The organism is Bartonella sp. P12B (assembly GCF_055796185.1).
Genome location: NZ_JBTTDI010000005.1, coordinates 115,343 through 171,676, shown reverse-complemented (window position 1 = coordinate 171,676; position 56,334 = coordinate 115,343). Strand labels below are relative to the sequence as shown.

The window sequence follows — 56,334 nt, the reverse complement described above, 5'->3', positions numbered from 1 at the left end:
GCCCGGCGCCTTTTAGGTGTCAATAACAAACTTTACAACTAGGAGACACTAGCCATGAAAGCTACTGTTAATAAACAAACATCATCCAAAAAATATGAATTCACATATGATATGCAATGCATAGATGGTCACTTATTGTACCGTATACGTGCTTTAAAAGATTTTGGTGATGTAAAAAAAGGGGATCTCGGAGGGTATATCGAAAAGGAAAACAACCTATCCCATAAAGGAGATTGCTGGGTTTATGATCATGCTCGTGTCTTTGAAAATGCTCGTGTCTTTGGTAATGCAAAAATTAAAGGTTATTTTGTAGACGTTTATGGCAAGGCAAAAATTTATGGAAATGCTATTTTTGAAGGTCATACAATAAAAGGCAATGCAAAAATTTATGATAACGCCTCTGTAACTGGGTATGCCCATATTTCTGATGATGCGGTCATTTGTGATGATGCCCATGTCGGTGGCAATGCAAAAATAAGTGGCGCTGCTCACATTTGTGATGAATCCCGTGTCTTTGATGATGCCGTGGTTTGTGGGGCTCTTATCTCAGGAAATTCTTATGTACATAGTGCCGCCTCTTTAACTGCTGATGATCATATTTGGGACGAGGCATATCCAGAATTTGGTAGTGAAGATGATTATTATCGTCACGAATATTATGATGATTATGGTTATGATGATGATTGCCAATATGATTGCAATTCTGAAGATGCAAGTGAGGCTGCGTAAATAGACGCGCGGGCGCGGCGGGGGCGCCCCTTCTTAAGAACATTTCATTAAAATTTAATCCATTATTTAGATTGGGAACTTACCTATGACCACTATAAATGTATCTAAAATTGTATTCAAAAAATATGAACTTACTAATGAAACCCGTGTATGTGCTAATAGTACCCTTTATCGCATTCGTGCTTTAAGAGACTTTGATGATGTAAAGGCTGGTCAATTAGGTGGCTTTATTGAAACTGAAGATAACCTCTCTCATGATGGCAATTGCTGGGTTGGTAACGAGGCATGTGTGTATAATAATGCCCATGTTTCTGATAATGCGAAAATTTTCAATTATGCTAGTATTTTCGATAATGCAACGGTCTGTGACAATGCAAAGGTTTTTGATTTCGCAAGTATTTATGACAATGCAAAAATTTCTGATAATGCCTTGGTTTATGGTAATGCCTTTGTTTACAAATATGCCCGTGTTTTTGAGAATGCTGCTGTATGTGATAAGGCTGTTATAAGAGATAAAGCAAAAGTTTATGGGAACGCCTTTGTGAGTTGGTATACACGTATTGAAGGCAATACAAAGCTCTCCTGTGCATCTAAACCTTGTGACAATGCTTGTCTTGATTTACCTATAACAAAAAAATATGAATTAACAAATGAAAGCTGCATTCGTGATGGAATTACTTTACACCGCATTCGTGCTTTAAGAGATTTTTCTGATGTAAAGGCTGGTCAACTCGGCGGCTTTATCGAAAATGAAAGCAACCTCTCTCATGATGGTCATTGCTGGGTTTATGATAATGCTACCGTCTCTCATGATGCCCGTGTGTATGAAAATGCAAAAATATATGGCAATGCCCTTATTAATAGAAATGCTTGTGTTTATGGCAATGCTATAGTGCGTGGTCAAGTTTATGGCAATGCCATGGTTTGTAATAAAGCCAATATCCTTTATGACGCAAAAATTTATGATAATGCAAAAATCTCAGGTTCTGCTCGTATTGATCGGTCTGCTCGTGTTTATGATGATGCTTGCATTGATGATAACGCATATATTTGTTATTTAATAAAAATTTCAGGCAATGCCGTGGTTAATGGCAATCAAAAAATTTATGAAGATCTTGGTAAAATAACAAAACCATAAATAAAGCAACGTAAATAACAGGCGTTGCGGGGGCGCCTGCTTTCCAAATTCTTTCATTTAAAATTTAGTAGATATTTAGATTGGGTTTTCTCATGATTAGTACAGTTGTAACTAAAAAATATGAATTAACAAATGAAATGCGTCTCTTTGGTAATCACATACTTTATCGCATTCGTGCTTTAAAAAGCTTTTCTGATGTCAAGGCTGGTCAATTGGGTGGTTTTATCGAAAATGAAAGCAATCTCTCTCATGATGGTAATTGCTGGGTTTATGGTAATGCTCTAGTTTTAAACTCAGGTCATGTGTCTCAAAATGCTAGGGTCTATAATAACTCTATTATCGCTGGTTATGTTTATGGCAATGCAATCGTTTTTGGGAAATCGATCATTTATGATCATGCCCATGTCTATGGCAATGCAAAAATTTATGATCATGCCCGTGTTGTAAATCATGCCCATGTTTATGAAAATGAAAATCTTCACGGCATTGTTATGATTCTAGAAAAGACACGTGATGATATTGAAACAAGATCTTATATCGAATTGCTTTCCAATAATGAAATAAAAATCATCTGGCTGCGTAATAAAGCCTTTTTAAACATTTAGAGCGCCGCGGGGGTGCTCCCTCTTTCTAACATTTTCCATGCAACTTTTTTCACAAGAGAGATTGTGAGGGGTCTTATGATGTCTAAAAAATACAAATTAACAAATGAAACAAAACAACTGAAAGATAAAACCACACAAAGAATGACAACGCTTTATCGCATTCGTGCTTTAAAAGACTTTTCTGATGTTAAGGCTGGTCAATTAGGCGGCTTTATCGAAAAGGAATGCAACCTCTCTCATGATGGTAACTGCTGGGTTTATGATGATGCATGGGTTTATAACAATGCCCGTGTTTATGACAATGCAAAAATACGTGGCTATGCAAAAGTTCGTGGGTGTGTCTATGGCAATGCTCAGGTTCATGATAAAGTGTTCGTTTCTCAATATGCAAAAATTTATGATGATGCATTTGTTTATGACAATGCGTATGTGGCGGGCTTTATTTATGGCAAGGCTCGTGTTTATGGCAATAGCCGCGTTTCGATTGATGCCCATGTCTATGGCAAGGCGCATCTTTCTCATAATGGTTGTCTTTTTGAATATGCAAGGCTTTATGGCAACGCTAGGGTGTTAGGCTCTGCTTGTCTTTTTAGCACTGCGCATGTTTATGGGCATGCTGTTGTAAACAGCCGTGCGCAAATTTACGGCAAGGTTTATGACTATGCAAAAGTGAGTGGCTGTGCAAAAATTTATGGTTCTGTTTATGGAAAATCTCAGGTTTCTTATACAATAGAAGTCTTTGGTCGTGTTTGTGAGCGTGCAAAACTCAATCGACAAAGTAAGATCAGGGTAGTTCCAAAAAATAAGGAGGTTAATAAGAGCGATATTCTTATTGAGATTGTTGATACTGAAGAATAAAGAACAAATGCGGGGGGCTTTCTATTCTAAATCCCATCTTAAGAGACAAGAGTGCAAAAAAGAAAGCCGTGCCAATTTAGACGCGGCTTTATGAATGAATATATTAAGGAACTAACATAAAAGAAATTAATAACAAGTGGCTATATACAAAACGTATTATATTGCAAGCTCTCTAGTCTCTTTATAAAAACTTATCCAAAATAATATAAGGAATGATTATGAAAACGCTTTTTTTAAATCATTACATTGAATGAAAAAAACCTATGAGCTCTGTGATGGTTTAAAACCTATTCATAACAGTGCCCTCATTTTTAAAGCGGTTAATTTGAAAGAAAGCACCTTCTCAAAACGCTTTGTAAAGTTATATCAAGTCAATCAAAAGCAAGCATTGGTTTTGAAAGCAATCTCTCATAAAACAAAAAACAGCTGTAAAGCTCTCTTTTAAACATCTGCGTTTAATGATGTTATCTCTCAACTTCTCTCTACTTATGAAAAAAGGTGACCTCATTTTTGAGGTGACTGAAATTATACAATCCAAATTTGGATTAACCTCTTAAAGAATGTTTCAAATATTTGCATTTAAACAAGCTCTCATATTCAATTGCGTTTTAACAATTGCGATTATGTGATAAAAACGTCTTGTACAATTTATGAGATGTTATGAATGATAACTGCTTTGCATTTCATTTGAATGCTCTCATGCGTTATAACATTGGCATCATGATTTACTTTTTATGCTCTGTTTATAGATGGCTATTGTTTGTAAAAAATGGTCAATTGAATCATGCATAAAAGTGTGGATTCTAAAGAGGATTCAAATAAAATAAATGCACTTAATATACTGATTATATTGTATTTTTATTTGTAACGCGCCTTCGTATGAAGACGAGGCTCACTGTCATGGAATCGAAGATCTTTCTTACTATCCATCCATCTTTCACCAATTTTTTTCTATAAATATTTCCCTAAACAACATACCGACTAGGGAAACAAAATCAACCATGAAACAGAGATTGCAAAGTTAACCAGCCAATGTTACAATTTTTCAATCTATTTTAGAGAGTCAAGTTATGAAAAATGTAATGCGCATCTTGGGGCTAACGATCATATTTCTTGTAGGAATTTTTATTTATGATACGTTAAGAAATAAACCTCTGGGTGATAATTTCACACTCATTGATTCCAATGGGAAAACGATCACAGAAAAGGATATTAGAAGCAAGCCTTCAATAATTTTTTTCGGCTTCACTATGTGTCCTGAAAGTTGTCCTACCACACTCATCAATCTTGATCGATGGTTGACAGCTCTTGGACCACAAGCTGAGAAATTAGGAATATGGTTTGTTACAGTTGACCCTGAACGTGATACACCGGAAGTTCTCCATGATTATCTCAGTAACTTTACCAACAAAATTATTGGGATTAGTGGAGAGCCTGAAAAAGTTCATAAAATGGTAGATTCTTTTAATATCGTTGCTGAAAAAGTACCGGGAACAGATGGAAACTATACTTATAACCACACAGCAGCAATTTTTTTACTAAAAAAAGGCGGAAAGCTAGCTGGTGTCATTCCTTATGAAACAAAAGAGATCGATCCTGAAATAAAAGACAATATCGCCGTTGAACAACTAAAAAAGCTCGTCTCAAACTAAAAAAGTCAATTAAAAGAAAGAACAAAATGGCGCAGCAAATTCGTCTGTATTATACGACTTCCAAAAATGAAGCAGAGAAGTTTTATACTCTTATGGAAACAGCCTTTGATGAAGAAGGTTATCCTCTTGCTCTGACAGAGATAGATGAAAAAAATGCTGTGTATGAGCTTTCACTTTATGTCAATAAAGAAAGCCAAGAAGATGTTTCCAAATGTTTTGCGAACATTCTCTCTATAGATCCTGATAAAATTAACTATGAGATTTTACCCAATATTGACTGGGTTCAGCAAAGCCTTGAAGGACTAACACCTGTCCATGCTGGTCCTTTTTTTTTACATGGAAGCCATAACAGAAATAATATCCCTCCCAATGTTTTTCCTATTGAAATTGAAGCTAGTCAAGCTTTTGGTACCGGACATCATGGGACAACAGCCGGCTGTTTAGAAATGATTGCCAAGGTAATGCAAAAGGAAAGTCCTAAAAATGTCCTTGATCTTGGTACCGGTAGCGGTATCCTTGCCATCGCAATTGCAAAGCTCAAACCTGTTTGCATCCTTGCATCTGATATTGATCCAACTGCTATTCAAGTTGCACAACACAACATCGAACTCAATGGCGTAAAAGAACATATTACAACTGTCACAGCGACAGGTTTTTCCCACGATAAAATTGCATCACGTGCACCCTTTGATCTTATTGTTGCCAATATCCTTGCCAATCCACTCATTGAAATTGCTCAAGAAATGGTACAAGCACTCCAAAAAGGCGGATCACTGATACTCTCTGGAATTCTTGAAGAACAACACGCCACTGTTTTGGAAGCTTATGTAAAGCAGGGGCTAAAACATATTGAAACATACCACCGTCATGGATGGGTTACTATACATCTGAAATAAACAAAAAGGACGTTGTTATGTATCAAACTTTTGAGGAGACAACAAATCTCACTCATGCTGCGACACGTATTTCCTGTCTTCGTAAAGAACTCGAACGCCTCAAGCTAGATGGCTTTCTTGTCCCACGTACTGATGAACATCAAGGAGAATATGTCCCCCCCCATGCTCAACGTCTTAGTTGGCTCACTGGCTTTACGGGCTCATCAGGTATTGCACTCATTTTAAAAAACAAAGCTATTATATTCACAGATGGACGCTATAAGCTCCAAGTTCGCCAACAAACTGATCCTGATATTTTTGATTATGAAGACCTTGTGACTTGCCCCCCCTCACAATGGCTTGAAGAAAATGGGCAAAAGCTTTCACTTGGCTTTGATCCATGGCTTCACACTATCTCCGCTGTAGATATATTAAAAAAAACATTAGAAATGAAAGTAGGTGGAAGACTTGTAGCAATTCAACAAAATCCTATTGATCTTATCTGGCATGATCAACCACCCTTACCGCAATCTGCCTTATTGATTCATCCTCTCAAATATGCAGGATGCAAGACTGATGAAAAACTGACCTTAATTCATCAAAAGATCAAGCAAGCTCATGCAGATGCTTTTATTTTCACAGACCCCTCCTCTATTGCATGGACTTTCAATATCCGTGGTAATGATGTTTCCAACACACCTTTCACCCTTGGTTTTGCCCTCATTCCCATCAAAGAAACACCGACCTTATTTCTTAACAGCAAAAAATTAGGTATAGAACAAAAACAATATCTGGAACGCTATGCAAAATTATATGAACCAGAACAACTTATTGCAGAGATAAAAGATTATGTTCAAAAAGGAACAATTTTTGCCCTAGATCCCCAATTAACATGCGAAAAATTCCGCACCATTATTGAACAACAAGGAAGCTCTTTTATTAGCCTTACTGACCCTGTTGCTTTACCACGTGCCATTAAAAACAGCATAGAACTGAACGGCGCGCGTAAAGCACACCTGCGCGATGGTGTAGCCCTTATTCGTTTTTTTTCTTGGTTAGATAAACAAACACCAGGCACAATAAATGAAATTTCTACTGCTCAAAAATTAGAAGAATTGCGTATAATGACAGCAAAGGAAATGGGTGCAAAACTTGAAGATCTTTCTTTTGATACAATCTCAGCAGCAGGTGCAAATGGCGCCATTGTTCATTATCGTGTAACGACAAAAACAAATAAACAGCTCAATGCTGGTGAACTTTATCTTATTGATTCAGGTGGACAATACCGTGATGGTACAACAGACGTCACGCGCACAGTAGCAATAGGGAATATCGGAGAAGAAGAAAAACGCTGTTTTACTCTTGTTCTCAAAGGTATGATTGCTCTTTCAACTGCTCACTTTCCAAAAGGAACACGTGGTCAAGACCTTGATGCTCTAGCACGCATTGCATTGTGGAACGCTGGGTTTGATTACGCCCATGGCACTGGTCATGGTGTTGGATCTTATCTCTCTGTTCATGAAGGGCCACAAAATATTTCCCGCAATGGATCCCAAGAATTGATTCCCGGAATGATTGTTTCTAATGAACCTGGATATTATCGTGAAGGTGCCTTTGGTATTCGTATTGAAAATCTGCTCATTGTGAAACCAGCACAAAAAATTAACGGTGGAGATATAGAAATGCTCTCGTTTGAAACACTCACAAATTGTCCCATTGACCAGCGCTTAATCCTCCCAGAACTTTTGACATTACAAGAGAAAAAATGGCTCAATGATTACCATGCACATGTTTATCAAGTTAATGCACCTTACTTAAATAAAGAAGATAAAGAATGGGCCAAAGAAGCAACAAAACCCCTTTAAGTGAAGTCACACGGACATCTCTTAACTCTTCTTACAAAACGAACACCTTATCTCCTCCTTTTAAGAAAGGGATCTCTCTCTCCCATCAAAAATACAAAAAATATTTTATAAGATGCTTCAAATTTTGTGCTAAGCTGACAAACGCTAACCTAAACGGAACAAGATAATGCACTCTTGCAAAGGGTGGCGTTTATTTTGTGACGCCCTTCTTCGTCCTCCAGATGGTTATATCCCGTATTTTTCTTATTCCATCACCGTCCTGAAGGATAAAGAGAAATCCTATCTGATGACATATAATAAATGCTGATGAATTTATCCTCTTTGATTTGAAGACTCTCTTCCCTAAACATAATATCCCTCAATCAATTGCAGCCAAGCCTCTTCATCGATAGCCTCGACACCTAACTCTTGCGCTTTGGCTAACTTCGATCCTGCTCCAGCTCCAACAACAAGAAGATCGGTTTTTTTAGAAAGTGAACTGGAGGTCTTAGCACCCAATCGTTCTGCCAATGCTTTTGCTTCATCACGTGACATATGTGCTAAAGTTCCTGTAAAAACAATGATCTTCCCTGCTACAGGTGAAGAATCTGTCATAATAGGTTCCTCATCAAGAGGTGTGACTTCCTTAAGTAAGACCGATAGAACCTCATGGTTATGCGCTTCTTGATAAAAATCAATAATAGCACTCGCTACCTGTGGTCCAATTCCTTCGATATTAGTAAGCTCCATCCAAGCCTCATTGCCCTTTTCATTTTCCTTATTACATGGCATCTTAGCAGCCATCACAGCAGTTTCAAACGCTGTATAATTTTGATAAGCACGTGCAAGACGCCGCGCATTAACCTCTCCCACATGACGAATTCCTAATGCAAAGAGAAAACGACTTAAAGGAATTTCGCGGCGTGCATTAATGGCATCATACAGTTTACGGACTGAAACAATGCCAAAACCTTCCATATTTTCTAAACGCGTCAAAGATTTTTCTTGTCGCCGTTGTAAAGTAAAAATATCGGCTGGTGTATGAATACAAAGCGTCTCATCTTGAACACGAAAAAAGAACTCCACCTGTTTTTTCCCAAGTCCCTCAATATCAAAAGCATTCCGTGAAACAAAATGACGAATACGCTCAATGGCTTGTGCTGGACAAATAAGCCCACCTGTACATCGACGTACAGCTTCACCCTCCTCACGAACAGCATGGCTCCCACAAGCTGGACACAGATGCGGAAAAACAAAAGCAGAAGCGTCTTTTGGGCGCTTTTCAACAACAATATCAATAATCTGAGGAATTACATCACCAGCACGCTGCACAATCACCGTATCGCCTACACGGATATCACGCCCTTCACGAATTGGCTCGCCCTTATGACCAATTCCCTTAATATAATCCTCATTATGCAAGCTTGCATTGGTAACCACTACACCACCAACAGTAATAGGAGCAAGGCGTGCAACAGGAGTTAGTGCTCCAGTACGACCGACTTGAATATCAATAGCTTCTAAAAGCGCCATAGCTTTTTCTGCTGGAAATTTATGCGCAATTGCCCAACGTGGTGAACGAGAAACAAACCCCAAACGTGTCTGGAGCATTAAATTATTAACCTTATAAACAATCCCATCTATATCATAGCTTAACGAATGACGGCATTCTTCGATATCATGATAATAGGAAATCATTTCTTCTACTGTTTTAAAAACTTTCGTCAATGGGTTGATAACAAAGCCATAGTCTTTTAACTTTTTCATCATCTCCATTTGGCTTTCTGCAAACATTTCACTCACTTCACCACAAGCATAAGCAAAAAATTGAAGCTTTCGACTAGCAGTTATCCGTGAATCAAGCTGACGAAGCGAACCAGCTGCTGCATTTCTAGGGTTAGCAAAAGTTAATTTGCCTTTTTCTTGTTGACTGCTATTAAGTGCTTGGAAATCCTTCTGTCCCATATAAACTTCACCACGAACCTCAAGAATATCAGGAAATTCGCCCTGCAAAACTTTTGGAATATCAGCAATTGTTCGTGCATTCACTGTAACATTTTCACCGACATATCCATCTCCACGCGTTGCAGCACGCACAAGTTTTCCTTTTTCATAGCGCAAAGACAACGATAAACCATCAATCTTCGGCTCAGCCGTTATTTCCAAGATCTGTGTTGCTGGCAGTCGTAAAAAACGACGAATACGCTCAACAAATTCACAAACATCTTCAGCGCTAAATGCATTATCTAGCGAAAGCATTGGCTGTGCATGAACAGATTTTTCAAACTTTTCAGAAACTGGTGCTCCAATTTTATAGGAAGGAGAATCTGAACGAATGAGCTCAGGAAAAAGGGCTTCAATTTCTGCATTACGGCGACGAAGTGCATCATATTCTGCATCAGAAATTTCAGGCTGATCATTCGTGTTATAAAGAACATCATGACGGGCAATTTCTTTTGCTAACCATTCTAGTTCACTTTCTGCTTCAAGAGCAGTTAAGTTTTTAATTGCTTCCCTTTTCATAAGATTAATTCCAAATTATGGGCTATGACCTTAAAATTCTCTTCTTCTTTTGCTGAAGAGAATCCATATGAACACATGCGCGTCTCTCTCTATGTGAGAAGCTTTTGAGCCGCAGCACGTGCTTCTTGAGTAATCTGCTCTCCTGCTAGCATGCGAGCAATTTCCTCTGCACGCTCATTCTCCTCCATTTTACGCACACCCGTCATAAAACGCCCTTTATCACCACTTTCAACCTTTGAAATAAGAAAATGACTATGGGCTTTGGAAGCTACCTGTGGTGCATGTGTAATAGCAAAAACCTGAACACTTTTTGATAAACGCTGCAACCGTTGTCCAATGGCAGCAGCAACAGCGCCCCCAACGCCCGTGTCAATTTCGTCAAAAATCAATGTGGGAGCCGATCCACGATCAGACAAAACAACTTTTAATGCTAATAAAAAACGAGACAATTCGCCACCAGAAGCCACACTAAGCATTGGTCCCGCTCGTGTTCCAGGATTTGTCCGAACCCAATACTCAATACGATCTATCCCTTCTGCACTTCGTTTTTCAGCATCACTTTGTATTTCAACGATAAATTCTGCTTTTTCCAACTTCAATGCAGGTAACTCAGCCATAACACTCTTAGACAAGTGATTTGCGGCTTCTCGACGCTTTATTGACAATGCTTGTGCTAATATATCATAATTTTTTTGTGCTTCCCGTGCCTCAACTTCAAGATGAGTTAATGTCGCTTGCGCATCCTCAAAATCAGCAAGCTCCGCATCCATTTTATCACGCAACGAAACCAAATCATCCGCAGCAACCTGATATTTACGAGAAAAACCGCGAAGAGAAAAAAGACGCTCTTCTATCCGTTCTAATTCACCGCTATCAAAATCCAATGCTCGCATTGCTGCTTCAATCCCTTCTTGCGCTGCAGCAAGTGCATGTAATGCCTCATCAAGAGATTTCACCACCGGTGTAATGAGCTCTTGTGCTTCAGAGATTTTTCGCTCCAAACGCCTCACCAAATTAGAAAGAACAGGAATTGGTGATTTAGAGCCACTTAAGAGATCATCAGCTTCCTTAATATCCGTTGCTATCTTTTCTAATTTAAGCATATCAGCACGACGGAGAGAAAGAGCTTCTTCTTCACCAATTTGAAAATCAAGCTTCTCCAGTTCTTCCACACAGGCACGAAGATAATCAGCCTCACGCACAGCATTTTCTACTTTGCTACGCTGTTGTTGCAAGCGCTCTTCAAATTCACGCCATATCCGATAGCATTGGCGTAAATTTTCTGTCCCGTTCTGAAGCCCCCCAAAGGCATCTAATAACTGGCGATGCGTTGCAACATCAACAAGTGCACGATCATCATGCTGCCCGTGGATTTCAACCAACAAACGACCAACACACCGCATAAATGCTACACTAGCAAGCTGATCATTGATAAAAACACGGCTACGACCATCATTTGACTGCACACGCCGTAAAATAATATCACCTTCATCATCAAAACCGTTCTCACGGATAAGCTGACGTGCAGGATGTGAAACAGGAACATCAAAAACAGCCGTTACTTGCCCTTGTGCAGCCCCATGACGCACAAGAGAAGCATCGCCGCGCCCACCAAGAGCTAGCGACAAAGCATCAAGAAGAATAGATTTCCCAGCACCCGTTTCCCCAGTCAAGACCGACAAACCCGCTGTGAAATGAATATCAAGCGTTTCGATCAAAACAATATCATGAATCGAAAGCTGTACCAGCATAGAGAATCAACGTGCCTTCTTCTTATCACCCTTTAGAGCATGTGAGATCCAAGAAGATTTGTGCTCCTGTGGAGATATGCTATTTTTTTGCAATAAATTATAAGAAAACTTATACCACTCACTTTTAGGGTAATTACGTCCTAAAATAGCTGCTGCTGTCTGCGCTTCCGCAGTTAATCCAAGAGCAAGATTAACTTCCGTCAAGCGGAAAAGCGCTTCTTCAATTTGATTTGTATCGGAATACTCTTCAACCACTGTACGAAATCTTCTACTTGCAGCAAGATAGCGGCGCCCTTCTTCATAATAACGGCCAACCTGCATTTCTTTACCAGCCAACTGCTCCCGTCCAAAACGTATTTTTGCTTTAGCATCCTCGACATATTCAGAATTTGGATAGCGCTCCACAAGAAGTTGCATAGCAGCAATAGCACGCTTTGTATCACGTTGATCTCGTGTAACATCAGGAATCCGACGGAAAGAAGAAAGACCAATAATATAATAAGCATACGCCGAATCATCAGCTCCTGGATAAAGAGTGATATAGCGTTGAGCCATGCTAATTGAATCATCATACTTACCAAGCCGATAATTTGTAAAAGCACCCATTACCAAGGATTTACGGCCCCAATCCGTGTAAGCATACTGTTTTTCAATCGCAAGAAACTTTTTCGACGCATCGGCAAGCCGTCCACTCTCAAGGCTTGCAAGTGCCTGATTATATAAAACATCTGGTGGATCCATTTTTAACACATATACAGATGGATCAAGGGTATTTTTCTCTTTAAATAAACAACCCGCTAACAAGCAGGTGCTCCCCAAAAGCATCACCCCCAAAACTGTGCGTACAATGTTAGATTTCCTATCTGCCATATTTTCAATACATATATAAGATTTTGTCATAGTTCTTCCGGCCTCCAGAGAATGTCACCTTGTAGCAAAAATTATTTATTAAGCGTTTCTATACCATATCGCTTTAACATCCACTAACCAATTTAGTGACTTAGGTCAATCATCCCCCTAAAAATCAAACAAGCTATAAGAAAATCTTTTCAATTTTTGCTCTACACTCCCTATAAGTAACTTATTTCGTAACAAGATTCGTCTGCCAAAATAGCTTTTACCAATTGCGAATTAATTCTATGCCCACTACAATAGGAACGAAACAATCCAATAAAAGGTGCTCCAAGCAAAGCGGTATCACCAATCGCGTCAAGCATTTTGTGTCGCACACACTCATCCTCCCAATAAGGACCGCCTGGATTCATAATTTCGTCGTTAAGTCCGATAATAAGAGAATTTTCAAAAGAGGCACCTATTCCCTTTCCAGAAGTCCATAATTTTTCTACATCTTTAACAAAACCAAAAGTGCGCGCACGTGATAAATTATCGCGAAATCCTGCTGGGGTAAGATCAAAGCTAAAATGTTGCTTACCAATAGCAGAAGAAGAAAAAGAAATCGTTACATCAAAACGACGCCCATCAAACGGCAAAAACTCAGCAACTCCACTCGCAACTTCAACACGCAGCGGTTTTTTTATGATAAAATAAGGACGCAACGCATTTTGCTGTACAATACCAACCTCTTCAAAAGCTTGACAATATTGCCATGCAGCCCCATCCAAAATAGGTATCTCATGACTCGATACCTCAATAATAAGGTTATCCAAATTATAAGCGGTAATTGCAGCCATCAAATGTTCAATTGTTTCAATTCTGAATTCACCATGACCAAGCACTGTTGATAATTCAGTCGATCCCGTTTGCGATGCATGCGCATAAAGGATTTGATTCGTTCCTTCTAATCCACAACGCTTAAAAATAATACCACATCCAACATCAGCTGGATGAATTTTCACCACAGATAAACATCCACTGTGAACACCATAGCCCTTCAATGCTACGGATTTTTTAAGAGTAGACTGATATTTTTGCACCAGCTTCATCATGTTACTTTATTGAATAATTTTATAACCTTTGAAAATATTTATAAAACTATAAAAATGATATTCATAGCAAACAATAAACCCGCTCATTATAAACGGGTTTATAAAAAATAAAACACTTTTCTCAAAAACACAGTATATTCTGCTACTTAAAACTTTTAACCATCATGAAAAAAGGATTAAAATAGCCTCTTTTCCTCACTTTTTGCCAATCAATTGGCCTGACGACGCAAAAATGCTGGTATTTCTAATTGATCTTCTTCGGTTATAAAGTTACGCTGATCTTGCGGGACATGAGGATGTAATTCGCCAGAACGACGTGGAACATACACAGAAGCATCCTGAGAACTTTTATTATAAACCTGCGCTTCTTTCTGCTGAGAGGATCTCACAGCAGGCTCTAACCGAGCTTCTGGTTCAACTTCCTCACGATGTGTCAAGCTCTGTTTCAAACGTTGCCAAAGATTGCGAGGACCCTGGCCAGCTGCTGGAACCCTCTCACGTTGAGCATGAACAACAGGAGGAAAATCTTTTAACTCAGGCATACGCATCGGTGATCGTGCTTGCATATGTTGTACTTGCTTGTCTTTCTGCTTCACAACCTCTGTCATTTCATCAAGAACATGCGCCGTCGCCTCCATACTGACCGGTGCAACCATCGACTGTTGAGAAGCACGGCTTGCTTGCATACGTGGCGCATTTGATATCTGACTATGCACAACACTTGAACCATAAGGAGCAGTGCTCACACTTCGTGCAGCAACAGTATCGGCAGGCTGTGCAAAAATCTGGCTCTTAGGACGAAACTGTTCTCCAGCTGGTTTCCCTTTCTCTATTTCAAGTGCTTCTATCACTTCTACCATTGACTCAGAACGTAAAGGAGGTGACTGAACATGAAAAGAAGTCTGTGACGATGCCGCAGGATCACTCTTACGAATTGAAGCAGCAGGTCTTTGAAGTTGAGGATGAGATGGCTGAACTATATCACTAACCTCACGATCAATACCTGTTGCAACCACAGATACACGAATAACACCCTCTAGGGACTCATCATCAATGGCACCAAAAATAACATTGGCATCGGCATCCACTTCTTCGCGAATACGATTAGCAGCTTCATCGACTTCAAAGAGTGTCATATCACGACCACCCGTAATGGAAATAAGTAAGCCACGAGCACCACGCATAGAAGTATCATCCAACAGTGGATTCGCAATAGCAGCTTCAGCAGCATTCAAAGCGCGACCTTCACCAGACGCTTCACCCGTTCCCATCATCGCCCGGCCCATTTCATGCATAACAGAACGAACATCAGCAAAATCAAGGTTAATGAGCCCTTCTTTAATCATGAGGTCGGTAATAGAAGCAACACCAGAATAAAGTACTTGATCAGCCATGGCAAATGCATCAGCAAATGTTGTTTTTTCATCCGCGATCCGGAAAAGATTCTGATTGGGAATAACAATAAGCGTATCAACAGACTTTTGCAATTCATCAATGCCGGCCTCTGCCGTTTTCATACGACGCGCACCCTCAAACTGAAAAGGCTTTGTTACAACACCAACAGTCAAAATACCTTTTTCACGCGCAGCACGAGCCACCACAGGTGCCGCGCCAGTTCCGGTACCTCCCCCCATACCAGCTGTAATAAAAACCATATGAGAATCTGCTAGATGATCGATAATTTCATCAATACATTCCTCTGCCGCTGCTTGACCAACTTCTGGCAAAGCTCCAGCACCTAGACCTTCCGTAACTGCTGCACCAAGCTGGATAACACGTTCAGCCTTTGACATAGCCAAAGCCTGTGCATCTGTATTTGCAACAACAAAATCAACTCCCTGAAGACCAGCATTAATCATATTATTCACGGCATTCCCACCGCCACCGCCAACACCAAAAACGGTAATGCGTGGTTTTAATTCCGCGATATCTGGCCGATGCAGATTAATCGTCATTTTCTTTTCCTTCTCATAAAACATCGCAAACCCAAGCGATAAAATTTAACTTACCTCAATAAACTTATTTAAAAACTCTCACGCAACCACTGACCAACACGCTGAAAATACCCACGCGTGCCCATCGATAAATGTTTCACTGCACCCTGCATTGTTTTTTCTTCAAACCCCACCAATTGCGGATAAATTAACAATCCAACAGCAGATGAAAATGCCGCCCCTTTTGCAAGAGAAGGAAGCCTCGAAATACCTAAAGGCCGTCCTATACGAACATTTCTTCCCAAAATACTCCGTGCCATTTCTGGCAATCCTGTTAACTGGCTTGCACCCCCGGTCAAAATAACACGCTTACCAATAATGTGACCAAAACCAGAACGATTTAAACAATCACGTACCATCTCTAGAATTTCTTCAACACGTGCACGAATGATACGACCAAGAACAGCACGAGGATATTGCGTCTCACGCTGTCCATTCCCAATCTCTGCCACATTAATCATATGTCGCTCATCAGCACTTGTCAGAAGCGCTGAACCATAGACAACTTTTAAACGTTCTGCCTCTGTAAGTGACATAGAGAAACCACGTGCAACATCAAGAGTTACATGATGCCCACCAATCGCAAGCGCCTCTGCATGGACAAATTTTCCCTCAAAAAACACTGAAAATGTCGTTGTTCCACCACCAAAATCAATACACGCGGCCCCTAGATGCGCTTCGTCATTCATCAAAACAGCAAGACCACTTGCAAAAGGAGTTGCAACCATTGTTTCAACACTCAAATGTGCACGATTAATACAAGTTTCTAAATTACGCAAAGAAGCTGTTTCCGCTGTTACCACATGAACATCGACACCAAACAATTCTCCCGCCATTCCAATAGGATCAGAAATCCCTTTATCTCCATCCAATACATAGGAGACTGGAACGGTATGCATAACATGACGCTCAGCATCAAAAGCTTTACGAGAAACATCTGAAAATGCCACACGCACATCACGCTGAGTGATTTCACGACCATTCAAATTTACCATGCCATTAATAAGAGCACTTTGTAATCGACTTGAGGAAAAGTTTACAATCACCGAATCCACGACCAAACCAGCCATTTTTTCTGCCGCATCAACAGCCAACCGTATTGATTGCTCTGCTGCAAACATATCCATCACAACACCGGATTTGATACCCTGTGAGCGCTGTACTCCAAAGCCTAGAATTTCCATCGAATGTGTACGACCATGTAAATAATGCGTATGTTTCAAAGGACGCAAACAAGCAATAAGACAGACAATTTTACTTGATCCGACATCAAGAACCGTTAAAAAACGTGTTTTACGCCCCCCCATATGCTGTGATCTGAGCAACATCATAGGCTTCCTGCCTTTCGCGCCTTCAACATGCGTTCTTCTTCTGCTACAGCAGCACCACGACGGTCTAATGCCTCATCGGACAAGGAAACTGTAATACGATCAGAAAGGCGTAAATCAACACTCAGAATATCACGAGAAAAAAGATCCTCCGCTGTGCCAGTCTTAATCAAAGAAGAAAGCCTTTCAAGCGCATCATTTTCAGGCAACATAACGCGTACCCCATTATTCAAAACAAGATCCCAGCGCCGATCACCGACACGCACAAAAGCACGAACACGACTATACAACTGTGGATACACAGAAAGTTCTTGAAGAAACATTTTGGCAGCATTTTGCGCGCCTTGGCCAACCAAAAGAGGCAAATTCCGAACAACTTCACCTTTAAGAGGCAAAATAATACGACCTGTATCATCAACAATATCCATCATGCCATCATGCTGCCAAATTGCATAAGGCTTACGCTCTACGATTGAAATACGCACTCTATTGGGATAAATTTTCTGAACATTAGCCGATTGAACCCAAGCTTGCTGCTCCAAAACAGAACGGGCCTTCTCAACATCAAAAGTGAATATAGACTCAGCAGAATCAAGTCCTAAAATTTTCAAAATCTCCTGTTTTACCAAGCGTTTATTACCATTTATATCGACATCAGTGACCAAAAAACCAACATCCGATATTACAGTTTTCACAATCACCCCCATACGACCACTCGATGAAAGCCCATAAAGCACTGTAAAAAAGAAAAATAACAAAACCGCAAAAGAACCAAAATGGCGAGGAACATGAATATCGGCTATAAACTCAAACACAATTCGAAGAACGCGACGATAAAGACGTGGCAAAACTGACACGAACAGCACCTCCATCGAACCATTTGCTTTATTAACATTCAACGCATACACGACGCGTCCTCCACCATCCACTGAACAATATCGCCATAACTACGACCACTTGCTTTTGCAATATCAGGAAAAAGAGAGGTTGGTGTCATACCGGGCTGAGTATTAATTTCAAGCCAAACCAATTCTCCTGCTTCCTCATCAAAACGAAAATCAGAACGGCTAACACCTCGACAACCTATCGCCTGATGCGCAGCTAAAGACATTCTTTGCACCTTTTGGTAAATATTTGATGAAAGTGGTGCAGGACAAATATGAAGAGAGCCACCAGTTTTATATTTTGAATCATAATCATAAAATTGGAAATGCTGATCGGGAAGAATTTCACAGACATCCAGCACCTCATTTCCCAAAACAGCACAAGTCAGTTCACGACCAGGAATATATTTTTCAACAATTACTTCATCTGCATAAGCCCACTCAGATCCTACAATATTATGGGGTGGTACAGATTCACTTTCTTTAACAATCACAACACCAAAACTCGACCCCTCGCACACAGGCTTAATCACATAAGGGGGCTCCATAGGATGCACTCGCCCAACAGCAAAACGACTCATCACCAAAGAAGGCGCAACGGAAACTCCAACACTTGCCACAATAATTTTTGCACGCCCCTTATCCATCGCCAATGCCGACGCCATGACTCCAGAATGCGTATAAGGAATTTTCAAATATTCAAGAATACCCTGAATACAACCATCTTCTCCAAAAGAACCATGCAATGCATTGAAAGCGATATCAGGCCGCAACTGTTCAAGAACAGAAGCAACATGACCGTCAACATCCACACGACTTACACGATACCCCTGTGCTTCAAGAATATCAGCACAAGCAGTACCTGAAGACAAACTTACAGACCGCTCAGAGGAGACCCCCCCCATTAATACAGCTATATGTTCATCTTTCATAAAAACTCACCCTCCTTTGTCTACCATATATAGACTACATAGAAATAACTAACACCATATACAGAAAATACTAAGATTTATCCTTGCGAATCAATCATCTAGCATTTTTCGTAATGAATCAGAATCAGGCACAAGACGCAAGAGCTTCTCTGTTAATTTATTGATTCTTAATGGAATTTTTTTATTATCTCTTTGAAATGACTCAATTTTTTATTGCACTTTTTTATGCACTCAGTAAATCAGTGAGACTGTTCAAAAGAGAGAACATTACGACCTTGTTCAAATTGACCAATACGCCATATTTCCCACTGTAAAAGATGGGCTGAATGCGCAAAAACACGTGCACGGACTGTTTCACCCAAAGCTTCAAGATCATAACCTGTTGCTTGCCCTGTATTAATCATAAAATTACAGTGCATTTCGCTCATTTGAGCACCCCCAACCCGCAAACCACGGCATCCAGCTTCATCAATAACACGCCACGCAGATGTACCTTCAGGATTTCGGAAAGTTGATCCACCTGTTTTTTCACGAATAGGCTGTACTGCTTCCCGATGACGTGCAACCTCATCCATAGCTGCACGAATATCATCTTTATTCCCCTGTTGGCCTTCCAACAAAGCCGCCGTAAAAATAAGATCTTCAGAAACATTACAATGACGATAGGAATACTGCATATCCTTTAAGCTCAAGATATGGCGCTGTCCTTTACGATCAAATGCATAAACCTCTACAACACGTGCAGCTGTCTCAATACCATTAGCCCCAGCATTCATTTTAAGGGCTCCTCCAAGACCACCAGGGATACCATGATAAAAATGAAAACCTGCAATCTCAGCTTCTAAAGCTGCCGCTGCTAAATGTTTATCTGCCGTAGCAGCACCAACAAAAAAGCGGTTTGGAGAAACTTGTCGCACTTGCCCAAAACCTTTAGCTGAAAGACGAATAACAACACCAGGAATTCCCCCATCACGGACCAAAAGATTAGAACCGATCCCCACAATTGTGACAGGAATAGATTGAGGTAGATTTTGTAGAAAAAGGGCTAAATCTGCTTCATCCGCAGGTTGATAAAGAAGTTCTGCTAACCCACCAGTGCGAAACCACGTCACCTTCCGCATCTCGATATTAGGCGCAAGTTTGCCTTTTATTCTGCTTAACATCGGTTGCAATTGCGCCAACAGCGCCTCACCATCAATGCGTTGAAAATTTATCATTATGATCCAATACCGCCAACTGATGCGGCAAAGCACAAGCCCACTGTGTGATATTGCCAGCACCAAGAAAAACAACATAATCCCCCGATTGAGCAACTGTAGAGACAATCGAAATGACATCTTCCAGAGAATGAATCAAACGCACATCACGATGACCAGCCATTTGAATATGTTCGACCAACTCTCTAGCACCAAAACCATCAATAGGTTCCTCACCGGCTGCGTAAACAGGCGTAATCAGCACTGTATCTGCATTATTAAAACAAGCAGCAAAATCATCAAACAAGTGATACAAACGTGAATAACGGTGTGGTTGCACAATCGCAATCACACGCCCTTTTGCGCTTTCACGTGCTGCACATAAAACAGCCTTTATTTCGACAGGATGATGTCCATAATCATCAAATATTTCAATTCCGCGCCAACTTCCTGTTTGCGTAAAACGTCGTTTTACTCCACCAAATTCTGCTAAGCCCTTTTTTATCGATTCATTTGAAATGCCAAGTTCATGAGCAATAGCAATCGCTGCCGTTGCATTAGAAACATTGTGCTGCCCAGACATTGGCAAAATTAAATTTTTTAACTCAGTCCTTTTCCCTGTTTTACGCGAACGAATAAGAACATCAAACTGCGTTTTTTGACCATCCATCGAAACATTAAAAAAACGAACATCTGCTTGTGGATTAGTCCCATAAGTGATCACCCACCGATCATCAATACGGCCAGCCAACAACTGAACCTCTGGATGATCAAGGCACAAAATAGCAAAACCATAAAAAGGAACATTTTCTACAAATTGCCGAAAAGCTTCACGTACAGCACCAAAACTTCCGTAATGGTCTAAATGCTCAGCATCAATATTGGTAACAACGGCAATATCGGCAGGCAACTTCAAAAATGTACCATCACTTTCATCGGCCTCAACGATCATCCAATCCCCTTCTCCCATACGCGTATTCGTACCATAAGCATTGATAATACCGCCATTAATCACCACCGGATCCAAATGACCAGCGACAAGCAGTGCTGCTACCATTGATGTGGTGGTTGTTTTACCATGCGTACCACCAACAGCAATTGCCCGACGAAACCGCATAAGCTCCGCTAGCATTTCCGCACGTCTTACAAGCGGCAAATGTTTTTCTTTTGCAGCAATATATTCAGGATTTGTTTTTTTTACGGCCGTAGAAAAAACAACAACCTCTGCATTCCCTAAATTTTCAGCGTGATGACCTATATGGATATTAATTCCTTTTCTCCGCAAACGTTCAACATTTGCACTTTCAACTTGATCTGAGCCTTGAACCTTATAGCCAAAATTATGAAAAACCTCAGCAATTCCACTCATACCAATACCACCAATTCCAATAAAATGGATAACGCCTATATTAAGCGGCATTTTCATTAAAAAACTCCTCTCTTATATCTGACAATGCTTGCCCTGCAATCAAGGCTTCAGCCATATCAGCAAGGCGACTGGTTGCATAAGGTTGTCCGACTTTTTTTGCAGCAAGCGCCTGTTTTTCCAATAAATGCGACGAACAAAAAGCCTCTGTTAAAAGAGCAGCAAGTTTTTGTGCGCTTAAATCTTTTTCTGCTACGATTTGAGCACCTCCTACAGCAGCAAGCAATGCTGCATTTTCTGCCTGATCATGATCTAAAGCATGAGGATATGGGATAAGCAAAGCGGGCCGACCAATCACAGCTATTTCACAAACAGATGACGCACCAGCACGTGATAAAATAAAATGAGATCGCGCCATACGTTCAGCAATATCATCAAAGAAACAAGCAACTTCTGCTTGCACACCCATCTTACGATAGATTTCTATCAACTCTTCAGCTCTACCCCGAACTTGCTGAACAATTCGTAAGCGCTTACGGTTCTCATCATCCAGCAAAGCAATTGCTTCCGGAACAATTTTTGAAAAAGAAGAAGCTCCTTGGCTACCACCAAAAATCAAGAAATGAAATGGATTTTCACCCGTTGAAGGATGATAAGGAACATTTGCTGCTTTAAGAACAGCCTCACGCACAGGATTTCCGGTAAGAAGTATTTTATGAGCATAAGTGTTATTGGGTGACAACAAACCACCGGCTATCGCACGTACAAAAGTTGCCAACACTCTATTAGCACGCCCCATAATAGCATTTTGCTCATGAACAAATGTTACCCGTCGACTTAAGGCAGCAATCAAAAGAGGTGGAACAGTAGGGTATCCGCCAAATCCACCAACAAGCACAGGACGCAGCTTATAAAACAGCGCTAACGACTGCCCCATTCCTTTTAATAAAGTCAAAAATGTTTTTACAAGTGCAAAAGGATGGCGTCGTGTAAATGTCGCTGATGAAACTATATGAGTATGCTCTTCATCAAAACATCGTACAAAACATCGAGCTCTTTCATCTGTTGCCAAATGTACATCATATCCACGTTGCCTTAATTCAACGGCAAGCGCTTCAGCAGGAAAAAGATGCCCGCCTGTACCACCAGCTACCAAAACAATAACTTTTTTATCAGTCATAAGGAATATCCAAAGCAGAAGGAGAGGAAAAAGCAGAAAGGCGTGCTTCTGGCCAACGGCGTGTTAAACTCAGCAAAATACCCATTGAAAGGGCAATCGCCAACATTGATGAACCACCATAAGAAATAAATGGTAATGTCATACCTTTTGGAGGGATTAAGTGAAGATTAACCGCCATATTAATCGCTGATTGAAAGCCAATCATCATCGCTATACCAGTAATACCAAGACGTATAAATGAATCACGCGTATTTAACGCTATATACAGTGAGCGTATAACGATAAAGCCAAAAAGCATCATAATGAAAAGACACAGGATAATACCATATTCTTCAGCAGCAACGGAAAACACAAAATCTGTATGGCTATCAGGAATGATACGTTTCACTGTTCCTTCTCCCGGACCTTGCCCAAACCAACCACCATTCAAAATAGCTTCACGTCCTACATCCACTTGAAAGGTATCGCCTTCCCCTGTTAAAAAACTATTGATACGTTCACGTACATGGTGAAGAAAAAAATAGGCGAACACAATTCCTACCATGCCTAAAACGATAAATAAGAAAATAATGGTAAGAGGCACGCCCGCAACAAAAAACAAACCACCCCATGTTGCGCTTAATAACAGTGTTTGACCAATATCAGGCTGTAGAACAAGAAGCACACAACAAAAAGCATAAAGTACAAGAGCTAACATGTAGCCAAGAATACCTTTACGCCGCATCTGTTCTGAAAAAAGCCAAGCAGACATCACCACAAAAGCTGGTTTCATAAATTCTGAAGCCTGTACAGAAAAACCAAAGAGAGGAATCCACCGACGGGCTCCCTTTAATTCTGGACCAACGAACAAAGTTGCAACCATAAGAACAAGCGTTGCAATAAACAAAAGAGCACATAAACGGCGAATATTACGAAGCGAAAAAAAAGAGATGGTAATCATCGTAAAAAATGCTGGAATACTAAAAATGATATGCCAGCGAACAAAATAAAAATTATCAGCAATTCCGATTTTTTTTGCAATCGTGGGGCTTGCAGCAAAAGAAAGCATAATGCCAATCCCCATTAAAATCAAACAAGCGGCAAAGATAGAGCGATCAATCGTCCACCACCAATTAGCAATTGGGTCTCTATCTACACGTGTAACCATCATGCCCACCTTCTCTTTTTCATAATTATCTTCAAAGTGATATGGTTCCTACCTTTTTAGCAAACACTTTAAAAAAACAAATTACTCAAAAAAAGATTCTGGAGTCTTAACGTAAAAGGATTTTTTAAAAGTTCATGTTTCTTTTAACTGCCTAACAAAAGAAACAAAGGCTTCTCCACGCATTTCATAATTTTTGAATTGATCATAACTTGCACAGGCAGGTGAAAAGAGAACCACCGCCTCTTTCGCCTTACAGCACATTGCATCAGCAACAGCTTCATGCATTGCATTTTCCAAAGTTAAACTCATCGAAAAAGGAAAGGCAGATCCAATAACACTAGCAAATTCTTCCGCTGCTGTTCCAATCAAATAAGCTTTGCGGATTTTATGAAAAAAAACTCTCAAAGCCTCAATTCCACCTTCTTTCGCCTGCCCTCCAACAATCCAAAAAATATCATTAAAAGCAGCCAATGCAGGAGCCGATGCGTCTGCATTGGTAGCCTTACTATCATTGATAAACAACACAGCTCCCATCTTGCGCACCTGTTGCATACGATGTGGCAATCCTTTATAATTAGCTAAATGCTTTTCTATATGTGGATCTTTGATTTTTAAAGCCTGCAATGTTGCTAACGCCATAAGAGCATTTTGCGCATTATGACGACCGCGCAATGCAGTCATATGAGCGAGATTTGCCAGCATATGATGCCGCCCATGACGAACACAAAAAAGCTGAGTCCCATCAGCATAAAAGCCATTTTCAACAAAATGTTCCTTGGAAACCGCTTTAACTTGATGACCTTCATGAAGCAATTGTTGATATAAATCCTGACAAACTGCATCATCAACGGAAATAAAAGCATGAGAAGCCTCAGCAACCAAACGTCTTTTGGCTTGCACATAATGAGCAAAATTGCCATGTCGATCAATATGATCAGGCGTCAAATTCAATAACAGTCCAATAGTTGGCCGAAGAGAGAGTGTAAGATCAATTTGAAATGATGAACATTCAATTACATAAATACGTTTTTTAACAAAGGGTTTCAGAGTTAATATTGCAGTTCCAATATTTCCCCCCATCTGAACATCATAGCCCATTTGTTCTAACAGATGAGAAAGCAAAGCTGTCGTTGTTGATTTCCCATTCGTGCCGGTAATAGCAATGAACGGAACATCCTGATCGCAAAGACCATTCTGCTGTAAAAAATAATTGCGCGCACGCACAAATAATTCAATATCACCGATAATTTCTATCTGTTTTTGACGTGCTTTCTCCACAATCCAATGCGGCTTAGGATACGTCAAAGGCACTCCAGGAGCTAAAATCAATGCGACAAACTCTGTCCAATCCTCATAACGAAGATCTCTCGTTGGAATATTTTGCCGAACAGCAGCTTCTCGACTTGAAGGATTATCATCCCACGCAACAACTTCTGCACCGCCATTGATCAATGATTGCGCAGCAGCTAATCCCGATTGCCCCAATCCAAACAGAGCAACTTTCTGATCTTTATAACACGTAACAGAAATCAAAGTTTTACCGCAATTTAAGTGTTGAAAGGCCAATCAAAGCGAGGACAATCGAAATAATCCAGAAGCGTATCACGATTTGACTTTCAGTCCACCCTTTTTTCTCAAAATGATGATGTATTGGTGCCATAAGAAATACACGCTTTTTTGTTAATTTGAAGTAGCCAACCTGAATAACAACTGAAAACCCTTCCAAAACAAAAAGCCCACCAATAAGAGCCAAAACAATTTCATGCTTTGTTGCTACAGCGACAATACCTAAAAGTCCTCCAAGAGCTAACGAACCTGTATCCCCCATAAAAATAGCCGCAGGTGGTGCATTAAACCATAAAAATCCGAGGCCTGCACCAACAACGGCACCCAATAAAACAGCCAGTTCACCTGTTCCCGATACATAGTGAATTTGTAAATAATCAGCAAAATTTATATTACCAGAAAGGTAAGAAATCAGAGCAAAAGACAAGGCAGCAACCATTACAGGAACGATAGCAAGTCCATCAAGACCATCCGTCAAATTAACCGCATTCCCTGTTGCTACAATGACAAAAGCAGAAAAAGGAATGAAAAACCAACTCAAATTGATAAAATACTCTTTCATAAAGGGCAAAGCTAATCCAGGGGAGCCAACTTGCAAGATAATAAAGGTAGCGATTGCTGCAACAAGAAACTCCAAACTTAATCGAGCTTTACCGGAAAATCCTTTGTGTGTTTGTTTTGTTACCTTAAGATAATCATCATAAAACCCAATTGCTCCAAAGGAAAGCATAACAAAGAGCGATACCCAAAAATAAATATTCAATAAATTACACCACAAAAGCGCTGATACCACAATGCCCGTTAAAATCATTAATCCACCCATAGTAGGTGTCCCCGCCTTTTTAAAATGTGTCTGAGGACCATCAGCACGAATTGGTTGCCCTTTTCCCTGCCGTAATTTAAGAGAGGCAATAATGCTAGGGCCAAATAAAAAGACAATAAGCCCCGATGTAAGCGTAGCAGCTATCGTGCGAAAAGTAATATAACGAAAAACATTAACTCCTGGAAACCAGTCACTAAGCGAAGATAAAAACAGCATCATGATACAAAAAAACCTATTAAATTATAGCGAGACCACCTTATAGCGATCAAGCAATGCAGCCACAATATCTGAGGAATAAAGACTACGGGATGATTTAATCATAAGCAGATCTCCATTAGAAATTTCTGCCAAAATAAGCGGTAAAATTTTTTCAATACTTTCAGCATAATGAACCTTAACAGATGCGCTCAGATCAGTAGCTAAAAACTTCATTGCTTCACCAAATAAAAAAACCAGATGAGCACCAGAACGATACACAGGCTGTACTAAATCACGATGGAGTTTTTCACTATAAGCTCCTAACTCCAACATATCACCCAAAATAGCAATTCTCCTACCACATGACCCTACTGGCCCTGTAGCAAGCAGATCAAGAGCCGCACGCATAGAAGCAGGATTTGCATTATAGCTTTCATCAATTAAATGAAATTCGCCTCCATTTGGTAAAGAGAGTCGATAACGAACACCACGCCCCTCTTGAAGAGAAAAACATCTCAAAGAAAGCAAAATACGTTCTAAATCAACACCAATGGCATCACAAACAGCAATAACGCCTAAGCTGTTTTGCATAATATGTCGTCCCGGAGCGCCAATTTCAATTATCTTCTCTTGGCCAGAAATGCGAACAGTCATAGAGGAAAGATCTGTTAAAAGACGGATATCGCTTGCTTGATAATCGCAATTTTTAGCTTCACCAAAGCTTAAGACCTTTTTTATACCCCATTGCTTTGCTTTTTGAGCTAGATAGGAGAAAAAATCATTATCGGCATTTAAAACAGCAATACCCTCCTCATCCATCCCTTCAAAAATTTCAGCTTTTGCATCTGCTATCTCCTCAAGGCTTTTGAAGAACCCAAGATGTGCCGCAGAAATATGCGTAATGAGAACAATATGCGGATGAACCAACTTAGCCAAAGGGCGAATTTCATCTTTATGATTCATACCAATTTCAAAGATACCATAATCACATTCCGCAGGCATTTGTGCCAAAGTAAGCGGCACCCCCCAGTGATTATTCAAAGAAGCGGAATTAGCATGAACCTTTCCAACAGTTGTAAGCACTTGTTTCAAAATTTCTTTTGTCGTTGTTTTTCCGACAGAACCTGTTACCGCTATAATCTTAGCCTTTGAGCGTCTACGCGCAGCTTGTGCAAGTTTTCCTAAGGCTTGCAAAACATCAGGAACAACAATCAGTGGTGCGGATATTTTTTTTATGTCAGCCAAACGATCTTGCGCAACAATAAGAACACCTGCACCTCTTTCATAAGCTTGTACAGCAAAATCATGTCCATCAAGACGATGCCCTTTAATACAGAAAAAAATATCACCTTTTACAAGCGTACGACTATCAATAGAAATCCCAGAAAAAGTTTCTGGTAAACATCCAACGACGACACCATCAATTGCAGTAACAAGCGCTTGTTTATCCCATAAAGCTCTCATTTATTGCGCCCCTGCAAAGCATCAATCGCTTTTAGACGATCTGAAAAAGGATATATTTTTTGCCCTATAATCTGGCCATTCTCATGTCCCTTTCCAGCAATAATTAATGTATCTCCTGCTTTCAGAAGCCCAACCGCATAAGCAATAGCTTCACCACGATCTGCTATTTCCATTGCTTTTGGAACAGCTTGTAAAATATCCTTACGGATTTTTTCTGGCATTTCCGTGCGTGGATTATCATCTGTTACAATAACAATATCAGCCTTATTTTCTGCAATTTTTCCCATCAAAGGTCTTTTTCCTTGATCACGATCGCCTCCACAACCAAAAACAAGGATTAAACGTCCTTGCGTAAAGGGGCGAACAGAAAGCAATACCTGCTCTAAAGCTTCTGGTTTATGTGCATAATCTATATAAACAGGCGCATTATTTTCCGTCTTTCCAACCAATTCCAATCGCCCAGGGGCTCCCTGCAAGGTTTCAAGGGAACGAAAAACCCTATCAGGAGAAACACCTGTTGCAATTGCTAGGCCGGCTGCCATAAGCGCATTTATCACCTGAAAATCTCCAGCTAAAGGCAAATCAAATGTATAAATATTATTTTCCACACGACATTCAACACGCTGTTTCGAACGTTGATGTTCAACACGATTAAGTGTGATAAATTGTCCTTTCCGTCCAATTGTTAAGACACGGCGGCGTGCTTGTCTAACATGATCAATAACCTCTTGCGAATAAACATCATCTGCAAAAATCAGAGCAGGTGCATCTTGCGGTAGCAGCTTATCAAACAACCTCATTTTAGCACGTAAATAATCCTCTACGCACGGATGATAATCCATATGATCACGCCCTAAATTGGTAAAGGCACCAGCCGCTAAATGTACCCCGTCAAGCCGACATTGATCAAGCCCATGCGAAGATGCTTCAAGGGCTAGATGTGTAACACCTTCATTGGAAATTTCATAAAGGAGGCGCTGCAAGACTACTGGATCAGGCGTTGTGAGAGAACCAGAATCATTTCGGTGAGGAGTAATAACCCCTACAGTCCCTATACTAGCAGCACAAAATCCCACATGAGTCCAAATTTGCCTAACAAAAGAGACAACAGATGTTTTACCACTCGTCCCTGTCACAGCAACGACAGTTTCAGGTTGAGAACCATAAAAACGTGCAGCTGCCATTGCTAAACTATGACGAACATCACAAATATGTAAAATGGGAACAGATGAATCCTCAAGCATAATATCACAATCTGTAACGATTGCTCGTGCACCACGTTTTATGGCATCATGAATATAGTGTCTGCCATCACCTTGCTTTCCTTGAACAACTACAAAAACATAGCCTGGCAAAACTTGCCGAGAATCTGCACTTATTCCTGTTATTTCCATTGAAGAAAAGTTCTCATCTTCAATACATTCTGTAAAAACTGTTCCAAACAACATGATACCGTACCTTTATATTCATTTTATTGTTGTTTAACGAATCTCAAACTCTTCTTTGTACTTAAAAGTGGTTCGTACTCTTTTTCAAAATCTGGTTTTATTCCCAAAAAACTTGCTGAACGGCGAATAATATTAGCAAGCATCGGCCCTGCATTCATTGCTGCTGTTGCTGAACGCTGTCCCTCTTCAGGCTGAGGCTCATCGATAATTGTCAAAACAACATAAGCAGGATTCTCAATAGGAAAAGCAGCAAGAAAACTATTGAAATTTTTTGTTTTAGAATATTTTCCATTTTCAACTTTTTCGGCTGTTCCTGTTTTCCCGCCAATCCGATAACCTTCTACTTTTGCATTACGCCCAGAACCAATATCGCTGTTTAACTTATAAAGATAACGCATATTTTGACTCGTTTTGGGATTTAAAACTTGTTTTGCATATTTCAAAGTTTCTGTTTTTGTGCGTTTCAAAAAGGTAGGTTCAATTAACCAACCATCATTCATTAAAGCAGCAGCACCCACTGCTGTTTGCAAAGGCGTTGTTGCCATTCCGTGTCCAAAAGCAATTGTCATAGAATGGATATCCTTCCAATGCCGTGGAACAACAGGATGGGCGACTTCAGGCAATTCTGTTGTCAATCGATCTAGTAAACCAAGTCGTTTCAAAAAATTACGATGTCCATCAATCCCTACCGCCAATGCCTCCTTAGCAGAACCAATATTAGAGGAATAAATAAAAACTTCCCAAAGTGCTAAAGGGCGATTTTTTCCATGAAAATCACGAATAAAATAATTCTTCCCTGCTTGCATAGGCCGTGAAGCATCAATAACACTATTTAAATGAAAAAGACCTGAATCGAGAGCCATGGCGGTCGTAAAACTTTTAATGATAGATCCCATTTCAAAAGTCCCCGCACTCATCCGATTAAGGCGTTCACTTTTTAGAGCTTCAACCGGTTTTCCAGGATCAAAATCTGGTAGTGATGCCAAAGCCAAAACTTCACCAGTATGGATATTTAAAATAACAGCTCCAGCAGCAAGCGCTTTATAACGTTTCATTGCCTTCATAAGTTCATCATGCACAATACTCTGAACACGCACATCAATCGAAAGCTGAACTGGTTTTAATGATTCTTCAGTTGCAAGACCAGCAGCACGCAGAGCACTCAAACCAGCGTCATCAATATATTTTTCCATCCCCGCTATGCCTTGATTATCAACATTAACCATGCCGAGAATATGCGAAACCACCGATCCACTTGGATAAAAACGACGAATTTCAGTACGAAAACCAACCCCAGGAATACCAAGAGCCATAATTTTCGTCTTTTGTGTTGGTGTTAATCCGCGTTGAATCCAAGAAAAACTAGATTTTTTTTTGAGACGTTTATAAGTTTCCTGCCAATTAAGATTGGGCAAAACGGTTGAGAGCAATTCAATTGTTTCATCCACATCAATAATACGTCGTGGTTCAGCAAAAAGCGAATAAGTTTTAATATCCGTTGCTAGCAAACGGTTATTCCGATCAATAATATCAGGACGTGCCGTCAATTGAAGGACATTTGGTCCTTTTGCCTCTTCAATCTGCCCACCTTCCAGACCATAAGAAATAAGGTACCCCCCCATAACGCCATATAAAAGAGCAAAACAGAGCAAAGAAAAAAGCAAGCGTGGACGACTAGAATAGGAACGACGAACCGGAAAGTTATGATCATCTAAAGGTGTCTTTAAGCATTTTTTTTTCTGCGTAAATAGAAAGGTCGATTTCATCACCGCACGCCTTCTTGAACACCGTTATTCACCGATAAAGGACGATTATTTGCTAAAATACCTTTCTCTTCCTCCAAGAGATTTTGTTTAATCACTTCCTCAATTTGATCATGAACACGAACTGGAATATCCTTAAACTCTACGATTTGACGAGGCTGTATCATCTCTAATCCAAGCTCTTTTTGATAACGCTTCGCAAGTTTTTCCATGCGTGTGGGCTCTATCATCACAGCCCACTCAGCATGAAGTAAACTCACTGTATTTTTTGCTGCAACAATTTCATGTTCAAGACGACGGATTTCACTCATCCGTTTTTGAACATCATATTTCACCTTATAAGTAAGACCTGCCATACAAATCATAATCATCACTAAAATCATATCAAATGTACGAAAAACTGTCATGTATTACCGCCTTCAAAACGAGCAATCTCTGCCATACCAAATAAATTCATATCTACAGCAAGACTATCAGCCTTGGTGCGGATACCAATACGTAATCGCGCAGAACGGGCACGAGGATTTTTCTGCAACTCCTCTTCATTTGCTGTTACTCCTCCTTTAAACAAAGGAAAAAATGTTGCTGGAGGCGTCTCTATTTCAGGAAGATAACGCGATCGCATACGCTCTCCTGAACGAGCAGAAAAAAATCTTTTGACCATCCGATCTTCAAGAGAATGAAAACTCACAACACCCAAACGACCTCCTGGTTTTAAAACGTGTTCCGCAGCAAATAAGGCACGTGCAAGTTCACCAATTTCATCGTTAACATAAAGACGAAGAGCTTGAAAAACACGCGTTGCAGGATGAATGCGATCTCCGCTTTTACGGCCAATCAACGCCTCTATGGTATGTGCAAGGTCCCCTGTCCGTAAAAAGGGCCGAACATTGCGACGCTTTTCAATCATCCGTGCAATTCGACCCGCATAGCGTTCTTCTCCTAATCTTTTAAAGATTAGCGCTAAATCATCACCTTTTAAACGATTCACAACATCGGCAGCGGTAAAACCAGTCTGAGCCATTCGCATATCTAATGGGCCATCTTTTTGAAAAGAAAAACCCCTTTCTGCTTCATCAAGTTGCATTGAAGAGACACCAATATCCAAAATAACAGCATCCACCTTTTCTTCAACGACACGATCCAACTGAGAAAACTCCATGTGCACCAAACGAAGCCGTGGAAAAAATTCATCAACAAGAGATTGTCCTTGGGCAATAGCATGAGGATCACGGTCAAGAGCAATAACCTGTGCACCTGCATTTAACAACGCGCGCGTATAACCACCAGCACCAAAAGTACCATCAATCACTCTTGCTCCAACCAATGGCATAAGCCCAGCCAAAACTGGCTGTAATAACACTGGAATATGGCGTTCAGTTTTATTACCCTGCTCTGTCAAAATAATCCGTCTTGATTTATGCTTTTTCAAATCGATAATCGTTCATGGCAACCGGTATCAAAATAACCAGAACCTCAACTCTCATATCTATCACGATGAGAATTAAAGCTAACCAGATGTGCATTCTAAGGCATTATACTTAAAGAAATATTATAATTGTATAAAGATGCTTTTCCTTTGAGTGTACACTTCAAAAACGCACCCTCCCGAAAAAGGGCTCATATACAATATCCCATAGCAATATCAATTGCTGTAATATTCACTCTATTAAAGAGTGTTTAACAAAAAATATCAGTCGGCCTATAAGCCGGGTTCTGTATGGTAAAGCTTACACTCTCCATGGCAACCATTCATCTGGGACGGATGTTACCATCCGCCTCGTGCAACCTACCCGAATGACTCGCCCGGAAACCGGCTGCAAGTTAAGTCTTGCGCGTCATTTCTATTCGGTCTTGCTCCCGGTGGGGTTTACCTTGCCACATTCATTACTGAATGCGCGGTGGGCTCTTACCCCACCCTTTCACCCTTACCTATAAAAATAGGCGGTTTGCTTTCTGTGGCACTTTCCCTAGGGTCGCCCCCGCCGGGTGTTACCCGGCACCGTCTTTCCGTGGAGCCCGGACTTTCCTCACCTGCCACCCTTAGGCATAAGACAAGCGCGGCTGCCCAGCCGACTGACATATCACCTATAAAACATTTTTCATGATGTGAAAATACCATCCTCAAGATATTTTATAGCAAACACACCATATTCAAGTTCATTTTCATTTTAATGAAGCCAAATAAGTTTTTACTTTTGAGCAATATTTCGCTGAAATAGAATTCATTTTTTTTGCAGCATGACCTGCATTATATTTAAGAATCGTACCACAAGTATTTCCACCACTGAGTGTATATGCCCGCGCCAAATAACGTATACCATATTCAAGATTGGTGGCAGGATCGTAAAGATCTTGCACAGAACCATTAAAACCCAACCCTCGTGCAGTAGAGGGTTTAATTTGCATCAAGCCTATTTCGCCAGCTGCCCCCTTTATACGTGCTTTATAATTACTTTCAACCCTTACAACAGCATGTGCTAAATTAACAGGAACATTATACTTATTTGCAAATCTCTGAATAAGAGATTCATAAGGGCGAGCAGACACCTTAGAAGTGGTCGTCACCAAGCCTTCTTTTGAGCTTGCAACATTCAAGACAATATGAGCTAAACTTATATCAAACACAAAAAATACAGCAAACGCTGTATTTAAAATGATTTTCAAAAATTGCATGTTCTTTCTCTTCATCAAAACATTTTTAAATCCTAGCCACAATGGCTTTACCATTGCATTCTACAGAGAAAGAAAGCTAGAGAACGGCGTTAAAATGGAAATATTAAGACAATTTCAAGATAAATTCTTACAAAAGAAAAACATCATTCAAATGATCCACTATATCTCTCTGTATTTCATAAAATATCAAAACTTAAAAAACTATAATAAAAATTTTAACATGCTAAAAAAGCTAATATACTCTATCAATTTTTAAAAGAATCTACGGTATACAAAAATTTTGGAATCTGAAAGTAACATTGAAAATACCTCTACCATTTTTTACCTGCGATTATTAAGGCTTTTATTAAGGTCAATTTCATAATTGCAAAAAGCAATAGAAATAAAAACAGCATCACCAAATGCTCTCGATAGCGTAAAACTCTACTTGGAAGAGAAACCATCATCTCCTTTTCCCATTGGTTGATAAACACCCGTAGAAAAAAGTCTTATGTCAAACAGGCCATCCATCAAAAACAACCTCATCGACAAAAAACAATATTACGTATGAGAAATCCATAAATATGCATAAACACATCAAATGTTCGTGCCATATTTAATAATCACGTCTATTTATTTTTATAATTCTGTAAAGAGGCAATACAAAAAACACCCTCAAAACCAGTTACCAATGCAATTCTTCTCAAGAAAGAACTAAAAATAAGCATCAACAACAGAAGGATGCAACATTGCTTTCGATAAAGCCATAACAACAGTTTCACCCAACTTCGAAGCCTGTTCATCACTCTGACCACTTGCAGAAGCAGCAGCAACAACATCACGACGCACTTGTTCAATCAGTTTCTTCTGTTGCTTAAGATTTAGCTTAGAGAGTTGCATTATAATATCTGGAAAAGAGACCACCAACCGCTCTAAAAGCACTTCTTCTGTAATATTAACCTGATGAGAAGAAAAAGAGCGATCTAATAAAAGCTGAGGAATAGAAACACCACGAAAGACAAAAGTGCTGACAAAAAAAGCCAAAAAAACAAATAAAGAAAAAACAATACGACGCCAGCAAAATCCCATTATCTCTTACCTAAGCATCACACTCCGTGAAGAAAATATTACTCCACAGCACTCATTAAATTCCCAGTAAAGAAGAATTTTCTTACCACTGAAAATAACATAACACCACCACCACGCAGCTTTCATTTCCCCCCTTACACATAAAATAAGAGCTTATCTCTCTCCCCCTCACAATATCCAACAAAAATTTAAATTCTAAAAAGCCTGACTGAGGAAAACCTCAGCCAGGCTCGACAATCTAAGGGATCCACGCGGGGGGGGGGGGGAGGAGGTTCCCTGATCGTCTCTCACATCAGCTATTAAGAGCTGATGCAATATCTTTGCTATGGAATAAAACGTTTTAAACAACAAGAAATTCTTATCATCTTTCAAGCAAAAAAACATAAAAAAATTATAAATTGTCAAAAAATGAAGAAAATAAGGCAAAAAATACTCAAAATGATCCAATTTGAAGCAATTTTATTTCACAGGATCTCAATAAGAATCGATGATCATCGTAATTTTAATTGATATAAATTTTTCTCATAAAAAAACATAAAAACACAGCAAGCATACGTTGAAAAGCTCTCAGCACAACAATGAAATCATGGATCTTGTTGCCCTTTTAAGTTGATATAAAAAATTAACACTTAAGCTTTTTTCGAAGATTATTCGCTCCGAATCATGCACCCTCGGGATTTAAGATGACTACAGATTCTATAACCAACAACAAACTCAAACACATTCTGAATAACAATCCTTCATGAAATTATCTTCTCCCCTTCCTAACCTCTCTTGCAAAATGATAAAATCGCAATTTCTGTATCAGAAAATTGCTATATTTTGTCTCTTTAATAAGTTAGACAGTATTTTCTTTTTGCTGTTCGCACTCTTTAACAGACTTCCTCCCCTCAAAAAGTTGCACACCACAACACTGCTTATTCATATCCTTGCTTAAAAAGAGACCTCTTTACCCTCAATTTCTCTCAACCCCATCCGTAAAAATATAATAGAATCCATGGGAAACATTCTCTTTACACTGAGTGACAAGATAAACAACAACAATGATTCTATCTACCGATTCTTAATATTGCAGCTACTTTTGCATTTAAGAGGTCTATTCCTCTTTCCTTAAACAGTTCTTACGCACACGCTGATCCCTTTAGCGATATGCAAATAGACATTTTTGCGATTATGATCAAAAGGTTTGAAAAAAATATTCTTATATTCAAAGCTCTTACTCAAATTACAAAACGCGACGAACTCTCTTTATAAATCAATATATTACTTATCAAACAAAACCTGTATCAATGGATATTAAATGGCTGACCTCATAGCTTCATCTCTATAAAAACACCTTTCACTGTCCCCCTACACGTCCACAGATTAAAGTATCAAGAATCCAATGCAAAAAACACAATGTGCCTGCAAAAAGCGATAACTTTTTAAAGATTTCCTAGAATTTCACTCTCGTATTTTTCACTGAGAAAGATCAAAGAATAAAGCACGTTAACAAATATAATTATGCAAAATCTACCTTTTTATCTTTGAGATCGTCTACCAGTAAACGTGGATCACGTGCAAGCCAAAGCTTAACCATGGTCCCTTTATGATTTTCATTTCGTACAGGAGGAAGACAAACTGTTTTCTCTAGGACAAGTCCAGCATTTTTAAGCCATTGCTCTATTTGTGAATCTGAAAATCCAAAATGCCTATAAGCATGGGAAGAATGCAAATCAACTTCATGACAAACAAAATCTACAATCAGCAAACGCCCATGAGGACGTAAAACACGTGCTATTTCATGAAGTTCTATCTCAGGATTTTCAAGAAAATGTAAAGCCCAATAAAGAATAACCAAATCAAAAGTTGTTTCTCCAACAGGTAAACGTAAAACATCACTCTCCAATGCAACTTCAAGAGCACGCGTATAAAGACCTGAAAACAATGTTAAGACATAACCTATATCTGGACCAACCCCCAGCAATGTTTCAAATGGTTTAGCACCAATGATTTCCAGTAAGGCACTTTCTAGAATATGGTCTGAAATATATGATAGCCGTAATGCATTCCGCTGTAGGGTATTTTGTAAAAAAGACTGCCTCCTCACTGTTCGATGCTGTTTTTGAACATCCAACAAACGTTCAAAATCGTCTATTAACATCACATCATGCTTTGACAAAGCCGCAAGAACAGCCATCACAATATCTTTACCAAAACAACTGTGACAAAACTTAAAATAAGTTCCTTCCCCCTTTTGATAACGCTCAATCAATTGTAATTCGCACAATAAACGCAAATGCTGTGAAACATGCGCTTGCGACTGACCAAGGATAAAAGTAAAATCAGAAACTGTTAAATCGTCACGGCACAAGAGTGCAAGAATACGCAAACAACTTGTCTCTGCCATGGTTTTCAGCAACATAATCATTCTATCCAAACTGACTTGTTTTTTCATTAATATTCCTTACTGCTCCGATAAGTATTTATTCCTACCAATAGAAAATCAAGCAGAAGGCATAGAGTTGCATCACTTCTGTTCATAGATGATATAAAAAAGGTTAATTGCTAAAAAACCAACGCCGCCCCCCACTCTCCCTCCATAACACGAGCAAAAGGTCTTATATTTTAACTATCCACACATATGAAAACATATAATCTCGATTAAAACCCGATGAGTAAGGAACTCCCCTATTCATCATAAAAATCAGACAACATATTAATTTATAATGATAATTCATCGTTTTGCATGTTGAATTAGACTCCCAATATTATAAGATTCTCTTATCTCAAATCCTTTCATTTTGAATCAATTAAAGTCACTTACTTGCACATCACAAGCAGAGTTGGTGTATAGATAAAAAACTCTAAAGAAAGGAGTAAAAATGTCTCGTATGAATCGTCTGAATAGCAAGGGCTATCGCAACATTGGGAGCTGGCAAATAGTATGATGGTGCCGGCTTGTCCCTTTATAAGCGTAAAGATGGTAATGCTCAATGGATTTACCGGTATACCATCCATGGGCGCCGTCGTGAAATGGGCTTGGGTGCTTTAAGAGACGTCTCTTTAAAACAAGCCCGTGATCCCATTAAAGAACGTGAGAAACAAAAATATGAGGCAATGCGTAATCTCCATTATTTAAAAGAAACGCTCTCGATGCTTTTGAAAGTCGTAAAACTGAACTCAAAATGATGGTAAGAATAGAGATTGTTTTTTACTTTACGTCTTTATATTCTTCCTAAATTGGGCTGTTTACCGCTTTCAGAGATTACACAAACCGATACACGCAATGCTCTCGCTTTCATCTGGCATACAAAAGCGATAACGCACTTCCTGAAAAGTAACTTCAGAATTCTATGGTTTTTTATTCCTATCTTAGTCGTGATGAATAAGAATCTTACAACATGGCAGACTCATTTTCTTTTGAAGAATAAAGATAACACCAGACAGCATTACTCTTTTCTCAACCAATATGAAAAAGATAAGAAATTTTAACGTGTAAGCGGCTTATAATTCCCACGCCTTTGATTAAGAGTGTCGATACCAAGGCGGCGGATTTTATCAGCCTCATATTCAGCAAAATTACCTTCAAACCACTCTACATGCCCATCGCCTTCAAAGGCCAAAATATGCGTTGCCAATCGATCAAGAAACATACGGTCATGCGATATGATAACAGCACAACCAGCAAAGCTTTCCAATGCATCTTCCAATGCCCCTAATGTTTCAGTATCAAGATCATTTGTCGGTTCGTCAAGGAGAAGAACATTGCCACCCTCCTTTAAAAGTTTAGCCAAATGTACGCGATTTCGCTGCCCTCCTGATAAATTCGCCACCTTTTGTTGTTGGTCTACACCCTTGAAATTAAAAGCGCCGCAATAAGCACGGCTATTCATCTCATATTTTCCTAATGTAATGATGTCATTTCCGCCAGAAATCTCTTCCCAAACGGTCTTATCACCCACCAACGAATCGCGACTCTGATCAACATAACTCATGTGAACTGTTTCACCGATGCGTATTTGACCTGAATCTGGCTGTTCCTGTCCAGTCAACATTCTAAATAAAGTGGTCTTTCCCATACCATTAGCACCAATGACTCCAACGATACCACCAGCAGGAAGCTTAAAAGAAAGCGCATCAATCAACACACGCTCACCATATGCCTTAGAAAGGTTATCCACTTCAATAACAGTCTGCCCCAATCTTTCACCAATAGGAATAATGATTTGTGCTTCTCCAGGACGGCGCTCACTTGCAGCCTGAACTAACGCATCATAGGCCTTAATCCGAGCTTTTGACTTGGCTTGCCGACCTTTTGGACTAGAAGCTATCCATTCTTTCTCGCGGGACAATGCACGCTGACGAGCCGCCTCTTCACGACCTTCCTGAGCCAAACGTTTAGCTTTCGCTGCCAAATAAGCAGAATAGTTTCCCTCATAAGGAATACCTTTACCGCGATCTAATTCTAAAATCCAACCCGTTACATTGTCGAGGAAATAACGATCATGGGTAATTAAAAGCACCGCACCAGGATATTCCCGCAAATGCCTTTCAAGCCAAGCGGTCGTTTCTGCATCCAAATGATTTGTTGGTTCATCCAAAAGTAATAAGTCAGGTTTTGACAAAAGGAGTTTGCAAAGTGCAACACGCCGCTTTTCACCTCCTGAAAGTTTTTCCACACTTTCATTAGCTGGAGGACAATCAAGAGCAGCCATAGCCATGTCCACTTGACTTTCTAAATCCCAAAGACTCTGACTGTCTATAATATCTTGAAGGCGAGCACCTTCATCAGCGGTTTCTTCGCTATAATTCATCATCAACGTGTTATAGCGCTCAACAATTGCCTGCTTATCTGCCACCCCTTCCATCACATTACCACGGACATCTTTGCTTGCATCAAGAACAGGCTCTTGAGGAAGATAACCACAACGGGCTCCTTCGCAAAGCCATGCCTCTCCCGTATATTCCTTATCGAGCCCAGCCATAATTCGTAAGATAGTTGATTTACCTGCACCATTAGGTCCTAAAATACCGATTTTTGCATCTGGATAAAAAGACAAATGAACATTTTCTAAAATTTTCTTATTGCCGTAAGCTTTATTAAGCTCAGCCATGTGATAGATAAATTGACGTGCCATAAACTTCTCTTTATATTGTGCGGTATTAAAGGTTAGAGTTTTGAAAAAATTTCTTTGCTTTTCTCAAACTGCGCGGTAAAAAGCGCTTGTGTTATATCAAAAGCCTTTCACTTTATATTGATACATTTTTTCTAATCTCACAAGCCCTGCTACGGTTCTGAATGCAAAAAAATGTCCCCTTGAAGAATAAAAAACAAATCTTTTTAGCTGTACCCGAAACATGCTATCAAACGTCACCCATCTTTTCTCTACCAGATACAACTCTGTATTTTTATCGTATTAAACCGACTTATCAATGCAAGAGTGTTCCTCCAAGAAAACCAATTCTCTATGCCCCCTCTTTTTTTTCTTTATGGGCTTTAGATTATGCAGTAAAAAACGACTCTCTCTTTTCATCAATTTTATGTCATGGAAAACAATGGAGTTCATCCCTTGCTTTGCTGTGGCTTAAATTGTGTTTACAAAATGACCGTCGCCTTATGGGATCTGATGTTCCAAGCTTGATGATCATGAAAGCTTTACACCGACATGTGGCACTTAGTGACCACAGTGCTCTTCCCATTGCGTCATGGTTGCAATTCGTAAAAAGCTATAAAGAGAATTATAGAAATCTTTCCATTCCTCTTTTATGGCTTGATAATTACAAAAATAATACCAATATCCACGAAACTATTTTAAAACTTCAAGGTTAAAATAGAGCCTCTTAAAGGTATCATAAAGAGCAAGTCTCTTACAGGAATATGTTTATGGAAAAAAAAGCTTTAATCGTTATTGATGTTCAAAATGACTTCTTACCAAGTGGAGCACTTGCAGTACCACAAAGTGATGCTATTTTACCCGCGGTCAATAATCTCATAAACCATTTTGATCATGTCATTTTAACCCAAGACTGGCATCCAAAAAATCATTGCAGCTTTGCTTCTTCCTATCCCCAAAAAGCGCCCTATGATACCATTGAACTTGACTATGGCCCGCAAATACTTTGGCCCGATCATTGCATACAAGGAACACACGGATCAGATTTTCATACATCTCTCAGAGTTGAAAAGGCACAACTTATCCTTAGAAAAGGTTATAATAAAAAAATTGATAGCTATTCTGCCTTTTTTGAAAATGATCAAAAAACACCAACAGGCTTACAAGTTTATCTCAGAGAACAGGGTTTTACAAATCTAGCTATGTGTGGTTTAGCAACTGATTTTTGTGTAGGATTTTCCGCACTTCACGCCATACAGTGCGGCTTTAAAGTAAGTGTTTCATTAAATGCCTGTGCTGGTATTGATCTTAACGGTTCACTTAACACTATGCTGAAAACGATGAACGAATCCGGCATAGAACTGTTAATGGCTTCTTAAAATGCCTTCGTTTTGCAATAACAACGCATACAATTTTCAATTTACTCAGAGAGACCATTCTTATTCAGGGTATGACGCTTGAAACGAAGAGAAGCATAAAATGCCATTCCAATAATACAGACCCCTACCAGTCCTGTGAATATTTCAGGAACCGATAGAATCGTTTGCAGATACATAATCACTGCAAGCACCAAGATCGCATAAAAAGCACCATGCTCCAAATAACGATAATGCAACAATATCCCTGATTCGACTAACATTATCGTCATAGAACGCACATAGAACGCACCGATACCAAGACCAATTGCAATAATAAAAAGGTTGTGTGAAAAAGCAAAAGCACCAACAACGCCATCAAAAGAAAAACTCGCATCCAGAATCTCTAGATAAAGAAAGGCTCCAGCTCCCCCTTTCACAACGGTAGCTAAAGCCGCTTTTGGACCATCCAAAAGCGAACCAATAGCTTCAACAGCTATAAACGTCAAAAGTCCATAAAGGCTAGCGAGTAAAAAAGTCATTTTATCTTCTGTTACAATTTGTTCTGAAAAGAACAATATCAAAGCTAAAACGATTGCAATATCAACGCCAACAAGCGCTCCAAACTTTTGCGCAGGCTTTTCTATAAAAGCAAGCCAATGCACCTCTTTTTCAGGATCAAAAAAATATCTCAAACCAACCATGATCAGGAAAGTTCCTCCAAAAGCGGCAATCCCCACATGAGCATCTGTTAAAATTGCGGCATATTGATGTGGTTCCCATATTGCTAATTTTACTGCTGCAATTGGATTAATCCCAACAGCAACAGCAACCACCAGCAAAGGAAAAACAATCCGCATTCCAAACACAGCCACCAAAATACCCCATAGCAGAAAACGACGGCGCCATAATGGGTCCATTTTTCCAAGAACACGAGCGTTGATAATAGAATTATCAAAAGATAAAGAAATTTCTAAAATTCCTAAAACACAGCAAATAAAAAAATATTTTAAAAAACCAATAAAACTTTCTGTTTCGAACCAACCAATCACCCCCCCCATAAAGACGCCAACAATTGTGAAAAAAAAAGCCCACCTAAAATAACCCAACAGGGCCATGACCATTCCTCAAAATTTACTTGTTCAAATTCATCTGTCACGCAAATTGAAAAACTAAACTATATCCCTTCACGCAAAGATAGAGAGAATCTACACGGCAAATTTATATGAAATTTCCACCAGAAAAAACAAGAAAAGTATCAGTAAGCTTATTTTTACCTCTAAAATGAATAACAATTTTAAATAATGTGCTATACAACAAGTCAAAAATTGCTTTCTATCCACTAAAATTTAAAAAAATAAAGAGAAATAAAACTATAAATATTGACATTATATCAAGAGTTATTAATACATAGTGTGCCTTTATTGGCTAAAACCTATACCATGATGATTTACTGAGGGAGATAATTCGTGGCCCGTCCTGAAACTGAATCAAAAACTATCTTTGGAAAACGTTTGCGTTATGTACGTCTCGCTCTAGGAGATCCATCACGTGAAGCATTAGCTAAAAGTTTTAGTATGACAAAAAATTCCATTGCTTTTTATGAGCGGGGAGAAAGAGAACCCAATCTTAGTGTTTTACAAACATATCGCACATTGTACGGTGTCAATATTAATTGGCTTTTAACTGGACAAGGAAAAATGTTTGACACAGAGTATGCTAAAAGTGATTTTGATTGGAATTATTTTATAAAAAAAATTGAGGGACTTGAGGAGATTCTTACCCAAAGTGGTCGTCATGAAAAACAAAATCAAGAAAAAATCGATAGCTCTTATGAAAAGTTGCAGCACTACTTGTCAAAACAAGGTTTATCGAATAACCTTAACCCAAAAGCAGCAACCTCGCTGATCGATATGAAAGCAAAAATGGCTAATTCTTATACCCTTAGCTTGTTCATTGATTTACTCATTCGAAGTGTGTCGCAAAAAGAGATTATAGCTAATCAATAAATATCCTTATCACAAAGGATAACAAAAGAATTATAAGCTTTATCAACACGAAAGAGGTTTTCTTTATTTTTCCATACTAGTGATATTTTATTAAACGTATGAAATTTGTTTTTATAGAAAAAAATTGAGTATATCTGCCCAGTAGCAATAAAAAATTTTTCCCAAAAAAGCTATAAATATAGCATGGTTAAAGTTTTAAAAAACGGTTTTGTAGTGTAAAGTGTCTCTTTATAGCTTATTGACAATAAATATTTTCTTGTTACAGAATGTTGCTTTCATAGAGATTTTATCTAAGATTAAAAAAATTAAGAGGAATATATTGACTACTCACTATAGAGACATACTTTAGTGCTCATAGTTATACTGGTTAGATGTTTATCTTGTAATTACAGCTATTTTATGAGGTGAGAAGCATGTTTTTTGAGGTATTTCAAGGTGTTCATAACCAATGGTATTGGCGTTTAATCTCAGGAGACAAACAAAAAATTGCTTTTTCTAGTAAGGGTTATCCGACAAAACAAGATATCTTGGTCAATATTGAACAGATAAAAGAAATCACGCATAAAGCCCTTATTAGAGAATTACAATCCTAACGTTCTTTAATATTAAGATAAAAATTTTGCTTTTTATATTAGAAATCTTGTCCAATAATTTCGTGCTGTAGGAGGAGCCCTTGCTTTTTCTTAAGGGAGGGGGGTTTTTATGTGATGTTTAACATCCATAAGCGACTGAATAAAATACACGTGATACACAAATTATGAATATGTTTATCCTGCTGAATTCCTAAGAGTTTTTTTTTAATCTTTTTCTATTGGCATTCTCTCTCATCATCTTTTTAACCCTCTTCAAAGGTAATCTCTTTTTGGTGTTTTTGCATAGCTTCCTCGTACTGCTGAATTTGTTTTTTTAGTCTTTCAATTGCTTGATCCCGTCTTTTAATCATCATATTTTGCTCTCTAATTGCCCTATCTCGTTCTTCAGTCATCTTCATGGAATCCCGTAAGAACTCATGCTTTAGCTTTCTTACTTCTTCTTTAAGAACTTTAGCCTGATCGCGATAATAAAAAGCAAATCGAAACATGCCCCCACTGAAAAGAAAAACAACAATCACCGCCCCTAATAAAATTGCATTCACACTCACTTTTGATCTCCTTTAACAACTATCGAATCAATCATTTTTAGCAATTTGTTTCGTTTAGTTTTTTATTAAAAAAAGAATACAAAAACCACCTGTACTAAATGGAATAAATCACACTTAGTACCCTTATCCTCTCCACAAAAACATGCTAAAAAATAAGATAAAGCAACCTCATGAAAGCTGCCCAATTATATCCTCACCCCTATGATTTGCAGCATATTTATTTATACAAAATGCAAAGACATCACTGATTTCAAAAAATTCCAAGGATGCAATAAACTCAATAGGCACCTCCTCCCTTACATCATTCCTGCTATCCTCTTTTATACCAGGAAAAAGCTATCTAATTGAAAAAAATCTTCATATTCATAAGACTCTGCATTTCTATAAACTTTTACTTCCTTACAAATCTTTGCATAACCACAAACTAAAGCACCTACATAATTTTAGAATCTTTGAAAATTTTACAGTTGTAAGCTTAAGCATTCCTATAAACACAAGCACCGCCATTAACCTTACTATTACAGCAAATTCTTATCCCCTCATATACCGCCTACCACAACCTGTGAATTACCATACACATGAACACTGCTAAAATCAGGCTATTATAATAGAATAGATATGTAGTTTATTATAAACAATGCTATCATTAGCCAAAACACATCCACCTTTTATAAAATATCTCGCACTTGTCTTTATATCCTCCTCAACAAATTCCTTCACGATTGATAATCTCTTTATACTCTATAAAATTACCAACATCATTTTTTTGGTATTTCCAAAATCTCTCAACATACACATGCGAAAAACCATTTGAAAGTAACTTCATTTATTAAAATAAAAAGAAAAATAGTGTCCTGTACCCGTGAGTTTTTTGCATTCTTTCCAAAGCCATGATCCTTTCCCTTACGACCACAAAGCTCCATACATCTGCACAGCACCCTCCCGCAAAAATTTCTTACAAATGCCAATGTTGGGGTATATCTTGATTTATAATGGTGCTGAGTATACTATTGATAATATTTCATGAACATACCACGTGTGTTTCCATGTCTGGTTATACGCGCAAATTCTGTCACGATAGTGAAACTAAGCAACAATTTTTTATTGATTCAAATTTGAAAGTATATACGGACATTTTTTTATTAATAAAAAACAACCTGATATCCTTCATAAGCGAAAAGCTACACATGGATATTTTTATGCTCCTTGTATCATGTACTCTGGATTCGCAACGCAATATTAACGCTATAGCGTAAATATGTAAAGGTCTAAAAATGACAAAGACTGAAAAAGATTGGTTCCAACGCTTAATTGAATTAATAAAAAGTGATGGACGCACAATGATTGAAATAAGCAAAGCAGCAGGCTGTGGACAAAACTACGTACAACAAATGATAAACGGAGGGAAAAGACCCTCTGTAGATAAACTCATGGCTATTCTTAACACACTCGGAAATACTAGCGCCATATATGTAATAACTGGTTTTAACATCTCCGATGAAGATCTAAGACTCATCGCTTTGATTTCCTCTGGAGATAAAAAGAAGATTGAAGCCTTAAATATTCTGTTGACTGAGCAACATTTGTAAAATTTTCTACTATTTTCAGTATCTCTTGCTTCTGCACCGTCGACAAAGCCTCCCATTTAACGATAATGTTGGATAAATCGACCTTAAATTTTTCATCATTCTTCATAGTTATACTCCATGTAGTCAAACTGGATAACGCTATAACGTTCAGACATATCCCATACCTTACAAAAAATATTTGCAATAGGCAGTATGGAAGCGACTGTGTGATAATTGATTTTATACAATTAGAAGGGATTCTGTTAGTTATGTACCATGGTGAAACAGAAGACATCGCACGGCCCAAGCCCTTTTATGATAAAATTGGTTCTACCACTTTTATCAACAACACTCACAGTGTTACACAAATCCTGTGATTCGAACCAATAACTAATCGACGTAAAAATATCTTTGAAAATACTTCTGACCTCTAGGTGAGAGAATATGAAAAAGCTTATTTAAAAAGCATATATTACAATTTTATCCTATACAGCACTACCTCTATTTTCAAAACAATATCGCAAAGCAAAAATACAAACAACGCGATATGTACAGCCCTCATGAACAGCCATGCTGCTTACGAATCTTTGAGGTGCTTCTCAAAAAATCGGCTTTTCTTCTAAAAGCACTCTTGCAATCTAACATAGAGATCTATCATGAACAAAGATGGCGGTACTTAAAAAGATACAATGGGTCAAGCTCTAATGATATCCCTCCATAAATTGCATAAGTATTTACAAAAAAAGAAGATCCTTTTGTATAAATATATTGAATTTGAAGAAGAAATAAATTTTTCTTTCCGAAAAAACGAATGCATCTATCAACAGCTTTACATAAAAGAGAAAGGTAATGACAAAGATCTCTACACTCAACAGAAAAAAGAGTAAGATTTACTTAGCACTCTAAATCTTATAAAGTACAACATTAAAGAAGATCTTGATAAATTTTCTCTTAGGTGACAATTAGACCATAGTCCAAACAGCATTTATAAGCGCAACTTAGCAAAAATATACAACGATAAAAGAAAGGCATTTTGATGAAAATCTTCATTCCATAGAAAAAAGATGCCTATGACAGCAAACATCGAACAACACAAAAAAAACACACGAACACATCCACACAAAATATTCTGAAAAATACTCAACAAGCTTTAAAAAACAATTAATCAAAAACTTTTAGAAGCACACCTGATTTCCAGCTCTAAAAAATTCTTCCTCAAAAAAAGAAAAAATTTCCACCTTGGAAAAACAACAGAGATAAATGTTATATCGTTGATATACAGTGCCTATGAACATCTACAAACTGTTTTTTTTGTACAAGATTGAATCATACTGATGCAGTTTAGATCAAACTCAAAGATGCAAGAGTTAAGTTCATTCATAAAAAAATAAAGAAATCACTTTAAAGCAAATATTTCCTTCTGGGTTTACCTAGAACAACAAAAGCCTTTAAATTGCTCAGTCTTTAATAATAAGATTCATTTGCGGGGAAAAAACGAACTCATCAAAGGAAATTTAACACCCTATTTTGGGAAAATACACAGAAACAGAAATTAAAAAATCAATTCATAGATTAAGGACTGTATATAAGCTTAATAGAGAGATGCTAAGATGTCATCAATCAGAGCCGTTTTGACTAAATTGATGAAAATATCACTCCTCTATACCAAGAGAACGAATAAGAAACCACCCCACAATAGAGAAAAAAATGAAGGAGAAAAAATCTCAAGGATTCTCTATAACGCACTTAACTTTATAATGGTGGGCCCGGAGGGACTCGAACCCCCAACCAAGCGGTTATGAGCCGCTGGCTCTAACCAATTGAGCTACAGGCCCCACACAGGTTGCTTTTCTCTAAACTAAAACGCCCTATGATACAAGGGCTTGTTTAAATTATAACTCATCTTTTTTTCTTTATCTATCGGTTTTTTTCGCTACTGCTCTAATTTATTTACAAAAACTTCCAAAAATGAGAAAGTAGTAACCTGATAAATATAGAGGAGCAGATATGAAAAAAACAATTTTCCAATCATTGAACCATTATAATGTTAAAATAATTATGGTGATACTTACACTGCTAACCAGTTCATTTTCCATACATGCTGAAGAAAGCAAAATAAAAAACGCAACGATTACAGTTACTGCAACTGGTGAAAGTCAAGCAGCACCAGATATGGCAATTATTAACCTAGCCGTTGTTACAGAGGACAAAACTGCCCAAAAAGCATTAGCAGCCAATAATAAATCTATGAATGATATTGTAACTGCTTTTAAAAACAATGGAATCCAAGCCAATGATTTACAAACATCAGGCTTGTCCATTTACCAATATAGCTCTGATCAACATCATGAAAAAAAGAATAATGAGAAATACTATCATGTTTCAAATTCTTTAACAGTGCGTATTCGCGACCTTGCCAATGCTGGTAAAATATTTGATCAAGCAATGACTCTGGGCGTTAACTCAGTTAATGGCATTACCTTCACCAACGCTGATACAAAGCCATTTTATCAAGAAGCACGTAAAAAAGCTATCGCTGAAGCCATTGAAAAAGCTGAAACTATAGCACAAGCAGCAAATTTAAAATTAGGAAAAATTATTCGAATCAATGAAAATAATGATAATTACTCTCCACGCCCACGTCTTATGAGCAGTGCAGTACATGCAAGCGACGCCGATACAAATTTCTCAGGAGGAGAATTGGGTTATAACGTCAATGTTAGCGTAGTATTTTCTATAGACTAAAGCACAAAATTATAAACTATTGCATGAAATAATCATATCACTAGCCTTCACAAAGAAGACCGGTGATATGATGGAGGTAATCCTCTTCAGAGGTTAATTCATCTTCGTAAATTTCTATCTGTTCACGCGCCGAAAATTGTGTTTGATGGACCATCTGCCAATTCCCTGAAATCAGTGGGTGCCACCATTGAAGGTCTTTTCCCTCATTAACCAACCGATAAGCACAATTTTCCGGAAGCCATCGAGCTGTTTTAACCGTTGCAATATCCAACGATATACAATTGGGAACAATTGACTTGCGGTGAACATAATCTCGGCACCGACAAGTTTCTCCATCTAAAAGACGACAAGCGACACTGGTTGTATATATATCGCCAGTATCATCATCTTCTACTTTGTGTAAACAACATCGCCCACAACCATCACAAATACTCTCCCACTCAGAAATGGTCATTTCTTCCAATTCTTTTATTTTCCAAAAGGGAGCTTCTTCATTCATAAAATCAGTCATATCTTTTCAAGAGAAAAAAATCTATCAACAAGAGCAATAAAATAATTTAATCTTTACAATTTCACCAATTTTCGTTTTTTAAAAAACATTAAATTTACTTCATTGCCTCAAGACAATCTTTTTAAAACAAATTTAATAAGGATATTTTTTCTTTAGAAAAAACCTTTATGCGAAGAAAAACAATTAAAATACACGACTCTCAATCTTTCACAATCTCAAACAATAATATAACCTCAATGGAATCTTGAGATTCGTACATATCGAGATAAATCGCTTGTGTGAACAACCTCATAAAGCAAAAAAGAATCCCTTACCATTATAGACAGAGTAAAGCTTGAAATACTCGTTCATTCTTTTGAAAAAACACTCTATGATTTCATCCCACCTATCTCGCTATCTTTATGATAAAAGCCAAGATAACCATTAGACAACGCATTGATTGATAAAGATAGTTCATTGTTTTTTCATTTTGAATAGGGATTCTGAATATCGTAAGATTCTTTGAATTTGATCCTGTTTATGATGAAGCAATTAAAATCATTGCCTTGCACATCACAAAATATTTTACAACTCTTGCCTCGTTTCCTTTTTTAAGAAGGTATCCTAAAAACTCTATGAAATACACTTTCCCACATTCTTTAAGAAAATGATACATCCTTGGAAAAGACATAAAGCCCTTGTTAAGAATCGAGAAAACTACGCAATTTTCTTGAACGGCTAGGATGCTTCAACTTACGAAGCGCCTTTGCTTCAATTTGTCGAATACGCTCTCTTGTCACTGAGAATTGCTGACCAACTTCTTCCAAAGTGTGATCTGTATTCATCCCAATACCAAAACGCATTCGCAACACACGTTCTTCACGTGGCGTTAATGAAGCCAGCACGCGCGTGGTTGTATCCCGTAGATTTGCTTGAATAGCAGCATCAATCGGCAATAACGCATTTCTATCCTCAATAAAATCACCTAAATGCGAATCATCCTCATCACCAACAGGTGTCTCGAGTGAAATAGGTTCTTTTGCAATTTTAAGGACTTTTCGTACTTTTTCTAACGGCATAGAAAGTTTACTGGACAATTCTTCTGGTGTAGGCTCCCGTCCAATTTCATGGAGAATCTGTCGTGATGTACGAACAATTTTGTTAATTGTCTCAATCATATGAACAGGAATACGAATAGTACGTGCTTGATCAGCAATTGAACGAGTAATTGCCTGACGGATCCACCATGTGGCATAAGTTGAAAATTTGTAGCCACGACGGTATTCAAATTTATCCACGGCTTTCATCAAACCAATATTGCCTTCTTGAATAAGATCCAGAAACTGCAAACCACGATTGGTATATTTTTTTGCAATTGAAATCACGAGACGGAGATTAGCTTCGACCATTTCTTTTTTAGCAATTGTTGATTCGCGTTCACCTTTCTGCACCTGCGTAACAATTCGACGAAATTCACCAATTGAAATAGCAGTCTCTTGTGCAAGATTTTGTATTTCGCTACGCAATCTCTGAATTTCTTTTCCCTCACGCCTTGAAAATTCTTTCCACCCTGATCCTGGTAAAGTCGCAATATAATTTATCCAATCTGCATCTAGTTCACGTCCTTGGTATTCTTTTAAAAAATCCTCATGACCAATACCATAACTGTTAGCAATTCGCTTCAGCTTACCCTCATTGTGAATCAATCTTTTATTGATGTCATAAAGCTGTTCAACCAAAGATTCGATACGGTTTTGATTTAAAGAAAGAGATTTTACGGCTTGAATCAACTCACCCTTTAATTGAACATATTTTTTTCTCTGAGAGGATGTAAGAGCCCCCTCTTTACGCTCTGCCAAACTACTCTCAACATGTTGATCTTGTAATTTCCGCAATTTTACATAGGTTTGTGCAATAAAATCCAATGTTTCCATGACTTGGGGACAGAGTTCATTTTCCATTGCAGCAAGCGACAAGTTAACATCATCCTCATCATCTTCTTCATCCTCAACGCCTCTCTCTCCCGCAATCCCCTCCATATTGCGCATACCAGAAGATATTTTTTCCTCTTTTATCTTATTAATTTCACTTCGCTCAACAATAGGAGCCTGCTTTGCTTCTGGACCAGCATAAGTCATTTCAAGATCAATAATTTCACGAAGGAGAATACGCTGCTCTTTCAATTCTTCACGCCAAATAATGAGAGCCTGAAAAGTCAAAGGGCTTTCACAAAGTCCTGCAATCATTGTCTCACGCCCTGCTTCGATACGTTTGGCAATGGCAATTTCGCCTTCCCGCGAAAGCAGTTCAACGGCTCCCATTTCTCGTAAATACATGCGCACCGGATCATCAGTACGATCTGTAACTTCACGCTTATTCGTTGTCGTTGCAATCGCGTGACTAGAAGCCTCTACGAGATCTCCTCCCTCTACCGTAACTTCTTCCTCATCATGTTCAGAATCGACATCATCTTCATCGTCAACAACATTAACACCCATCTCAGAAAACATTGCCAAGATATCTTCAATTTGTTCAGACGTAACCTCTTCAGATGGAAGAACTGCATTCAGTTCATCCATTGTCACATAACCATTTTTTTTGGCGAGCTTAACCATTTTTTTAATGGCATCATCAGAAAAATCAAGAAGAGGACTATCCAAACTCGTTTGGCTTATTACTTCCACATTATTTTTCTGTTTAACCTTTGTTGCCATACCGTAACTCCACTTGATCACTCCACAGCTTCCACGTGACCAGCATTTCTCATTCTTACCTAACGTATCGGAACCTTTCCAATATATACTTCCTCTTAGAGGAGATTACTATCAGAAAGAATACATTCGAAATAAGTACTTCATTCACACAAAAACGCGGGAAAACTCAAGAAGTTTCCCCGACACCTCTCAGCCTTTCTGAGATAATCTCTGCAGCATATAGTAAGAACCAATTTCCCGCTTTTCCTAAAATCCAGCCGTCATTCTTTATAAAAATGTCGCTCTACATAAACTTCCTCATCTTAAGCCTTAGGTGACTGATTCGCATTAAAAAAGCGAATCATTTTATCGTATCTTGGTTATTCCCGTCTATTTTTTTATCCAACTAACTTCCAAATCCTTCAATTAACGCTTCTGTCGCTTGCATCTGTTCCAGCTCACTTTTTATCTCACGAAGCAGATTAAAGACCTCGCTGTTAGGATTCCTTACAAGTTGCTCTTCAATATCTTGTAATCTCTTATGTAGGTGGTGTTCTTGAAGATGCAAGTAGAGAGCCTGTTTTAATATAGCCCGAGCATCTTCTATAGGAGCTCCAATAAAAACAGTACGCATGCCAACATGTTGCACAAGATGTTTCATACGCTCTAACAGAGCTGTTTGCCCTTTTTCCTCTAAGAGCGCAATCATTGTTTCTTTATCATGAAGCTGCTGATCCCCAAGAATTTCTAACATAGATTGATGAAAACAGACTAATTGACTGTTTTGCAACTCCAATTCAGCAAGAACTTCAAAATTTTCATACCATAACTCAGGATAGTAAGCTAAAATCAACAAAATAACTGCTTCACGCAAAGGAATAGATTGCGACGAATTACGCACTATGTCAGAATTTTCCAAAACAGAAAAAGAGTGATCTTTTAGGATCCTATTGTGGGAGGGCTGTTGATACCGCCCTGTACTCTTTTTTTTCGAAAAAGAGGGACGAAAAAAATCAAAAAGCCGTTTTTTTATATCTTGCAAATAATAACGGCGTATATCTTGATCTTTAATTGTAAAAATTTGTTGTTTTAGTTGTTGTTCTAGCGTCGCCCGTGCTTCTGGAGTTTCAAAATTCTTTCCGTAAGCAGCACGCTGCCACAAAAGTTCAATCAACGGAATTGTTTTTTGCAAAAAAGAAGAGAAAAGTTGTGCACCACCAGCAGAAATAATTTCATCTGGATCTTTACCTTGTGGCAACAAAACAAAGCGCACAGAAACGCCTGATTTCAAAAGAGGCAGCACACGATCAGCAGCACGAAAAGCAGCTTTTAAGCCAGCATCATCTCCATCAAAACACAAAATGGGATCGGATCCCATCTGCCATAAAAGCTCAATTTGTGCTTCCGTTAACGCTGTCCCCAAAGGTGCTACCGCTCCTTCAAAACCAGCTTTAGTCAACGCGATGACATCCATATAACCTTCAACCACAACAAGTGAATGGATTTTCTCATCGCCAACGAAGCGGCTATTTTTGCGAGCTGATGCTGCATTATAAAGCATATTCCCTTTATGAAATAGCACTGTTTCAGGACTATTGAGATATTTTGCTGGTGTATCTTTCTCTAACGCACGCCCTCCAAAAGCCACCACACGTCCGCGTAAATCTTCAATGGGAAACATAATACGATTTCTAAATCGATCATAGGAAACCGTATTATCTTCACTCAATTTGAGCAGCCCACAATCTTCCATTTGTTTAATTGAAATTCCGCGCGCACTTAAAGCTTCTTTTAAAGCTGTCCGTTTCACTGGAGCAAAACCAATTCGAAAACGCTTTGCAAGTTCTGGTGTCACACCACGTGCATCAAGATAACGACGCGCATTCACACTGGCTTTATCATATAAGCTCTGTTGGAAAAAATCCGTAGCTATTTTCATAACATCATAAAGATCAGCCTTTTCCATTTGACGTTTATGACTTTGTGGATCAAAAAGAGGTAATTTGATCCCTGCAAAATCAGCCAAACGCTCTACACTTTCTGAAAAGTGCAACCCATCAAGCTCACAAAGAAAAGTAAAAATATCACCATTCACACCACAACCAAAACAATAATAGCGTCCTTTACGATCATCACAATGAAAACTTGGAGTCTTCTCACCATGAAATGGGCAACAACACCAAAAATCTCCTCGCGAAGGTTTACTTTTCTTGGGATCAAAGATCACCCTCTGGCCAATAACTGTTGAAATTGGCAATCTAGTGCGAAGGTCATCAAGAAAATCGGCCGAAAAACGCATTATCTCTCACAGAGTTTAAAAATTCTTTTTTGCATATTTAACCACTTTAGAGCATAATTCCAACACTTCCTTTTAAGCGATTGAAAAGTTTTAAAGGTTCAACCGCATATTTTTCAGAAATGGAGAGTAAAAAAAGTGATAAAATTTCTTGTTCAGTATCCTTTGCTAGAATCTATTGTTTGGCTCATTATTCTTATCATCATTGCGCTTTTAGTCAATTTTTTAGCACGAAGCCTTCTCTTTCACGGAGCAAAACGGCTTTCTTCTTTTCTCCCTAAAAATACTACCGCTGATATTGAATCCACTATTCGGTATATAGCGAACATTGTTGCAGCTTTTACTCTCTCAATCGGCATTAATTTTATCCCAACACTTCCTGATGCTCTCAACACTATTATAGGCAATGTTGCTAATGCCTTCATTATTTTTGTGGTTGCCCTTGCAATTTCTTCCCTTCTTAATGTTATTAATATCCTTTATGAACAACAGCCAACGGCGCGGTTAAAACCAATAAAGGGTTATATTCAAATCGCCAAAATTGCGCTTTTTACTGTAGCTACAATTCTCATGGTAGCGACATTAATTGACCGCTCACCACTTATCCTTCTCTCCAGTCTTGGTGCAATGGCCGCCGTCCTCATGCTGATTTTCCAAGATACACTTCTGTCTCTCATTGCAGGCATCCAAATTTCATCTACCGATATGGTCCGTGTCGGTGATTGGATTCAAATTCCCAGCCTCGATGTCGATGGCGATGTCACTGAAATTGCACTCCATACCGTTAAAGTTCAAAATTTTGATAAAACAATCACGACTGTGCCTATTCGTAAATTGGTAACCGACGCTTTTAAGAATTGGCGTGGCATGGAAGAAGCAGGTGGACGGCGTATTAAACGGTCGCTCTTTATTGACCAATCAAGCATCCGTTTTCACACAGAAGAAGAACAACAATATCTATCCCGATTTAATTTGTTAGAAAATTATTTCACACAAAAAATACCAGAAATTAATCAATGGAATACTCAATTAGATAAAAATCATGACGTGTTAGCCAATACGCGCCGTTTAACCAACATTGGAACTTTCCGTGCATATGTTGTTGCTTATTTAAAAAAGCATTTAAACATCGAACAAAACATGACCCTGATGGCACGACAATTACCTCCTACACCTGATGGTTTACCTTTGGAAATCTATTGTTTTACCAACACAACAAATTGGCTAGAATATGAACAAATTCAAGCTGATATTTTTGACCACCTTTATTCCATTCTTCCTAGTTTTGGTCTAAAGATTTTTCAAAATCCGAGTGGTTATGATTTTCGTCATGTATTAGAAACGAAAGAAAAGTAAAATAATGAGCTTCAATGCATGAATTTTTTACATCAACCTTATTTATAACAACAAAGAAAGAGAAAGTATCATGAATGGTTCATTGGTACTCCTTCATCTTGCCGGCGCTATTTCTTTACTTCTTTGGGCAACACGCATGGTACGCACAGGCGTTGAACGCGCTTATGGTGACAGGCTTAAATATAAAATGCGTCATGTCATCTCCAAACCATTGTTTTCTGTAAGTTTCGGACTTTTTTCAGCAATGATTTTACAAAGCTCTACAGCAATCACACTCCTTGTTGGTTCTTTTGTCGAATCTGGTTTTGTCTCTGGTGTAGCAGGACTGATGGCTGTCCGTGGAGGAGAATTAGGATCAGCATTTGTTGTCAAAATTCTTTCCTATGACCTTACTCTTGTTGTGCCACTGTGTCTTTTAATTGGCACAAGTATCTTCATGACAACTGAAAAACGTGAGTGGCGTCAAATGGGACGTATTATCATTGGCATCGGTCTTTTGATTTTATCTTTACAAATGATCAGTTCAGCCACTGAGCCTTTACGGGATAGCGCTCTTTTACCTAGCATCATTCGTTATCTTTCAACAGATCCTATTTCTACTTTTTTATTGGCAGCAGCACTCACTTATCTC

General features: G+C 38.7%; 44 protein-coding genes, 1 tRNA gene, 1 other RNA gene and 1 pseudogene (1 of these 47 running past the window's edge). 16 read left to right on the top strand and 31 right to left on the bottom strand.

Features of this window, described 5'->3' with window-relative positions; translation table 11 throughout:
• Nucleotides 1–54 precede the first annotated feature (54 nt).
• The 7 genes from AC0QT1_RS05310 to AC0QT1_RS05280 all read left to right on the top strand — a co-directional run bounded on the left by AC0QT1_RS05310 (nt 55) and on the right by AC0QT1_RS05280 (nt 7,722).
• Nucleotides 55–729 carry a hypothetical protein gene (locus AC0QT1_RS05310; protein WP_473201794.1) on the top strand — a complete coding sequence of 225 codons (675 nt, stop codon included), beginning with the start codon at nt 55–57 and terminating at the stop codon, nt 727–729.
• 85 nt (nt 730–814) lie between these two features.
• A complete protein-coding gene (locus tag AC0QT1_RS05305; protein WP_473201793.1) occupies nt 815–1,867 on the top strand; it encodes an LbetaH domain-containing protein in 1,053 nt (350 codons plus the stop codon).
• Nucleotides 1,868–1,959: 92 nt separating this feature from the next.
• Complete coding sequence (locus tag AC0QT1_RS05300) at nt 1,960–2,472, top strand: hypothetical protein (protein WP_473201792.1); 513 nt, start codon at nt 1,960–1,962, stop codon at nt 2,470–2,472.
• Between the two features lie 78 nt (nt 2,473–2,550).
• The gene (locus tag AC0QT1_RS05295) at nt 2,551–3,330 is read left to right on the top strand and encodes a hypothetical protein (RefSeq protein ID WP_473201791.1); all 780 of its coding nucleotides are present in this window, start codon (nt 2,551–2,553) and stop codon (nt 3,328–3,330) included.
• Nucleotides 3,331–4,400: 1,070 nt separating this feature from the next.
• Nucleotides 4,401–4,982: an SCO family protein gene (locus tag AC0QT1_RS05290; protein ID WP_473201790.1), complete on the top strand. Its 582-nt coding sequence runs from the start codon at nt 4,401–4,403 to the stop codon at nt 4,980–4,982.
• A 26-nt stretch (nt 4,983–5,008) separates the two neighbouring features.
• Complete coding sequence (locus tag AC0QT1_RS05285) at nt 5,009–5,878, top strand: 50S ribosomal protein L11 methyltransferase (RefSeq protein ID WP_473200273.1); 870 nt, start codon at nt 5,009–5,011, stop codon at nt 5,876–5,878.
• Between the two features lie 17 nt (nt 5,879–5,895).
• The gene (locus tag AC0QT1_RS05280; RefSeq protein ID WP_473201789.1) at nt 5,896–7,722 is read left to right on the top strand and encodes an aminopeptidase P family protein; all 1,827 of its coding nucleotides are present in this window, start codon (nt 5,896–5,898) and stop codon (nt 7,720–7,722) included.
• 342 nt (nt 7,723–8,064) lie between these two features.
• Here the strand turns inward: AC0QT1_RS05280 and ligA are convergent, their stop codons facing one another.
• The 23 genes from ligA to AC0QT1_RS05165 all read right to left on the bottom strand — a co-directional run bounded on the left by ligA (nt 8,065) and on the right by AC0QT1_RS05165 (nt 37,391).
• A complete protein-coding gene (ligA, locus tag AC0QT1_RS05275; protein WP_473201788.1) occupies nt 8,065–10,224 on the bottom strand; it encodes an NAD-dependent DNA ligase LigA in 2,160 nt (719 codons plus the stop codon).
• 89 nt (nt 10,225–10,313) lie between these two features.
• Nucleotides 10,314–11,975, bottom strand: a complete 1,662-nt coding sequence (gene recN / locus AC0QT1_RS05270) for a DNA repair protein RecN (protein WP_473201787.1) — start codon at nt 11,973–11,975, stop codon at nt 10,314–10,316.
• Between the two features lie 6 nt (nt 11,976–11,981).
• Complete coding sequence (locus AC0QT1_RS05265) at nt 11,982–12,875, bottom strand: outer membrane protein assembly factor BamD (RefSeq protein ID WP_473200277.1); 894 nt, start codon at nt 12,873–12,875, stop codon at nt 11,982–11,984.
• Between the two features lie 170 nt (nt 12,876–13,045).
• The gene (gene lpxC / locus AC0QT1_RS05260; RefSeq protein ID WP_473200278.1) at nt 13,046–13,921 is read right to left on the bottom strand and encodes a UDP-3-O-acyl-N-acetylglucosamine deacetylase; all 876 of its coding nucleotides are present in this window, start codon (nt 13,919–13,921) and stop codon (nt 13,046–13,048) included.
• A 209-nt stretch (nt 13,922–14,130) separates the two neighbouring features.
• Complete coding sequence (gene ftsZ / locus AC0QT1_RS05255; protein ID WP_473200279.1) at nt 14,131–15,876, bottom strand: cell division protein FtsZ; 1,746 nt, start codon at nt 15,874–15,876, stop codon at nt 14,131–14,133.
• A 68-nt stretch (nt 15,877–15,944) separates the two neighbouring features.
• Complete coding sequence (ftsA, locus tag AC0QT1_RS05250; protein ID WP_473200280.1) at nt 15,945–17,246, bottom strand: cell division protein FtsA; 1,302 nt, start codon at nt 17,244–17,246, stop codon at nt 15,945–15,947.
• Nucleotides 17,243–18,151, bottom strand: coding sequence for a cell division protein FtsQ/DivIB (locus AC0QT1_RS05245; RefSeq protein ID WP_473200281.1), 909 nt, complete (start codon nt 18,149–18,151; stop codon nt 17,243–17,245). Before AC0QT1_RS05245 ends, ftsA begins: the two co-directional genes overlap by 4 nt.
• Nucleotides 18,139–19,059 carry a D-alanine--D-alanine ligase gene (locus AC0QT1_RS05240; protein WP_473201786.1) on the bottom strand — a complete coding sequence of 307 codons (921 nt, stop codon included), beginning with the start codon at nt 19,057–19,059 and terminating at the stop codon, nt 18,139–18,141. The genes AC0QT1_RS05245 and AC0QT1_RS05240 overlap by 13 nt, the downstream gene beginning before the upstream one ends.
• Nucleotides 19,060–19,298: 239 nt before the next feature.
• Nucleotides 19,299–20,276, bottom strand: a complete 978-nt coding sequence (gene murB, locus AC0QT1_RS05235; protein ID WP_473200283.1) for a UDP-N-acetylmuramate dehydrogenase — start codon at nt 20,274–20,276, stop codon at nt 19,299–19,301.
• Nucleotides 20,254–21,681 carry a UDP-N-acetylmuramate--L-alanine ligase gene (gene murC / locus AC0QT1_RS05230; RefSeq protein WP_473201785.1) on the bottom strand — a complete coding sequence of 476 codons (1,428 nt, stop codon included), beginning with the start codon at nt 21,679–21,681 and terminating at the stop codon, nt 20,254–20,256. The genes murB and murC overlap by 23 nt, the downstream gene beginning before the upstream one ends.
• Complete coding sequence (murG, locus tag AC0QT1_RS05225; RefSeq protein ID WP_473201784.1) at nt 21,665–22,801, bottom strand: undecaprenyldiphospho-muramoylpentapeptide beta-N-acetylglucosaminyltransferase; 1,137 nt, start codon at nt 22,799–22,801, stop codon at nt 21,665–21,667. The genes murC and murG overlap by 17 nt, the downstream gene beginning before the upstream one ends.
• Nucleotides 22,794–23,948 (bottom strand): FtsW/RodA/SpoVE family cell cycle protein, encoded by a 1,155-nt coding sequence (locus tag AC0QT1_RS05220; protein WP_473201796.1) that lies wholly within the window; start codon nt 23,946–23,948, stop codon nt 22,794–22,796. The genes murG and AC0QT1_RS05220 overlap by 8 nt, the downstream gene beginning before the upstream one ends.
• Before the next feature lie 132 nt (nt 23,949–24,080).
• Nucleotides 24,081–25,481 carry a UDP-N-acetylmuramoyl-L-alanine--D-glutamate ligase gene (murD, locus tag AC0QT1_RS05215; protein ID WP_473200286.1) on the bottom strand — a complete coding sequence of 467 codons (1,401 nt, stop codon included), beginning with the start codon at nt 25,479–25,481 and terminating at the stop codon, nt 24,081–24,083.
• 4 nt (nt 25,482–25,485) lie between these two features.
• The gene (mraY, locus tag AC0QT1_RS05210; protein WP_473200287.1) at nt 25,486–26,556 is read right to left on the bottom strand and encodes a phospho-N-acetylmuramoyl-pentapeptide-transferase; all 1,071 of its coding nucleotides are present in this window, start codon (nt 26,554–26,556) and stop codon (nt 25,486–25,488) included.
• Nucleotides 26,557–26,577: 21 nt separating this feature from the next.
• Nucleotides 26,578–27,999, bottom strand: coding sequence for a UDP-N-acetylmuramoyl-tripeptide--D-alanyl-D-alanine ligase (locus AC0QT1_RS05205; RefSeq protein ID WP_473201783.1), 1,422 nt, complete (start codon nt 27,997–27,999; stop codon nt 26,578–26,580).
• A complete protein-coding gene (locus AC0QT1_RS05200; protein WP_473200289.1) occupies nt 27,996–29,447 on the bottom strand; it encodes a UDP-N-acetylmuramoyl-L-alanyl-D-glutamate--2,6-diaminopimelate ligase in 1,452 nt (483 codons plus the stop codon). Before AC0QT1_RS05200 ends, AC0QT1_RS05205 begins: the two co-directional genes overlap by 4 nt.
• Before the next feature lie 23 nt (nt 29,448–29,470).
• Nucleotides 29,471–31,213 carry a peptidoglycan D,D-transpeptidase FtsI family protein gene (locus AC0QT1_RS05195; RefSeq protein WP_473201782.1) on the bottom strand — a complete coding sequence of 581 codons (1,743 nt, stop codon included), beginning with the start codon at nt 31,211–31,213 and terminating at the stop codon, nt 29,471–29,473.
• Nucleotides 31,213–31,617, bottom strand: coding sequence for a cell division protein FtsL (gene ftsL, locus AC0QT1_RS05190; protein WP_473200291.1), 405 nt, complete (start codon nt 31,615–31,617; stop codon nt 31,213–31,215). Before ftsL ends, AC0QT1_RS05195 begins: the two co-directional genes overlap by 1 nt.
• A complete protein-coding gene (rsmH, locus tag AC0QT1_RS05185; protein ID WP_473200398.1) occupies nt 31,614–32,612 on the bottom strand; it encodes a 16S rRNA (cytosine(1402)-N(4))-methyltransferase RsmH in 999 nt (332 codons plus the stop codon). Before rsmH ends, ftsL begins: the two co-directional genes overlap by 4 nt.
• Before the next feature lie 287 nt (nt 32,613–32,899).
• Nucleotides 32,900–33,290, bottom strand: an RNA gene (gene rnpB, locus AC0QT1_RS05180) — RNase P RNA component class A.
• An 86-nt stretch (nt 33,291–33,376) separates the two neighbouring features.
• The gene (locus AC0QT1_RS05175) at nt 33,377–33,886 is read right to left on the bottom strand and encodes a lytic transglycosylase domain-containing protein (RefSeq protein ID WP_473200292.1); all 510 of its coding nucleotides are present in this window, start codon (nt 33,884–33,886) and stop codon (nt 33,377–33,379) included.
• A 693-nt stretch (nt 33,887–34,579) separates the two neighbouring features.
• Nucleotides 34,580–34,954: a hypothetical protein gene (locus AC0QT1_RS05170; protein ID WP_473200293.1), complete on the bottom strand. Its 375-nt coding sequence runs from the start codon at nt 34,952–34,954 to the stop codon at nt 34,580–34,582.
• Between the two features lie 1,501 nt (nt 34,955–36,455).
• Nucleotides 36,456–37,391, bottom strand: coding sequence for an ArsR/SmtB family transcription factor (locus AC0QT1_RS05165; RefSeq protein WP_473201781.1), 936 nt, complete (start codon nt 37,389–37,391; stop codon nt 36,456–36,458).
• Between the two features lie 427 nt (nt 37,392–37,818).
• Here AC0QT1_RS05165 and AC0QT1_RS05160 point away from each other — a divergent pair.
• Nucleotides 37,819–38,260: pseudogene (locus AC0QT1_RS05160) on the top strand (integrase arm-type DNA-binding domain-containing protein); the annotation flags it as partial.
• A gap of 164 nt (nt 38,261–38,424) precedes the next feature.
• Here the strand turns inward: AC0QT1_RS05160 and ettA are convergent.
• Complete coding sequence (gene ettA, locus AC0QT1_RS05155) at nt 38,425–40,074, bottom strand: energy-dependent translational throttle protein EttA (protein ID WP_473201780.1); 1,650 nt, start codon at nt 40,072–40,074, stop codon at nt 38,425–38,427.
• Nucleotides 40,075–40,235: 161 nt separating this feature from the next.
• On the opposite strand from ettA, the gene AC0QT1_RS05150 reads away from it, so the two are divergent.
• Entirely contained in the window at nt 40,236–40,766 is a 531-nt protein-coding gene (locus tag AC0QT1_RS05150; RefSeq protein ID WP_473200296.1) for a hypothetical protein, read from the top strand.
• Nucleotides 40,767–40,820: 54 nt separating this feature from the next.
• Nucleotides 40,821–41,429, top strand: a complete 609-nt coding sequence (gene pncA, locus AC0QT1_RS05145; RefSeq protein ID WP_473200297.1) for a bifunctional nicotinamidase/pyrazinamidase — start codon at nt 40,821–40,823, stop codon at nt 41,427–41,429.
• Between the two features lie 41 nt (nt 41,430–41,470).
• On the opposite strand, the gene AC0QT1_RS05140 is transcribed toward pncA, so the two are convergent.
• Complete coding sequence (locus tag AC0QT1_RS05140) at nt 41,471–42,523, bottom strand: DUF475 domain-containing protein (protein ID WP_473200298.1); 1,053 nt, start codon at nt 42,521–42,523, stop codon at nt 41,471–41,473.
• Nucleotides 42,524–42,874: 351 nt separating this feature from the next.
• On the opposite strand from AC0QT1_RS05140, the gene AC0QT1_RS05135 reads away from it, so the two are divergent.
• Nucleotides 42,875–43,414, top strand: a complete 540-nt coding sequence (locus AC0QT1_RS05135) for a helix-turn-helix domain-containing protein (RefSeq protein WP_473200299.1) — start codon at nt 42,875–42,877, stop codon at nt 43,412–43,414.
• Nucleotides 43,415–43,827: 413 nt separating this feature from the next.
• A complete protein-coding gene (locus tag AC0QT1_RS05130; RefSeq protein WP_241437352.1) occupies nt 43,828–44,007 on the top strand; it encodes a YegP family protein in 180 nt (59 codons plus the stop codon).
• A gap of 242 nt (nt 44,008–44,249) precedes the next feature.
• Here the strand turns inward: AC0QT1_RS05130 and AC0QT1_RS05125 are convergent, their stop codons facing one another.
• Nucleotides 44,250–44,555 (bottom strand): hypothetical protein, encoded by a 306-nt coding sequence (locus AC0QT1_RS05125; RefSeq protein ID WP_473200300.1) that lies wholly within the window; start codon nt 44,553–44,555, stop codon nt 44,250–44,252.
• A 1,274-nt stretch (nt 44,556–45,829) separates the two neighbouring features.
• Between AC0QT1_RS05125 and AC0QT1_RS05120 the strand changes: the two genes are divergently transcribed.
• Nucleotides 45,830–46,144 carry a helix-turn-helix domain-containing protein gene (locus AC0QT1_RS05120; protein WP_473200301.1) on the top strand — a complete coding sequence of 105 codons (315 nt, stop codon included), beginning with the start codon at nt 45,830–45,832 and terminating at the stop codon, nt 46,142–46,144.
• On the opposite strand, the gene AC0QT1_RS05115 is transcribed toward AC0QT1_RS05120, so the two are convergent.
• The gene (locus tag AC0QT1_RS05115; protein ID WP_473200302.1) at nt 46,068–46,250 is read right to left on the bottom strand and encodes a hypothetical protein; all 183 of its coding nucleotides are present in this window, start codon (nt 46,248–46,250) and stop codon (nt 46,068–46,070) included. The genes AC0QT1_RS05120 and AC0QT1_RS05115 overlap by 77 nt on opposite strands.
• A gap of 1,631 nt (nt 46,251–47,881) precedes the next feature.
• A tRNA-Ile gene (locus AC0QT1_RS05110) sits at nt 47,882–47,958 on the bottom strand.
• A gap of 172 nt (nt 47,959–48,130) precedes the next feature.
• Between AC0QT1_RS05110 and AC0QT1_RS05105 the strand changes: the two genes are divergently transcribed.
• Complete coding sequence (locus AC0QT1_RS05105) at nt 48,131–48,868, top strand: SIMPL domain-containing protein (RefSeq protein WP_473200303.1); 738 nt, start codon at nt 48,131–48,133, stop codon at nt 48,866–48,868.
• Between the two features lie 40 nt (nt 48,869–48,908).
• Here AC0QT1_RS05105 and AC0QT1_RS05100 read toward each other — a convergent pair whose 3' ends face one another.
• The 3 genes from AC0QT1_RS05100 to dnaG all read right to left on the bottom strand — a co-directional run bounded on the left by AC0QT1_RS05100 (nt 48,909) and on the right by dnaG (nt 54,350).
• Complete coding sequence (locus AC0QT1_RS05100; protein WP_473200304.1) at nt 48,909–49,379, bottom strand: YcgN family cysteine cluster protein; 471 nt, start codon at nt 49,377–49,379, stop codon at nt 48,909–48,911.
• A gap of 680 nt (nt 49,380–50,059) precedes the next feature.
• Nucleotides 50,060–52,072 carry an RNA polymerase sigma factor RpoD gene (gene rpoD / locus AC0QT1_RS05095; protein WP_473201779.1) on the bottom strand — a complete coding sequence of 671 codons (2,013 nt, stop codon included), beginning with the start codon at nt 52,070–52,072 and terminating at the stop codon, nt 50,060–50,062.
• 385 nt (nt 52,073–52,457) lie between these two features.
• Nucleotides 52,458–54,350: a DNA primase gene (gene dnaG, locus AC0QT1_RS05090; protein WP_473201778.1), complete on the bottom strand. Its 1,893-nt coding sequence runs from the start codon at nt 54,348–54,350 to the stop codon at nt 52,458–52,460.
• A 135-nt stretch (nt 54,351–54,485) separates the two neighbouring features.
• On the opposite strand from dnaG, the gene AC0QT1_RS05085 reads away from it, so the two are divergent.
• The gene (locus AC0QT1_RS05085) at nt 54,486–55,703 is read left to right on the top strand and encodes a mechanosensitive ion channel family protein (protein ID WP_473200307.1); all 1,218 of its coding nucleotides are present in this window, start codon (nt 54,486–54,488) and stop codon (nt 55,701–55,703) included.
• Between the two features lie 70 nt (nt 55,704–55,773).
• On the top strand, nt 55,774–56,334 hold the start of the coding sequence (locus AC0QT1_RS05080) for a Na/Pi cotransporter family protein (protein ID WP_473201777.1). Its footprint extends 1,137 nt past the window's final position; only the first 561 of its 1,698 coding nucleotides appear in the window; its start codon is at nt 55,774–55,776; the stop codon falls past the right edge of the window.

Excerpts from the sequence above, each read along its gene's own strand:
- AC0QT1_RS05310 (WP_473201794.1), top strand. The coding sequence starts at position 55 with ATGAAAGCTACTGTTAATAAACAAACATCATCCAAAAAATATGAATTC.
- AC0QT1_RS05305 (WP_473201793.1), top strand. The coding sequence starts at position 815 with ATGACCACTATAAATGTATCTAAAATTGTATTCAAAAAATATGAACTT.
- AC0QT1_RS05300 (WP_473201792.1), top strand. The coding sequence starts at position 1,960 with ATGATTAGTACAGTTGTAACTAAAAAATATGAATTAACAAATGAAATG.
- AC0QT1_RS05295 (WP_473201791.1), top strand. The coding sequence starts at position 2,551 with ATGTCTAAAAAATACAAATTAACAAATGAAACAAAACAACTGAAAGAT.
- AC0QT1_RS05290 (WP_473201790.1), top strand. The coding sequence starts at position 4,401 with ATGAAAAATGTAATGCGCATCTTGGGGCTAACGATCATATTTCTTGTA.
- AC0QT1_RS05285 (WP_473200273.1), top strand. The coding sequence starts at position 5,009 with ATGGCGCAGCAAATTCGTCTGTATTATACGACTTCCAAAAATGAAGCA.
- AC0QT1_RS05280 (WP_473201789.1), top strand. The coding sequence starts at position 5,896 with ATGTATCAAACTTTTGAGGAGACAACAAATCTCACTCATGCTGCGACA.
- ligA (WP_473201788.1), bottom strand. The coding sequence starts at position 10,224 with ATGAAAAGGGAAGCAATTAAAAACTTAACTGCTCTTGAAGCAGAAAGT.
- recN (WP_473201787.1), bottom strand. The coding sequence starts at position 11,975 with ATGCTGGTACAGCTTTCGATTCATGATATTGTTTTGATCGAAACGCTT.
- AC0QT1_RS05265 (WP_473200277.1), bottom strand. The coding sequence starts at position 12,875 with ATGACAAAATCTTATATATGTATTGAAAATATGGCAGATAGGAAATCT.
- lpxC (WP_473200278.1), bottom strand. The coding sequence starts at position 13,921 with ATGATGAAGCTGGTGCAAAAATATCAGTCTACTCTTAAAAAATCCGTA.
- ftsZ (WP_473200279.1), bottom strand. The coding sequence starts at position 15,876 with ATGACGATTAATCTGCATCGGCCAGATATCGCGGAATTAAAACCACGC.
- ftsA (WP_473200280.1), bottom strand. The coding sequence starts at position 17,246 with ATGATGTTGCTCAGATCACAGCATATGGGGGGGCGTAAAACACGTTTT.
- AC0QT1_RS05240 (WP_473201786.1), bottom strand. The coding sequence starts at position 19,059 with ATGAAAGATGAACATATAGCTGTATTAATGGGGGGGGTCTCCTCTGAG.
- murB (WP_473200283.1), bottom strand. The coding sequence starts at position 20,276 with ATGATAAATTTTCAACGCATTGATGGTGAGGCGCTGTTGGCGCAATTG.
- murC (WP_473201785.1), bottom strand. The coding sequence starts at position 21,681 with ATGAAAATGCCGCTTAATATAGGCGTTATCCATTTTATTGGAATTGGT.
- murG (WP_473201784.1), bottom strand. The coding sequence starts at position 22,801 with ATGACTGATAAAAAAGTTATTGTTTTGGTAGCTGGTGGTACAGGCGGG.
- AC0QT1_RS05220 (WP_473201796.1), bottom strand. The coding sequence starts at position 23,948 with ATGGTTACACGTGTAGATAGAGACCCAATTGCTAATTGGTGGTGGACG.
- mraY (WP_473200287.1), bottom strand. The coding sequence starts at position 26,556 with ATGATGCTGTTTTTATCTTCGCTTAGTGACTGGTTTCCAGGAGTTAAT.
- AC0QT1_RS05205 (WP_473201783.1), bottom strand. The coding sequence starts at position 27,999 with ATGAGAGCTTTATGGGATAAACAAGCGCTTGTTACTGCAATTGATGGT.
- AC0QT1_RS05200 (WP_473200289.1), bottom strand. The coding sequence starts at position 29,447 with ATGTTGTTTGGAACAGTTTTTACAGAATGTATTGAAGATGAGAACTTT.
- AC0QT1_RS05195 (WP_473201782.1), bottom strand. The coding sequence starts at position 31,213 with ATGAAATCGACCTTTCTATTTACGCAGAAAAAAAAATGCTTAAAGACA.
- ftsL (WP_473200291.1), bottom strand. The coding sequence starts at position 31,617 with ATGACAGTTTTTCGTACATTTGATATGATTTTAGTGATGATTATGATT.
- AC0QT1_RS05175 (WP_473200292.1), bottom strand. The coding sequence starts at position 33,886 with ATGCAATTTTTGAAAATCATTTTAAATACAGCGTTTGCTGTATTTTTT.
- AC0QT1_RS05170 (WP_473200293.1), bottom strand. The coding sequence starts at position 34,954 with ATGGGATTTTGCTGGCGTCGTATTGTTTTTTCTTTATTTGTTTTTTTG.
- AC0QT1_RS05165 (WP_473201781.1), bottom strand. The coding sequence starts at position 37,391 with ATGAAAAAACAAGTCAGTTTGGATAGAATGATTATGTTGCTGAAAACC.
- ettA (WP_473201780.1), bottom strand. The coding sequence starts at position 40,074 with ATGGCACGTCAATTTATCTATCACATGGCTGAGCTTAATAAAGCTTAC.
- AC0QT1_RS05150 (WP_473200296.1), top strand. The coding sequence starts at position 40,236 with ATGCAAAAAAATGTCCCCTTGAAGAATAAAAAACAAATCTTTTTAGCT.
- pncA (WP_473200297.1), top strand. The coding sequence starts at position 40,821 with ATGGAAAAAAAAGCTTTAATCGTTATTGATGTTCAAAATGACTTCTTA.
- AC0QT1_RS05140 (WP_473200298.1), bottom strand. The coding sequence starts at position 42,523 with ATGGCCCTGTTGGGTTATTTTAGGTGGGCTTTTTTTTTCACAATTGTT.
- AC0QT1_RS05130 (WP_241437352.1), top strand. The coding sequence starts at position 43,828 with ATGTTTTTTGAGGTATTTCAAGGTGTTCATAACCAATGGTATTGGCGT.
- AC0QT1_RS05120 (WP_473200301.1), top strand. The coding sequence starts at position 45,830 with ATGACAAAGACTGAAAAAGATTGGTTCCAACGCTTAATTGAATTAATA.
- AC0QT1_RS05115 (WP_473200302.1), bottom strand. The coding sequence starts at position 46,250 with ATGAAGAATGATGAAAAATTTAAGGTCGATTTATCCAACATTATCGTT.
- AC0QT1_RS05105 (WP_473200303.1), top strand. The coding sequence starts at position 48,131 with ATGAAAAAAACAATTTTCCAATCATTGAACCATTATAATGTTAAAATA.
- AC0QT1_RS05100 (WP_473200304.1), bottom strand. The coding sequence starts at position 49,379 with ATGACTGATTTTATGAATGAAGAAGCTCCCTTTTGGAAAATAAAAGAA.
- rpoD (WP_473201779.1), bottom strand. The coding sequence starts at position 52,072 with ATGGCAACAAAGGTTAAACAGAAAAATAATGTGGAAGTAATAAGCCAA.
- dnaG (WP_473201778.1), bottom strand. The coding sequence starts at position 54,350 with ATGCGTTTTTCGGCCGATTTTCTTGATGACCTTCGCACTAGATTGCCA.